The 57,671-nt window shown below is 47.4% G+C and carries 44 protein-coding genes (2 of these 44 running past the window's edge); 38 read left to right on the top strand and 6 right to left on the bottom strand.

Features of this window, described 5'->3' with window-relative positions:
* The 25 genes from MHH56_RS08245 to MHH56_RS08365 form a co-directional block, all read left to right on the top strand.
* Window positions 1–434 carry the final stretch of a CopD family protein gene (locus tag MHH56_RS08245; RefSeq protein WP_339207658.1) on the top strand. 976 nt of this gene lie to the left of the window's left edge, so only the last 434 of its 1,410 coding nucleotides appear in the window; the start codon falls outside the window, past its left edge; it ends in the stop codon at window positions 432–434.
* A 23-nt stretch (window positions 435–457) separates the two neighbouring features.
* Window positions 458–1,315: a histidine kinase gene (locus tag MHH56_RS08250; protein WP_339207660.1), complete on the top strand. Its 858-nt coding sequence runs from the start codon at window positions 458–460 to the stop codon at window positions 1,313–1,315.
* Window positions 1,312–2,016 (top strand): response regulator transcription factor, encoded by a 705-nt coding sequence (locus MHH56_RS08255; RefSeq protein ID WP_339207661.1) that lies wholly within the window; start codon window positions 1,312–1,314, stop codon window positions 2,014–2,016. The genes MHH56_RS08250 and MHH56_RS08255 overlap by 4 nt, the downstream gene beginning before the upstream one ends.
* 132 nt (window positions 2,017–2,148) lie before the next feature.
* Window positions 2,149–2,628: an ATP-binding protein gene (locus MHH56_RS08260; protein WP_339207663.1), complete on the top strand. Its 480-nt coding sequence runs from the start codon at window positions 2,149–2,151 to the stop codon at window positions 2,626–2,628.
* The gene (locus MHH56_RS08265) at window positions 2,625–2,969 is read left to right on the top strand and encodes an STAS domain-containing protein (protein ID WP_076267919.1); all 345 of its coding nucleotides are present in this window, start codon (window positions 2,625–2,627) and stop codon (window positions 2,967–2,969) included. The genes MHH56_RS08260 and MHH56_RS08265 overlap by 4 nt, the downstream gene beginning before the upstream one ends.
* A 37-nt stretch (window positions 2,970–3,006) precedes the next feature.
* A complete protein-coding gene (locus MHH56_RS08270; RefSeq protein WP_339207665.1) occupies window positions 3,007–4,227 on the top strand; it encodes a GAF domain-containing SpoIIE family protein phosphatase in 1,221 nt (406 codons plus the stop codon).
* 31 nt (window positions 4,228–4,258) lie between these two features.
* A complete protein-coding gene (locus MHH56_RS08275) occupies window positions 4,259–6,475 on the top strand; it encodes an ATP-binding protein (protein WP_339207666.1) in 2,217 nt (738 codons plus the stop codon).
* A 167-nt stretch (window positions 6,476–6,642) separates the two neighbouring features.
* Window positions 6,643–7,221, top strand: a complete 579-nt coding sequence (locus tag MHH56_RS08280) for a DUF4255 domain-containing protein (protein ID WP_339207668.1) — start codon at window positions 6,643–6,645, stop codon at window positions 7,219–7,221.
* Between the two features lies 1 nt (window position 7,222).
* A complete protein-coding gene (locus MHH56_RS08285) occupies window positions 7,223–8,014 on the top strand; it encodes a hypothetical protein (RefSeq protein WP_339207670.1) in 792 nt (263 codons plus the stop codon).
* A gap of 102 nt (window positions 8,015–8,116) precedes the next feature.
* Entirely contained in the window at window positions 8,117–9,829 is a 1,713-nt protein-coding gene (locus MHH56_RS08290; RefSeq protein ID WP_339207672.1) for a phage tail sheath family protein, read from the top strand.
* Window positions 9,830–9,867: 38 nt separating this feature from the next.
* Window positions 9,868–10,302 (top strand): phage tail protein, encoded by a 435-nt coding sequence (locus MHH56_RS08295; protein ID WP_076267913.1) that lies wholly within the window; start codon window positions 9,868–9,870, stop codon window positions 10,300–10,302.
* Window positions 10,303–10,428: 126 nt separating this feature from the next.
* The gene (locus MHH56_RS08300; RefSeq protein WP_339207674.1) at window positions 10,429–10,809 is read left to right on the top strand and encodes a phage tail assembly protein; all 381 of its coding nucleotides are present in this window, start codon (window positions 10,429–10,431) and stop codon (window positions 10,807–10,809) included.
* 17 nt (window positions 10,810–10,826) lie between these two features.
* On the top strand, window positions 10,827–11,006 hold the full coding sequence (locus MHH56_RS08305) for a DUF6760 family protein (RefSeq protein WP_076267912.1): 180 nt from the start codon (window positions 10,827–10,829) through the stop codon (window positions 11,004–11,006).
* Window positions 11,007–11,015: 9 nt separating this feature from the next.
* Window positions 11,016–11,477 carry a phage tail protein gene (locus MHH56_RS08310; RefSeq protein ID WP_256710880.1) on the top strand — a complete coding sequence of 154 codons (462 nt, stop codon included), beginning with the start codon at window positions 11,016–11,018 and terminating at the stop codon, window positions 11,475–11,477.
* 71 nt (window positions 11,478–11,548) lie between these two features.
* On the top strand, window positions 11,549–15,085 hold the full coding sequence (locus MHH56_RS08315; RefSeq protein WP_339207675.1) for a hypothetical protein: 3,537 nt from the start codon (window positions 11,549–11,551) through the stop codon (window positions 15,083–15,085).
* A gap of 27 nt (window positions 15,086–15,112) precedes the next feature.
* Complete coding sequence (locus tag MHH56_RS08320) at window positions 15,113–15,739, top strand: LysM peptidoglycan-binding domain-containing protein (RefSeq protein WP_339207676.1); 627 nt, start codon at window positions 15,113–15,115, stop codon at window positions 15,737–15,739.
* A gap of 4 nt (window positions 15,740–15,743) precedes the next feature.
* The gene (locus MHH56_RS08325) at window positions 15,744–16,829 is read left to right on the top strand and encodes a contractile injection system protein, VgrG/Pvc8 family (protein ID WP_339207678.1); all 1,086 of its coding nucleotides are present in this window, start codon (window positions 15,744–15,746) and stop codon (window positions 16,827–16,829) included.
* Window positions 16,826–17,554 carry a phage baseplate assembly protein V gene (locus MHH56_RS08330; RefSeq protein ID WP_339207680.1) on the top strand — a complete coding sequence of 243 codons (729 nt, stop codon included), beginning with the start codon at window positions 16,826–16,828 and terminating at the stop codon, window positions 17,552–17,554. The genes MHH56_RS08325 and MHH56_RS08330 overlap by 4 nt, the downstream gene beginning before the upstream one ends.
* A 22-nt stretch (window positions 17,555–17,576) precedes the next feature.
* Window positions 17,577–17,978 carry a GPW/gp25 family protein gene (locus tag MHH56_RS08335; RefSeq protein ID WP_339207681.1) on the top strand — a complete coding sequence of 134 codons (402 nt, stop codon included), beginning with the start codon at window positions 17,577–17,579 and terminating at the stop codon, window positions 17,976–17,978.
* 17 nt (window positions 17,979–17,995) lie between these two features.
* Entirely contained in the window at window positions 17,996–21,091 is a 3,096-nt protein-coding gene (locus tag MHH56_RS08340) for a baseplate J/gp47 family protein (RefSeq protein WP_339209533.1), read from the top strand.
* Between the two features lie 53 nt (window positions 21,092–21,144).
* Window positions 21,145–23,409, top strand: coding sequence for a putative baseplate assembly protein (locus MHH56_RS08345; protein ID WP_339207682.1), 2,265 nt, complete (start codon window positions 21,145–21,147; stop codon window positions 23,407–23,409).
* Between the two features lie 33 nt (window positions 23,410–23,442).
* The gene (locus MHH56_RS08350) at window positions 23,443–25,548 is read left to right on the top strand and encodes a phage tail protein (RefSeq protein WP_339207683.1); all 2,106 of its coding nucleotides are present in this window, start codon (window positions 23,443–23,445) and stop codon (window positions 25,546–25,548) included.
* Window positions 25,549–25,574: 26 nt separating this feature from the next.
* Window positions 25,575–27,245, top strand: a complete 1,671-nt coding sequence (locus MHH56_RS08355) for a hypothetical protein (RefSeq protein ID WP_339207684.1) — start codon at window positions 25,575–25,577, stop codon at window positions 27,243–27,245.
* Between the two features lie 106 nt (window positions 27,246–27,351).
* Window positions 27,352–28,401: a DUF1835 domain-containing protein gene (locus MHH56_RS08360; RefSeq protein WP_339207685.1), complete on the top strand. Its 1,050-nt coding sequence runs from the start codon at window positions 27,352–27,354 to the stop codon at window positions 28,399–28,401.
* A complete protein-coding gene (locus tag MHH56_RS08365) occupies window positions 28,401–30,080 on the top strand; it encodes a GDSL-type esterase/lipase family protein (RefSeq protein WP_339207686.1) in 1,680 nt (559 codons plus the stop codon). The genes MHH56_RS08360 and MHH56_RS08365 overlap by 1 nt, the downstream gene beginning before the upstream one ends.
* Window positions 30,081–30,717: 637 nt before the next feature.
* On the opposite strand, the gene MHH56_RS08370 is transcribed toward MHH56_RS08365, so the two are convergent.
* A complete protein-coding gene (locus MHH56_RS08370) occupies window positions 30,718–32,541 on the bottom strand; it encodes a hypothetical protein (RefSeq protein WP_339207687.1) in 1,824 nt (607 codons plus the stop codon).
* A gap of 1 nt (window position 32,542) precedes the next feature.
* The gene (locus MHH56_RS08375) at window positions 32,543–32,929 is read right to left on the bottom strand and encodes a DUF4280 domain-containing protein (RefSeq protein WP_076267901.1); all 387 of its coding nucleotides are present in this window, start codon (window positions 32,927–32,929) and stop codon (window positions 32,543–32,545) included.
* A gap of 239 nt (window positions 32,930–33,168) precedes the next feature.
* Between MHH56_RS08375 and MHH56_RS08380 the strand changes: the two genes are divergently transcribed.
* The 6 genes from MHH56_RS08380 (at window position 33,169) to zapA (ending at window position 47,000) form a co-directional block, all read left to right on the top strand.
* The gene (locus MHH56_RS08380) at window positions 33,169–35,892 is read left to right on the top strand and encodes an adenylate/guanylate cyclase domain-containing protein (protein WP_339207688.1); all 2,724 of its coding nucleotides are present in this window, start codon (window positions 33,169–33,171) and stop codon (window positions 35,890–35,892) included.
* Between the two features lie 25 nt (window positions 35,893–35,917).
* On the top strand, window positions 35,918–36,415 hold the full coding sequence (locus MHH56_RS08385; RefSeq protein WP_339207689.1) for a GNAT family N-acetyltransferase: 498 nt from the start codon (window positions 35,918–35,920) through the stop codon (window positions 36,413–36,415).
* A gap of 6 nt (window positions 36,416–36,421) precedes the next feature.
* A complete protein-coding gene (locus tag MHH56_RS08390; RefSeq protein WP_339207690.1) occupies window positions 36,422–39,454 on the top strand; it encodes a cyclic nucleotide-binding domain-containing protein in 3,033 nt (1,010 codons plus the stop codon).
* Between the two features lie 515 nt (window positions 39,455–39,969).
* Window positions 39,970–41,004, top strand: coding sequence for a phenylalanine--tRNA ligase subunit alpha (pheS, locus tag MHH56_RS08395; protein ID WP_339207691.1), 1,035 nt, complete (start codon window positions 39,970–39,972; stop codon window positions 41,002–41,004).
* Between the two features lie 24 nt (window positions 41,005–41,028).
* Window positions 41,029–43,470 carry a phenylalanine--tRNA ligase subunit beta gene (gene pheT / locus MHH56_RS08400; protein WP_339207692.1) on the top strand — a complete coding sequence of 814 codons (2,442 nt, stop codon included), beginning with the start codon at window positions 41,029–41,031 and terminating at the stop codon, window positions 43,468–43,470.
* Between the two features lie 242 nt (window positions 43,471–43,712).
* Entirely contained in the window at window positions 43,713–47,000 is a 3,288-nt protein-coding gene (zapA, locus tag MHH56_RS08405) for a cell division protein ZapA (RefSeq protein WP_339207693.1), read from the top strand.
* A gap of 80 nt (window positions 47,001–47,080) precedes the next feature.
* Here the strand turns inward: zapA and MHH56_RS08410 are convergent, their stop codons facing one another.
* From MHH56_RS08410 to MHH56_RS08420, 3 genes are all read right to left on the bottom strand, one after another.
* Complete coding sequence (locus tag MHH56_RS08410; RefSeq protein ID WP_339207694.1) at window positions 47,081–47,761, bottom strand: SDR family oxidoreductase; 681 nt, start codon at window positions 47,759–47,761, stop codon at window positions 47,081–47,083.
* A 341-nt stretch (window positions 47,762–48,102) separates the two neighbouring features.
* Window positions 48,103–48,489: a cytochrome C oxidase subunit II gene (locus tag MHH56_RS08415; RefSeq protein WP_339207695.1), complete on the bottom strand. Its 387-nt coding sequence runs from the start codon at window positions 48,487–48,489 to the stop codon at window positions 48,103–48,105.
* A 218-nt stretch (window positions 48,490–48,707) separates the two neighbouring features.
* Window positions 48,708–49,067, bottom strand: a complete 360-nt coding sequence (locus MHH56_RS08420) for a phage holin family protein (RefSeq protein WP_076267892.1) — start codon at window positions 49,065–49,067, stop codon at window positions 48,708–48,710.
* A gap of 255 nt (window positions 49,068–49,322) precedes the next feature.
* Between MHH56_RS08420 and MHH56_RS08425 the strand changes: the two genes are divergently transcribed.
* The 5 genes from MHH56_RS08425 (at window position 49,323) to cysK (ending at window position 55,169) form a co-directional block, all read left to right on the top strand.
* Entirely contained in the window at window positions 49,323–51,692 is a 2,370-nt protein-coding gene (locus MHH56_RS08425) for an endonuclease MutS2 (protein WP_339207696.1), read from the top strand.
* Between the two features lie 51 nt (window positions 51,693–51,743).
* Window positions 51,744–52,166 carry a DUF350 domain-containing protein gene (locus MHH56_RS08430; protein WP_076267890.1) on the top strand — a complete coding sequence of 141 codons (423 nt, stop codon included), beginning with the start codon at window positions 51,744–51,746 and terminating at the stop codon, window positions 52,164–52,166.
* 112 nt (window positions 52,167–52,278) lie between these two features.
* Window positions 52,279–52,899: a hypothetical protein gene (locus tag MHH56_RS08435; protein WP_339207697.1), complete on the top strand. Its 621-nt coding sequence runs from the start codon at window positions 52,279–52,281 to the stop codon at window positions 52,897–52,899.
* A 127-nt stretch (window positions 52,900–53,026) separates the two neighbouring features.
* Window positions 53,027–54,232 carry an MFS transporter gene (locus MHH56_RS08440; RefSeq protein ID WP_339207698.1) on the top strand — a complete coding sequence of 402 codons (1,206 nt, stop codon included), beginning with the start codon at window positions 53,027–53,029 and terminating at the stop codon, window positions 54,230–54,232.
* A gap of 19 nt (window positions 54,233–54,251) precedes the next feature.
* Window positions 54,252–55,169: a cysteine synthase A gene (gene cysK / locus MHH56_RS08445; RefSeq protein ID WP_339207699.1), complete on the top strand. Its 918-nt coding sequence runs from the start codon at window positions 54,252–54,254 to the stop codon at window positions 55,167–55,169.
* Window positions 55,170–55,187: 18 nt separating this feature from the next.
* Here the strand turns inward: cysK and MHH56_RS08450 are convergent, their stop codons facing one another.
* Window positions 55,188–56,258 (bottom strand): CotH kinase family protein, encoded by a 1,071-nt coding sequence (locus MHH56_RS08450; RefSeq protein WP_339207700.1) that lies wholly within the window; start codon window positions 56,256–56,258, stop codon window positions 55,188–55,190.
* Window positions 56,259–56,681: 423 nt separating this feature from the next.
* On the opposite strand from MHH56_RS08450, the gene MHH56_RS08455 reads away from it, so the two are divergent.
* Together MHH56_RS08455 and MHH56_RS08460 are read left to right on the top strand one after the other, a co-directional pair.
* Window positions 56,682–57,371 (top strand): hypothetical protein, encoded by a 690-nt coding sequence (locus MHH56_RS08455; RefSeq protein ID WP_339207701.1) that lies wholly within the window; start codon window positions 56,682–56,684, stop codon window positions 57,369–57,371.
* Window positions 57,372–57,445: 74 nt separating this feature from the next.
* Window positions 57,446–57,671, top strand: the beginning of a protein-coding gene (locus MHH56_RS08460; RefSeq protein WP_076267884.1) for a DUF2642 domain-containing protein. It continues 449 nt past the right edge of the window; the window shows 226 of its 675 coding nt (coding positions 1–226); its start codon is at window positions 57,446–57,448; its stop codon lies off the right edge, out of view.

Genomic DNA, 57,671 nt, shown 5'->3' on the forward strand with positions numbered 1-57,671 from the left:
AGCTGGATGGACTTTTGATGGCTTTGGTTCTGATTCTTGCAAGCATCTTCACTTATGTAAGTCCGGTTCCCGATACAGAGCCGTTATCCTATCATAAAATGGGTGAAACGCTCCACTACACAGTAATCATAACGCCAAATGGACCTGGTCCAAATGACGTGAAATTAAAAATTTGGCTGCCTGAGACACTTGGTTCGCCGGCATCTGTACAATTTCTGCTTCGTACGCCAGACAATCCGAAGAAAGCGGATATCAACGTTCCAGTGCGCGGCGCCAGCGGGGAAAATTATTTAGCTTTCCCAGGATTTTTAGAAACGGATTATGAATCCGATAAGTTCGAGCTGCCTACACGCGGGGCATGGGAAGCAGAACTGATCATTACGGATCAGACCGGCGCAGTAACAAAGCAGTTGATTCCGTTTCGGAATGACTAATGGGGAGAAAGGGGGCTGAGCAGATGTCATATAAATGGCTGAAATGGCTAATTTTATGGATTCCGACGGTCGCTATCGGGCTATGGGAATATTTGCGCCACGCATTGCTGCTCCCGTTCATTTCGATGGATCTCGGCAATTTGCTCGCGCCTGTTTTTGTTTTTATTATTTCACTGACGCTGCTCCGTGCGTTATTCGCTAAGCTGGAGCAAACGCAAGAGACGCTGCAGCGCGAGCGTATTGTCAAGGCGGCTCTTGAGGAACGTGAGCAGCTCGCTCGCGAGCTTCATGATGGCATATCACAATCGTTGTTTATGCTATCGGTTAAGCTGGACAAGCTGGAGCGGGCGAAGTCCGCTTCTGATGCACAGCAAACGACGGATCAGATTAGAAAAACCGTGAGGCATGTATATGATGATGTCAGGCAATCTATTGCCAATTTACACGATGCGCCTTTACCAGCCGATATGTCATGGATGCAAAGCATCCACCATTTAACTGTTGAAATGGAACAGACTTCCGGCATTCAAACAACAGTGGAATGGCATGTACAGGACGGCTTGTTGTCCTATAAGCAGAAGGTCGAATTACTGGCCATTATGCGTGAGGCTCTTATGAACGTACAGAAGCATGCGAAAGCAAAACAAATTATTATTCAAGGCGAAGGAGTCGGAAGCTCCGATAAGACGCCAAATACTTTCCGCTGCTCCATTCTCGATGATGGTATCGGGGCTGAGAAGGAGAAGCTTCACGGCAAAGGCAAGTATGGGGTCAAAATGATGCAGGAGCGAGCAGCTGCGATGGGCTGGACGATGACGGTACAGCAGACGAAACCACAGGGTACAAAAGTCGAAATCATCGGAAGGAGTGATGCCAAATGACGGATAAAACGGCTAAGGTACGCGTTTTTTTAGTAGATGACCATCCCCACGGCCGGGAAGGCATACGCGATATCGTATTAAGCGATGACTCATTTGAAGTAATAGGGGAAGCGGCAAGCGGCGAGGAGGCAATCGCTGCAATCGAAGAATTACAGCCCGATTTGGTGCTTATGGACATTAATATGCCTGGCATTGGCGGACTCGAAGCGACGCAGCGGCTCAAGCTGCTAATGCCCTCATTAAAAATTGTCATGGTAACGGTCTCCGATGACATTACTAATTTATTCGAAGCGATAAAGCGAGGAGCGCAAGGTTATTTGCTCAAAAATCTTGCCCCGTCCTCATGGATGGAATATTTGCGAGCGATATCTTTAGATGAAGCACCGATGTCGAAGGAGCTTGCCTTTCGCATGCTGCAGGAATTTTCGAAAATGAAGCCGCAGGAGACCAAGCATCTTGTGAATAAACCTCAAACGCTGGATAAAAATGCGTCTATTATTACGACTCCGCTGACCGATCGGGAGAAAGAAGTGCTTGAGCGGGTGGCTACAGGCGCTTCCAATCGTGAGATTGCAGGAGAGCTGTGCTTATCGGAGCATACGGTAAAAAACCATCTAAAAAATATTTTGCAAAAGCTTCATCTCGCTAATCGCGTACAGTTGACGATTTACGCCTTTGAACAGGGGCTTGTTGAACGTTAAAACTTTTGCTGAAATGCACTTCAAACTATTCGACAAAAATAGCAGGATTCCAACAGAATTCGTAGAACTACTAGATTCATATCTTGCTTAGTTTCTGCTCGGATAGGACAGATTCAATTTGGGGGGTAGTAAATGTCGAACGATTGGCAATTTCCCATCGATCGTGAAATTAAGCTGTACAATCGGCTGGATGAGCTTCAGCGTCTGAATGAAGGGCTTGAACAAATCGGTGCCGAGGCGGGCTGGTCTGAACGCGCAGTTCTCGACTTGTCTCTAGCATGCGAGGAGCTTGTCATCAACATTGTAAACTACGGCTTCCCATCTGGGGGAGAGCATCATATTGACGTCATTATTCAAGCTTCTCCAACCAGCGTTGAAGTGAAAATAGAAGACGGGGGCGTTCCCTTTAATCCGCTGCAGGAGGCTGATCCTAGAGCATTATTAGAGCTCGAGCTGGAGGATCGTCCGATTGGCGGCTTGGGTATTTTTTTTGTGAAAAGGTTAATGGATGACATTCATTATGAATATGCGGGCGGTTTGAATCGCTTCCGCATGCGCAAGCAATTCGTACTTAATAGCAATGGCGATAAGCGGGAGGAAGCAGACATATGAACATTCAAGCAACGGAGTTAAATGGCATTACGATTATTCCACTAGAGGGAAGATTGGATGGGAATAATGCGACGATAGCGGAGCAAGCTTTCTTGAAGCTATTTGCAGAAGGCAAGCAGCAATTTATTTTTGATTTTACGAATCTGCAATACATAAGCAGTGCGGGACTGCGCGTTATACTGGTGGCGGCTAAGAAGCTTAGAGCCTCTAAAGGACAGATGGTTTGCGCATGTCTCGGCGAGCAAGTCTATGATGTATTTGAAATGTCGGGTTTTACAACCATATTGGATATGGCGAAGACACGGGAAGAAGCGCTAGTCAAACTGGGAGCAGGGGCTTAATGATGGTTCAGCTGAAGCTAGAGAGGCGGTAACGGTCTTGTCAGTACTCTATTTAATATTCGGAGCTGCGGGCCTTGGCGCTGCGGCATATTTATTCGTTTGCAATCGTCGTCTTACCGCAAAGCTGAGGCGTATGGAAATGCTGTTTGATTTAAGCACGCAGGTTCATTCCTCGCTGCATCAGCCGGAGCTAATAAATTCGGTAAATGCAGCAGCGAAGCAGCTTATATTCGCAGAAGAGGCAGCGGTTGGTCTGGTCGATGACTGGGATTCGCAAGATAATGAGCTTACAAAAACCATGGATCATAGCGTCGGCGATAAGGTAAGCGTGCCGATGATGGCGAGAGGCCGCAAGGTGGGTGTTCTGGAAGCAACCGCTAAGATCGGCGGAGCTCGATTTAGTAGGGCAGATCATGAGACGCTTACTCAGTTCGCAAGGCCTCTGGCATTGGCACTGGATAATGCTAGACTCTATGAAGCGCTTGAGGAGTCGGTGGGGGAGCTGCAAATGGCAACAGCACTCAAGGATCGCCTTGAGAATGAACTGCAAATTGCCGGCAGCATTCAGCTCAGCTTTCTTCCTACGACAATGCCTTCCTCAAATGAACCTTTTGACGTTTGTGCACTGTTGAAGTCAGCGAAAGAGGTAGGAGGCGACTTCTACAACTTTTTCAAAATAGACGAGGAGCATCTGTTTTTCACACTAGGTGACGTGTCGGATAAAGGAATACCAGCTGCGCTGTTCATGGCGATGACGCTTTCGTTAATTAAAGGGAAAATGAATGCGAAGCTGTCGCCAGGCGAGCTGCTGGAAATGGTCAACGATGAGCTTTGTACGGACAATGCGCAGCTATTCGCAACGATCATATGCGGCGTGCTGAACATTGCGACTGGCGAGGTTGTGCTTAGCGATGGCGGACATTGTACTCCTTACATTGTCAAAGCGGATGGTTCCGTTCTGCCGATTAAGCTCCCCAAAGGCATCCCGCTTGGTTCTTTCCCTGAATTCACTTATCGGAATCAGACCATCGAGCTTGAGCATGGCGATCGTTTTGTCCTCTACACCGATGGTATTACCGAGGCTGAGAACGAACTGCAAGAGCAGTATTCCACTAGTCGTTTACAAAATTTCTTATCTCAAACGTCCGGTTATTCTAGCGCTGAAATCATCGATGCGCTGCTGATGGACGTGTTCATGTTCGCGGACGGAGCTCCACAATCCGACGATATTGCGGTACTTTGCCTCATGCGCCGATAAGCGTAATGCATTCATATAAGGGTGAACCATCATGCGATTTTATGAAACAGGATTCGATTATTTACGTGACGAGCTCGCTTTGCTGGAACAAGGGCTGCGAGTTCTTCTTGCAGATTTTGAGAGCAAGGAAATCGATGGTCAAACGCCAATGTCAATGCGCGGCCTCGTCGTTAATGCTATCGATATAGAACGATCGTTTCTAGGAAACGAGTCTTTACAGGAAGTAGATGCACTAGCTTCGTTTAGACAATTTCGATTAGAAGCGGAACGACAGTTTTCACAGCAGATCCATGACAGCGTAAGCGAGGGAGCAAGGCTCCCGTTCGCTTATTTGTCATGGACTCTTCGTCTTTCGACATGGGAAAAACGCTGCGTTATGTTATGCCTTGCAGCTGAGCTTGATTCACGTTATGAAAGCTGGTTTGGCTATTTGAATGACGACGTTACGCTGCGGGTGCCTACTGCGGAGCTTGCGCTGCGATTGTTAGGAGATTCGAAAGAAGAGTTTTTTCATGCTCGTTCGCTGCTCGCAGGTTATTCGACCCTTGGCAGATTTGTGCTGAGATCAGGCAGAGCGGCAGTACCTACTGAGAGAAGCATGCTGAAGCAGCCGCTGCGCATGGACGCCCGTATTATCTCGTTTCTGCTGGATACTGAAAAGCTGGATTCCAGAATTGAAGACGCTTGTACCTTATACGATGGGGCGAGGTCAGCTCCAGAGCTGGCGTTTAATTTCGAGCTTCAAGACATGCTGCTGCAAATTGTGCAAAGGGAACGATCCTTCAAGGGAGACAAAGCATTCACTCAAGATGATGAGAATGAGCAGTATGAAATACCGTTTATTCAGTTAAGCGGACCTTCGGGCGCCGGCAAAAAGCTGCATGCCAGACATCTGGCTCAGTCTTTGGAGCAGCCGCTGCTGCTTGTCAAGCTAGACAAGCTTGCTAAGGATGAAGATGCGATGACGGAGCAGTTGAACAATATTGTACGTGAATCGCTCTTATCTGTAGCTGTTTTATGCTTCGATGAGGGGGAGGGTGAAAGAAGCGCAGCTGAGGGCTGGCCTCATCAGCAGGAAAGGGTTCGCAAGGCGCTTGCTAACTATATAGAATTAGCAAGGCTCCCTGTCGTGTTATGGCTGACGCGTGTAGAAAGGCGTGCCTCACAGCTGCCGCTTCCAGCGTTTTCTGCATTAACGAGCCACACTGTGCATGTTCCTAACGCAGAAGTGCGATTGCAGCTCTGGCAGCGCTGCAGCGATGAAAGAGCGGATCGTAGTCTGCTCAGACATTTAGCCGATAAGTATGCTTTTACAGCTGGGCAGATCGAGGGAATGAGCAAACAAGCAGATCGCCTAGCTTACCATCACAAGCACGAGTTCCCTACACTTGATGATTATGCCCATGCCTCGCGAACACAGGTTCAGCATCGTTTGTCCGAGCTTGCGGAGAAGCAACGGCTAGTTCGGCGATGGGATGATCTGATATTGCCAGAGGAGCCGATGGAGCTTCTTAAGGATGCGTGCAGCAGGCATAAGCATAGCGAAACGGTGTTTAATCGATGGGGCTTTGGTCATAAGCTGCCTTATGGGCGAGGCTTAAGCATGTTGTTTGCTGGGCCTCCTGGCACGGGCAAAACGATGGCAGCTGAGGTCGTTGCGGGAGAGATGGGTCTAGAGCTTTACCGTATTGATCTGTCGCGCGTTGTGAGCAAATATATCGGAGAAACGGAAAAAAACTTGAGAGAGCTGTTTGCTGAAGCGGAAAGCAGCGGGGCTGTCCTGTTTTTTGACGAAGGAGACTCCTTGTTCGGCAAACGAACGGAAGTAAAAGATTCAAATGATAGATTCGCGAACATGGAGGCATCCTATCTTCTGCAGCGCATTGAAAGTTTCGAGGGTATATCGATTCTAGCAACCAATTTACTGCAAAATATGGACGAAGCCTTTTTGCGAAGAATGCAGGTAATCGTTAACTTTCCATTCCCGGATGCAGCCCATCGGGAGCAAATTTTCCGCTCGCTGCTGCCTAAGGATGCGCCGCTTGATCCTGACCTTGATCTGTCATTTCTAGCAGCGCGCATAGATGCATCAGGCGGTCATATTAAAAATATTGTCCTGTCTGCCGCGTTTATGGCTGCCTCGGAGCAAGCTCCAATCGGCATGAGGCATATGGTCCGTGCGACACGTCAAGAGCTCCACAAGATGGGGAAAATTGTCGTGAAAGAATCGTTCGAACCATATAACTAGCAAGTTTTTCTCAATAATTTGTTGTAAAATGTAGTAATTTTACTGAATTTGGTTCGCGAAGTCAGGAAAATTGACATAAATTGAGTAATTTTGCGTAGTCAATTGGTATTAGAGAAGCTATAATAGAAATCGAATACCATTTTGATTTTTTTGGGAGTGATAGGCTGATGGGTGGATATACGGTTATTGCGGATTTGGAAGCCAGCATGCTGCGCTTGCTACGTGATCATCTTACGCCTGACCCAGTGCCGCGTCCCGAGTTGATCGGAATGGCTTCGCCCCGGGATGCAGGCGATCTAGCTCTTTCCTTGTTTTTGTTCAACGTTAAGGAAAATGGCGAATCTCGCCGGACGGGCATGGTGGATCGTGGAGGTGTGCTTCAGTACCCGCCGCAAGCGCTTGATTTTTATTTTTTAATGACAGCGCATTCGAGTGCGAATCGATTAACGCGTGCATTGGACGAGCATCGGATATTAGGTCGTGCTATGCAGGTCTTTTATGATAACGCCGTGCTCAGCGGTACATATCTTGAAGGCACGCTTGCTGAAGGAAACGGTGCGATAAGGATGAGTCTAGTCAGCATGGAAGGCGAAGATTTACTGAAGCTTTGGCAGTTCGGTGATACGCCGTACAAGCTTTCTGTCGTCTATCGCGTAGGCCCAGTCATGCTCGATTCGAATCGTGTGAAGCCGGTTTCGCGAGTTGTCGAGCGTCATATTGTGCTTGAGGAAAAGGACGGTGGCTAATATGTCACACCATCGTTCAACGAGGGTAACTCGCTGCTCGCTTGTTGTATCGCCAGTTGACGTATGGACAAGAAGGCTGCTTGCACCTTCCGCGTTATCCGTTTCACTTGAGGGCATTCATAAGAAACCCATTCGGAAGCCTGACGGGACCTTTCTGTTTCTTGACCTTCCCTCTGGCAGCTATGTGCTCTCCGTTACCTCATCTGTATTTATACCCTACAGGAAACAGATTGAAACCGCTTCTATTTCAAAATTATACCCAATGATTACAGTACCGCTTTTGCCTAGTCCCAAATATGCTTATCCTGCAGATTCGACAGCTGTCACCTTTGAGTTATGTAATGCTGCTAGAAGACCTTGTGCTGATGCTGAGGTTTGGGCTTACATATGCGAGGATGCCGCAGCACGAGGTAGAATTATGCAAGATTCGCTGCTTGCTGGTGCAGATACAGCAGCAGTGGGGCAGTTGCAGGGACAGACGGTTGCAGGCGAGAGCTTGCTGCTTCGCGGTCAAGGCAATGAGGAGCTTGTGCGTGTAGCTGAGATTTTGCCCGGCAATGGACTGCGATTCGAGCAGCCATTGAAGGAAAACTATCGAAGAGGCGCGCTATTATTGCCTGCTGTACAAACGAGCAGTGCAAACAATGGTATTGTTATCCTTCCATTCCGCGGCATACTGCCGAAGAGCTTTCCTATTAAAGTGTTTGCAATCAATGAACATGGCAGCGCTGCGACCGAGTTGACGGCGCAAGCGGGTGAAGTAGTATCAGCGCAGACTTTAGTCCTTCAGTAGGATTAGCTATTCTGACGCATTCCAATTGGTCTTGGGGTTGACGCGGGAGAAATATGCCTGCCATTACCTAATACATAAATAGATTCAGAGAGGAGATCACACATGGCTGAGTATTTATCGCCAGGCGTCTATGTGGAGGAATTTGAGAGCGGCGCCAAACCACTGGAAGGTGTTAGTACGAGCACAGCGGGCTTTATTGGGCTTGCTGCTCGCGGACCAGTCGAGGGTTTACCGCAGCTTATTACAAGTCCAGCTGATTTTGGACGTGTATATGGTTCCTATTTATCTGAAAATGCTTTTGGCTCATACCGTTTTCTTGCGCATGCGGTTAATCAGTTTTTCACAAACGGAGGCTCCCGCTGCTTCATTTCCCGGGTAGCGCCGTCAGATGCCAAAACAGCCTCTAACGAAGCTCAGAAGGATGCGGTTCTCTCCATTACCGCCAAAAATCCAGGCGCTTGGGGCAATCAAATTCGTGCTGTTGTTGTGCCTGCAAGCAAAGCAAAAACCCCGATCTTTGAAGCAAGCGAAGGCAATCGTTACCGCGTGAAAAACGCTGCTGGCTTTTATGCTGGAGATGTGGTCGTTTTTACAAATGGTACAGAGAAGCAATACAACCGCATCATTTCTGTTCATGATCAAGTGATTGAGCTTGCAGAAGCACTTAGCGGCGATGTAGTGGATACGGCTCTAGTTCCAACTAAAGTACTGAGTTCCTCGGAGTTTACGATTAACGTGCTTTACGGAACGGAGTCGGAAACCTACGAGAAAGCATCACTAAATCCAGAGGCTCCAAACTATGTGGAGAAGCTGGTATCCCGCTCGAATATCGTAAGCGTACAAGTACTAAAGGCATCGGAAGAGAGCATTGCTCCGCTAGAGCAAATTGCTGGTTCTGAGCTTGCCGTATTTGAAATTCTGCTTGCGGGCGGCAGTGATGGTTCTGCTACAAGCTTGTCGGCTGCTGATTTTATCGGCGAAGACTTTGGTCCAGGCAGAAGAACAGGCATCCAGTCGTTTATCGACAACGATGTTGTCAGCATCATGGCGATTCCAGGTGTAACCGATCCTAACGTACAGCTGTCGCTGGTTGCTCATTGCGAAAGCTTGGGAAGCCGCTTTGCGATTCTTGATCTTCCTCGCGAAGTAACGAAGGTACAGGATGTGCTTGCTCATCGTGATTTGTTCGATTCAAGCTATTGCGCACTGTATAATCCATGGCTGCAAGTGTTTGACCCGCTTGACAAACGCAATATTTTCATCCCGCCATCTGGTACAATCGCTGGGGTATATGCTCGTTCTGACACGACACGCGGCGTACAAAAGGCGCCTGCCAACGAAACGCTTCGCGGTGTAGTAGGCCTAGACGTTCAATATAACAATGGCGAGCAGGATATTCTTAACCCAGCAGGCGTCAACTTGATTCGTGCTTTTACAGGTCAAGGCATTCGCGTATGGGGCGCTCGTACATGTTCATCCAATACACTTTGGAAATATATCAACGTACGCCGCTTATTCATTTTCATCGAAGGTTCGATCATGAATGGATCAAGCTGGGTTGTATTCGAACCCAATACCGAGCAGCTATGGGCCCGGGTTCAGCGCACGATTGACGCATTCTTAACTCGTGTATGGCGTGACGGAGCATTGTCCGGTACAAGCCCGTCTGAAGCATTTTATATTGAAATTGGACGTTCAACGATGACACAGGATGACATCGACAATGGACGATTGATTTGTGTAATCGGCGTAGCGCCGGTGAAACCAGCTGAATTCGTCGTATTCCGCATCACGCAAAAAACAGGTTCGGAATAGTCATTAGCTTCCATATCGAATAACGGAAGGGGATCCACATGCCAGGAGATCGTATTGATCCATATCGCAATTTTAGATTTCGTGTAGAAGTAGAAGGTCTTGAGCAAGCAGGATTTAGCGAGGTTTCCGGTTTTGAGGCAACCTTTGATGTGGTCGAATACCGCGAGGGCAACGAGGTTATTACACCTCGCAAGCTTCCAGGCTTAATCAAGTACGGCAACATTTCACTGAAATGGGGCACGACTGAATCGATGGAGCTGTATGATTGGCTTCAAGAATGCGCCGAAGGAACGATTGAGCGCAAAACGATTACGATCATCGCGCTTGACGAAGAAGGCGAAGACGTGGCTACTTGGCAGGTTATCGAAGCTTGGCCTGTTAAATATACTGCGCCTACCTTCAATGGTACCGGCAATGATATTGCGCTAGAGCTGATTGAATTCGCTCATGAGGGTTTAACGCGCACCGCATAGAAATGAGTAATTAAAGCTGGTTTATGGCGAACAAGGGAGGTCAGCAGGCGAGAAATCGTTTGCTCCTCTCTTGTTTTCCGCTTTTCTAGAAATTGATTCTATTTTACATATTGGAGTGATAACCGGATGGCGTTTCAAACGGAATATGAATTTGAATTGCCTCGCGGCTACGTGGATGATCAAGGCAATCTCCACCGCCGGGGTGTTATGCGGCTTGCTACAGCAGCTGATGAAATTTTACCGATGAAGGACCCGCGCGTACAATCCAACCCTAGTTATTTGACCGTTATTTTGATGGCTAGAGTGGTAACAAAGCTTGGGGACGTTAGGCATATTGATACGAAGCTAATCGAGAAGCTGTTTACGGCAGATCTTGCTTATTTGCAAAATCTATATCGTCAGATTAATGACTTAGAGGCGCCTAAGGTGCTTACCGCTTGTCCGAAATGTGACCAGGAGTTTGAGGTGGCTGTCGATTTTTTGTCCTTAACGGAAGCTCTCTCTTAGGTTATCCGGTTGACCGGCTGTACGAGGAGGTAGGCTTCGTCGCGTATTATTTTCATTGGTCGCATGACGAAATTATGAGCATGGAGCATGCAGAACGCAGGCGCTGGTGCGATGAAATTTCCAAAATTAATCGCAAGATGAACGATGAATCAGATAGCGGTAAGAAAAACATTTTCGACGTTTTTGGAAAGAGGTGACGCGGCGCTATGGCAGTCATGAAGGGGCAAGAGAAAGGTCGCTTTCACGATGTAGCTACAACATTCAAGTTTTGGGTGGAGCTCGATGACATTTTTGTTGCAGGGTTCTCTGAGGTTTCGGGACTTGAGGCAGAAACAGAAATTGAGGAATACCGTGAAGGCGGAGTGAATGGTTATGTTCATAAGCTGCCGATGGGCGTTCGGTTTCCAAATCTCGTGCTGCGCAAGGGAATGACCAAATCGCCTGCTCTTTGGAGCTGGTACGAAAGCACAATAGATGGAACGATTGACCGCAAAACAGGTGCGATTGTGCTGCAATCTGCTGACGGAACAGAATTTGGGCGCTGGAGCTTCTTTGATGCTTATCCGGTGAGGTGGACCGGGCCGCATCTGAATGCGAGCACGAGTGACATTGCGGTTGAAACGATAGAAATTATTCATAGCGGTTTATATGGCGATTTTCAGAAGTAGGGTTGTGCATTTAGTTGAACGTTAATGAATCATAAATTGCAAGTTGAACGGGAATAGGAGGATGCACCGGTATGAAACGAATTTTGGACCGTATGGGCAAAGCTGCGACAAAGCAATCAACGTCGGTTCAGCCGTTTGCCGGAGGCATCTTAAATAAATATAAGACAGGGACAGGACGCAAAATATTTGAGCGGGTTGCTATGTCGCATGTGATCAAAAATGAACCGACCATTACTCAGCAAACGCTGCATGTGCAAGTCGTAGCACCTAAAGCAGCAGCACCAAATAACGGCAACAATAAAAAAACGCCGCCTAGTCCAGAGCGCAAGCCTGAGCGCATCATGATGCGCGAGCGAGTAACGGTAGAGCGTGAAACGATCGTATTCAGAGATGTGACACATATTGTCAAAGAACTAAGAACAATAAGAGAAATGGCAATAGCACAGCCAGTTCAAGGGAAAGAAACGAATGATGGAGCACTCCACAAAACAGGCATTACGAAGCAGTTAGATGAGATTGTTAACAGCAGTATAATTACGAACAGAGTCAAGCATGACCATTCCAAACGAATAATACCGCATGTCTCGCAGCTGCCTACTCAACCATTGAAGGCAGAGCAGCAGGCGGATTACTATAAATGGCTGCAAGCCAAGCTTCAACCCGGTATTGTCATTCAATCACTTCGCAAGCTGAATAACCTTAATAAGCCGCTTGCGAAGGATCGAGCTCAGCTTAAGTCTAACCTCAAGCAGGCTAACGATTTTGGCGCATCATTGAGCAAGGCGCCTTTGCTGCTTACGAATGCACGCAGAGCAGTCGTTTCACAAGAGCAGCGGGAAGCGGAGAAGAGAAGCGCCGCTGCGGGTAAGGTTATGAGCGAGGCAGGGAAGAGAGCCGAAGCGGTGAAGCTGGAGCAGCGGGAAGCGGAGAAGAGAAGCGCCGCTGCGGACAAGGTTATGAGCGAGGCAGGGAAAAGAGCCGAAGCGGTGAAGCTGGAGCAGCGGGAAGCGGAGAAGAGAAGCGCCGCTGCGGGCAAGGTTCTAAGCGAGGCAGGGAAGAGAGCCGAAGCGGTGAAGCTGGAGCAGCGGGAAGCGGAGAAGAGAAGCGCCGCTGCGGGTAAGGTTCTAAGCGAGGTAGGGAAGAGAGCCGAAGCGGTGAAGCTGGAGCAGCGGGAGGCGGGTAAGCAGAGTGCCGCTGTGGGTAAGGTTCTAAGCGAGGCAGGGAAGAGAGCCGAAGCGGTGAAGCTGGAGCAGCTAGAGACAGCGACACACACGTTCCGTACGCTCTCGAGTAGACAGGACGATGATGTGTTACCGCAAGAAGATCGTGCAAAAGGAAAAAAACAGCTAGAGCTAAAGCATCGTAATCATCAAAAACATAGCACCGAGCAAACGGAGATGTCGCAAGAAGCAGCACCAAATGGCAAGGAAGCGGATGTACAATCAAATGTCTCCGCGAATAAAACGAATCAACCGAATCGTTTGGCAATACCAAATGCAGAATCAGAAACAGAAGCTGCAGCTATCCATTCTAGTATCAAGGTAACCGCTAGCAAGATAACAGATGTTAATCGAAATAGGCTTCAGCTTCTAGTATTGCAGCGGAAGCCGCAGCTGTTGAACGAATTAATTGATCGAAGCAGCCAATCAGCGATTGCTGCCAAACGTCTCATTCATCGAGCGAATCGTTCACAGTCGGATCAGCCACGAGAGGTCGATAATGATTCAACTGTAAATCTGAATAATAGCAGCATGATTAATCCAGTCGTGCCTTCCCATAAAAAAGAGATTAAAGCTAATCCAGCTGATATTTCATCGAATGTAAGCAGCCGGAAGCGAAATGAAACAAAAACTTACAATGCTGCTACTTCCATTCACGCGGCACAAGCAGGGATATCAGCTGATTTATCTCAAAGATTTATACCTTCAAAAACATTATCAAATGCTCTAGAAGAAGCAGCAAGAATAAGGAATCGGAATATGGCTGCGAGGCCTACCCAGATGGTTTTGCGACGTTTTGAACAGAGACAGCCTGCGCAGAGCGTAGAGTCAGTGCTAAGGCAGGATGCAAGCAAGGCATCCGAAGCTACCGCCCTGAAGAAGCCGTCAACTCAGCTTAACTATAAGCATAAAGCTGCAACGGATCATAATCCGAAAGGGATTATACGTGCTCAAAGCCGCCGTGCTATTTTGCATAAACGAACAATCGTACCAGAATCGCAAACCTTAACGCATGATGTGAATTTCAATCAAGGCGCTTCTGCTAGTGTCAGTCGAACAGACGCGAGTGCGAGAGCCGAGAATTTGTCTAAAATGGGAGAATTGAAGCCAAGCGAAGAGGCTGGTTTAAATACGCGCTTGGCACCTGTTACCGTTCGCGGACAATTAATTGCGAGAGCTGCGAATAATAAGACGACGTTATTAAAAAACGGAGCATCACTGTCGCCTAAGCGGCGAATGACAGCGGCAAATCATGAAGCGAGCATCAGCGCTATACTTCAGAATGCAATACAAGGGAAAAGAAAAGGGACAACAATGCCTAGTCCTTTTTCTTCTGCTAATGCTGGAGCAAAAGTAGATTCAGCTTCTCCTTTAGTTGGAAGAACGGTTCATCGTTTTGCTGCTGAATGGCTCCCATCTGAAGCGATTAAAACCTCAGCATATGCGGTTGAAAACAATAATATTAGGCAAGCATCCACTTCATTAGTGCGAAGGCTAGCGGAGCAGCAGACTTCTCCAAACACAAAGCCAAGCGCTAGCGCTGATGCGAAACAAAAACCGGTCGAATCAAGACTAGTTCAGCGGCAAGTCCGTAAAAATAACAGCACCTCGGTAAATGAATTAGAAAAAACATATGGCGCTGAATCATTAAATGATGGGGCGAATAAAGCAACACAAACGTTGGCTAACCGCTTTGAAATGTCAGCCGAAGCAACGGAATCAGCAAAAGCTTCCGCATCCATGCGTGCGTATCCAACACTAAGCGTGCACAAGCAGACAGAATCAGTCGAAATGAAGCAGTCAGCTCCTGCTCTCCCTATTAGCGAGAGAAATAACCGCAGCGAACAAACCAATCCTGTGCATCGTCAAACGTTAATGTCATCTTTCTTGAATAGCGGATCCAGAGCAGGAGTGACTCCATTCCGAACGATTCAAAGACATTCTGGCTTCGCCAATCTTGCTGCAAAAGCATCCAAAGAAAACAAGCCGTTGCTTAGCGGACTAACATCGGTTGTAAAAGCCGGTATTGAGCCTAGTTCCGTTCAATCTAGCGGCACAATTGGCGATCAAGTAAGGCTTAGTTATACAGCAGCTGCCCGTCATCGAAATACAGCTGGCCAAGCTGCACCTAGCGGAGCAGAGACGAACGCTGCTTCATTTGGGGAACGAGGCGAGATGCCCACACTTTCGCATCATAAACCAAGTGGGCCCGCTGCACAGGAGCCGCCGCGTCAGGTGAAGGTGGAAGCGCCTCGCGAGCTGGACCCTGTGCAGCTGCAGAAGATGATTATGAAAATGCCGCAGCTGCATCCAGAAGCTATTGCGGATCAAGTATATAAGGCGTTGGAGCGAAAGATGAAGCTGGAGCAGCGAAGAAGAGGCTTCTAGAATGAACAGATTTGGAGGGGACATCGAATGGCATTAAGCAAAGCGCAGTTTTGGATCTTTCGAGCGAAAGAAACCGAGAAGGTAGACGTGCTTTTTAACCCGACTGATTATGAGATGGAATCCGGAAATCAATATGCGGAGAAGGAGATTGCGGGGCTGCAAACCCCGCTCTCCCAATTTACGAGCGGTGAGCGGACAACATTGAAACTGAATTTGTTTTTTGATACGTATGAAGCGGGCATTGACGTTCGTACCTATACTTCCAAAATCGTGGGCATTCTCGATGTTGACTCGGATTTGCACACGCCGCCGACCTGTAAATTCATTTGGGGCTCGCTTGATTTTAAAGGAGTTATTACGAGCATTACGCAGAAATACACGATGTTTCTGGAAACCGGCGTCCCAGTTAGGGCATCCTTAACAGTCGATATGCTGAGCTCGCAAACGATGAAGGAACAATACCAAGAAATACCGCGTCAATCTGCCGACCGTACGAAGCAAAAGACGGTCAAGCAAGGGGATCAGCTGTGGTCAATAGCGGCTGAGGAATATGAGGATCCGGGAGCATGGCGCCATATCGCCGAAGCGAATGGGATTGATAACCCCCGTATACTGTTATCCGGAAGAAGCTTGACGATTCCGAGATTGGAGTGAAAACGTGGCTGCATACTCCTTTGAGGATTTGGAATCCAAATATGGTGATTTTAGCGCACCTGAGGTTGATATTTTAATAGAGGGTCAATTGATAAAGCTTTCGAACATGGCCGTAGAATGGGTTGATGTCGAGCAAACGACGGATGCACAGGCGGATATCGCCAGGTTTTCGATTTCTAATGGCTATATATGGAGCGAATCCCGCATGCAATGGGTAGGCACAACGATTGCGGTAGGCAAGAAGGTGCAAATCAAGCTTGGTTACGCAGATAAAAAATCGCTTGTATTTGATGGAATCATGACAGGTTATACCATTGATTATCCTTCAAACGGCAGCCCAAGCATTGTCGTAACGGCAATGGACCGCTCTTTTCTCATGATGAAGACGTCACACTCTAAGGTGTGGAACCAAATGAAGGACAGCGATGTCGTTCGGCAAATTGCCGGAAATTATGGTTTGTCTGTCGATTTGGACGATACGGGCGTCACCAAAAAAACGATTGAGCAAATCGGGGTGAGCGATTATCATTTTGTCCGCTCGCTCGCGATGGATAACGACAGGCATTTCTATGTAGAAGCATCCAAGCTTATTTTCAAAAAACCGAAAACATCAGGAGCGCCGCTTATTACGCTGAAATATGGGAAAAACCTCGTTCAGTTCACGCTGACGGTGGATGCTTCCAGCCAGACATCACAAGTTAAAGTTCGCGGCTATGACGTCGATAAGATGCAAGCGATAGAATCCGTTGCCAGCTCGGTTACGATTATTGGTACGAACACCAAAAGCGGCCCCAGTGTAGCAAGCATGCTCTCTAATCAAAAGATGGAGGTCGTATACACGCAGGCAGCATCGCAGGACGAGGCGCAATCGCTTGCGAAGGCGATGCTGGATCGTATTTCCCGCGAGCTCGTGAGCGGACATGGAACTTCGATTGGTTTTCCAGAGATGAAGCCAGGTGAATTAATCAAGATTGAGGGTCTCGGCAGCGACAAGCTAAATCAACTGCTGCGATTGACGAAGGTTACGCATAGACTCGACGCAACGGATGGCTACATGATTTATTTTGAGACGGAGGGGAATGCGATATGAGCACGATGTATCCCGGTTTTTTTGACCAGCATCAGCGCTCCATGCAATCCGAGCAGCTGTCCGGAGTGTGGAATGCAATCGTTACCGACAACAAGGACCCGGATAAGCTTGGCCGCGTAAAGGTGAAGTTTCCACTGCGCGAAGGTGAGCTCCAGACTGATTGGGTACGCGTTGCCACTTTAATGGGTGGGAACGACATGGGCTCTCTCTTTTTGCCGGAGGTGAATGATGAGGTGCTTGTCGCCTTCTTAATGGGGCGGCTGGATCAGCCGATCGTCATTGGCTCTTTGTGGAGCAAGAAACAAAAGCCGCCTGCGCCGAACGACAAAAACGATATTCGCAAAATCAAGACGAAAACCGGGCATGAGATTACGTTTGATGATACGAGCAGCGCAGGCACGGTTACGATAAAAACGTCAAAAGGCCATCATATTACGTTTGCCGATAAGGATAAGACGGTTACGGTTGAAACGCAAGACAAGCAGCAATCGATCAAGCTGGATGAGACGGGAAAGAAGGTCACCATCAAATGTGGTTCAGCGTCTACGATTGAGATGAGCGCGCAAGGTGATGTAAAAGTGACGGGCTCAAAATCGGTTACCGTAAAAGGCGCTCAGGTGAAGGTGGAGGCGGATGCAGCGCTCACGCTTCAATCCAATGGCATGCTTGAGGTAAAGGCTAACGGCATTTTGTCGCTGAAGGGCGCGATGGTTAAGATCAATTGATGGCTGAGGGAGGCTGCAGCAGATGTCGGCATCGTTTTTGGGGAAAGGATGGAAATTTCCCGTTCAGGTAGACGCAACAACCGGCCGTATTCGCATGGCGGAAGGCGAGGATGACATTGAAGAGTCTATCCGAATTATTATTCGAACGTCGAAGGGCGAACGATTAATGCGTCCTGATTTTGGCTGCGGCTTACGGGATTTTGTATTTGGCACAACGGATGAGACATCGCTTAGACTCATTGCCAGTGATGTGCAGGAAGCCATTCGAATTTGGGAGCCGAGAGTAAAGGACGTAGAGGTAGAGGTGAAGTCTGATCGGCAAAATAACGGCCGTGTGCTAATGAGCGTCTCCTATGCGGTAAGATCCACAAACAATCTTTTTAATCAGGTGTTTCCTTTCTATTTAGAGGAAGGAAGCAAATAACGGGAGCGAGCAACGTGATGAAGCACGGGGGAAGAAATGGCGGTGACAACCGTCCGCCAAAAATCAATCATAATAACTTATCCTCTTTTATGGCTCAGTTAAAGGAGATGGCACCTCATTATACGCCGGAGTGGCGATTCTCGCAGGAGGAGCCTGATGCGGGGACGGGACTAGCCTATTTGACCGCTGAGATGCTGGAGGACACGGTTAATCGGCTTAATCAGGCGCCGCTCAATCATTTCCTTGCTTTCCTCGATCTTATCGAGGTCAAGCTGCAGCCGCCTCGTCCAGCCCGGGCGACCGTTGTGTTTCAACTGAGTGAAGGAACGGTCGACCCCGTTTATTTGCCGGCAGGCATTGCATTGACAGCCCCGCATCCTGACGGCGGCGAGCCGCTCGTATTTGAGACGGAGAAGGTGCTGCTCGCTACACCAGCGAAGCTGATGGAGTGGATTAGTGTAAATCCACAAAAGGATCACATTGCTACTGCAGCACTGGACTATGGAGATCGATTGAAGAGCGGCCTAGCTGAGCCAATCAGCTTATTCGATACCAGCTCTATGCCAAATGAGCAGGAGCATACGCTATATATTCGGCATGACGATATTTTTCTAGTAGATCGGCCAAGCCGATTTTACATAAATGTTCACCACACCGAAAAACGTTACTCTGAACCGGAGCTTGCAGCCTCGCTCGCATCCGAGTGGGTGGAATGGACGTATCCATGCAACGGGGAATGGGTGAAATTTGATTCCGCAACGGCAGCAGGCAGCATGGTCGTTTTATATAAACAGCGAGCTGGAAAGCTGGAGCTCACTGAGCATGAAGGAATAACTGGCCGCTGGATCAGGTGTACCGTGAAACAGCTGCAAGGCGCTGCCTCCCCTCTGCTTAACAAGCATTTGGAGATGGATAAAATAAGGCTTCGTGCGGCGCATGATGCGGCCGGCGACAATGTTGGCATTGAGCCAGGCGCATTATATTTTAATGACACGGAGCTCTTGAAGGATGGGTTTTACCCGTTTGGAGAACATTTTGTTCCTTATTCCGTTTTTTATTTATCGTGTGAAGAGGCGTTTAGCAAGCGTCAAAGCAAAATCAAGCTGACTTTCTCTGCGAGAGCGATACCGAGTAGGCTCAGAATGGCGCAGGATCCCGAAGTAAAGTGGAAAATGGTCATGCGGACTTCCGATTTTGATGAGAAGGATCCGCCGCGCGTATGCATCAGAAGTGTTCAATGGGAGTATTGGGATGGCAGCAATTGGGGCAGGCTGCCCGGCAGCGAGCAATTCGGAACATTGTTTGCCGAGCTGCCGGAGCAGAGTGAACGAAGCTTTACATTGACGTTCAACTGTCCAGACGATATGGCGGAAACGTTCGTAAACGGTACGTCTGATTATTGGATTCGGGCACGCGTGCTGCAGACTGATCCTATTATCGCGCCTGTCGTGGAATATATGTCACCTTGGCTCGCACAACCTGTTCTGTCCTATGCCCATGCCTCGCAAAGCTTATTTATGCCAGAGCATGTCTATACAAGAAGCAATATTGACAATCGTGATCGAACGCCTTCTGCACAACATGGCGGTCAGTCCTTTAAGCTGTTTGAGCAAATTCCAGCAAGTCATCCTGCGATGTATGCTTCCTTTAATGCTGCGCCGTTAAAAGGTCCTATTCGTCTGCATATTGAGCTGGAACGCAGGTTTACAGCCAGCAATCAACCGCCGTGGGTGGAGTGGGAAGCGCTTTGCTTGGAAGCAGGCCGCTACATTTGGCAGCCGCTGAAGGTGGTGGACAACACTGAGGCATTTACGATAAGCGGAGAGCTGCAATTTGTAGGCCCATCTACGATGGCACCGGCTCGCTTGTTCGGGCATGAGCGTTATTGGATACGCGCAGTCAATCGTGATGGCTCGCTCGGAGATTCCTTTCCGGGCAATCCTGTAGCCTCAAGCATGCATCTGAATGCTGTTTCGGTCAGGCAGCAGGTTAGTCAGGAGAAGGAGCTTTCAATTCCTGCGGACGGCTTTGTACAGCTAGCGCCTACGGCATTCATTGAAGAAGAGGTGTGGGTAGATGAGCTCGCACATTTCACGCCAATGGATCGTGTGAAATGGTCTGACTCCGAGCCTGAATATTATATGTTGCAAAGAGACGGTGACGGTAATGACCAACGCTTCTGGGTGAGATGGCAGCCGGTCGTTTCGCTTGCAGAGTCTGGCCCAATTGACCGTCATTATTCACCGGACCACGCAGGCGGAATGCTGCAATTCGGAGATGGCATACGCGGGAAGCTTCCTTCCTCTGAGACGGCGGAAACGGTGCGCGTTCGCTTTAAAACTACCGCGGGCGCAAATGGGCATGTCGATGCCGGGCAAATAACGGGAATGGTGCTTCCATTTGCATTCGTCAGCAGCATCAGCAATCCGGCTCCTTCAATTGGCGGCGGTGATGCGGAACGGGTAGAGCAAGTGCTCGTAAGGGGACCGCAGCGGCTTAAGCACCGCGGACGGGCAGTTACCGCAAGCGACGTAGAATGGATTGCTAGAGAGGCATATCCGCAGATTGCAAAGGTGAAATGCTTAAGCAATCGAAATGCAAGGCTGGAGCGCACATCTGGCTCCATGGTTGTGGTTGCTTTCCCAGCGGGCGGCTTGGAAAGCGCTGCTCAGTTTCCAGAGCTGCGCAAAGCAGTGGAGCGTGAGCTCATGCAGACAGCATCCAGTCTGGTTTCCTTGGGCGGTGCCATACGGGTCATCGAGCCGGCTTATTTGGAAGTGTCCGTGCATGCAACGGTGGCATCCCAGTCCGTGGATGATCTGCTTCCGCTAGAGATGGCTTGTACAGCCAAGCTGAATGCGTTCTTACATTCGGTAACTGGAAATGTTGACGGCAACGGCTGGAATATTGGAGAAACGCTGCATGTATCTGTGCTTCACTCCCTTTTGCATGCTGTCCACTCGCTTTTATATATCGAACGTCTTTATTTACATATTGTCAAAATAGAAAATGGAAATCGTACCGAATGGGATCCCGGCCGGATGAATGAGGTTATTCATGGCATTGTCGTTAATGGCAGCCATAGCATAACGGCCTTCCCTGGACCGAAATAAGAGTTCCGAATGAGGGTAGTGCGATCAAAAAAAGAAAAGGAAGGAGAGATCAAATGCTGCCGAGGCTGCCGCTAGACGACCGCACGTATGCGGAAATCGTTCAACAAGCAAGAAGGCTCATCCCGAAGCGGGTTCCGGAATGGACGGATGAGAATGCGCATGACCCGGGCATTACGTTTATTGAGTTATTCGCTTGGCTGACAGAGATGCAGCGTTATTTCATTGGCCGTGTCCCGGACAAGAATAGGCGCAGATTTCTTGATCTGCTTGGTATTCAGCCTGCAGACGCAAGTTCGGCGAGAGCTACTGTACAGTTCTCAAATATTAAAGCTCCAGTGACGCTGCCTCGCGGAACAAAGCTGATGGCTGAGGATCAGATGTTTGAGACGGAAGCCTCCATTTCCCTTGTGCCGCTTGCGCTGGATAGAATCGTTACGCGAACGGAACGGGAAGCCAATGACGTCACAGCTACAAATGATCATGCCAATGTTGCCTTTTATGCGTTCGGGAAGGATGCAAGGACAGCCTCGAAGCTTTATCTTTCCTTCGATCGGGAGCTGAGCGCGCAGGAACAGGTCACGATAAACATCAATCTTTTGGAAGCGGATAAAGGCGTTGGCAATGACGAGCTGCAGCATCTGGTAATCAATCGCGAAGCCATTTCTCCATCTGCAAGGCTCTCGTGGAAAGCTTATTGCTGGGATGAAGCAGCAGGGACAGCAGGGTGGATGCCCGTTGAAGTGATAGAGGATGAGACGCTCCATTTGACGCTTAGCGGTAAAATATCATTTTGCCTAAGAGCGCCGATGCGAACGGTAACTGTGCATCCTGCAAGCGAGCAACCGCGATATTGGATATGTGCAACAGTTGAGGAGTCTGGTTATGAAATGCCGCCTCGCATTCGTCAGCTTATGCTGCATACGGTCAAAGCTGAGCAGAAGGATACATTAAGCGAAGTGATTGATTTTACGGTATCGGGAGAGCCCCATGAAGAAATACATATTGCTACCTACTTAGCTGTTTTTGGACAAATACGAGTTCAAGTGCAGGATGCTGATGGCGCATGGCGATACTGGCAGGAGATTGCTTCCTTTGAGGAGCTGCCTCACTCTGATCGCCCGCCTGCGTTTTATACCGTTATAAGACATGCTTCGATGGACCATGTAACGGTACAGTTTAGCGACGGCTCTACCGGAGCTGTTCCGCCGCCTGGACAAACGGTTCGTATCATTGCTAGTGAACCTAGGTTTGACCTTTACCGATTTATTGGACGAAGCAATGGGCTGCCGAGCCAAAGCTTTGAGCTGTACAATCTATCCTGCAAGAAACGCGAGGCACTAAAGCTGCAGGTAGGTGAACAAGAGCCGAATGGCCATTTCAAATGGCAGGATTGGAAGCGTGTAGATGAGTTTGACCGCTCTAAGCCAGGCGATCGTCATTATATTTATGATCCCGTCAAAAGACTCATTTACTTCGGCAATGGCGAAAAAGGAGCTATTCCGCCAGTCAGTATGGACACCAATATAGTTCTTACCGGTTGCGAATTAGGCGGTGGTGATCGTGGCAACGTTAAGCCTTATCTCATATCTGAGTGGGTGAACGAAGCACATAAAGCATTGCAAATCGAAGTGAATAATCCAAGTTTTGCAGCTGGAGGCTCGGAAGCGGAAACGCTGCAGGTAACGCTGCAGCGGGCGCAGTCAGAACTGAAGCATACATTCCGTGCCGTCACCAATGAGGATTACGAAACTTTGGCTTTAGCAACACCAGGCGCTGCCGTAGCTAGAGTGCATGCAATTCCTCTCTATAAGCCGGGACTTGATGATTATCCGCGAGAGAAGGCAAATGGTCAAGTTTCTGTTGTAGTCGTACCATACGGTTTAAGCGATACACCAACGCCAAGCGCCGGTTTTCTGCAAACTGTAAAACGTCATTTGGATACAAGAAGATTAATAACGACAGAAGTACATGTCATTCCCCCCATTTATATTAAAGTAACCGTCAATGCCGTTGTTGTTGTCGAGCCTCAATTCGTAGATGAAGGACAACGTTTAGTAGAGCAATTGAAAAAGCTGCTAAGACCGCTTGATGGTGAGCATGAAACCAAAGGCTGGAAATTTGGCCGGTCTGTCTATAAGGGAGACATTTATAATGCGCTAAGCAAGGCGAGCGGCGTAGTATACGTACAGGATTTGTGGATTGATGCGGAAGGTGCGCATGTTAGGAAAAGTGCAGGAGGAGACATCATTCTTCCGCCGCAGGGACTTGTTTACTCGGGGCAGCATGAAATTGAACTCATTAGTCGCACCCATCTATAGCATCGTGGCAATCGGCTGCAAAGGAGGTACAGCATGAACGGAAAAGACCAGTTTTTCTCGATTAACCGCGAGCAGGATTGGCTGCGCGGCACCGGGTATAATCTTGATTTTCATTTAGCAGGCTTCGGCGTTTGCCGCGATAACAAATACGGAATAGCGGGAACGATTCAGCTGAGTGACCTCGCAGGTACAGCTGCCATTCAAGAGCTGGCTGTTTCCCAGCATGAGCATATGTTTTTGCTGGATGAGCGCGCGGATCTGTGGATTTACGACCGCCGTAATGCTGATCATAAGCGCTTGTTTACACAAGGGCATGGTCTGTTCAGCTCCCATGCTAGACTTGCTGCCTCCGGCGAGCTTTTAATTGCCGCCGATCGCACGGGTGAGAGGACAGTCGCTGCTTACCATACCGGCAATGGACAAACGCTTTGGTCGCGCGGAGGCAATGAAGCAGATGGAGTTTTGCTGCATCCGCTTGCGATAGCAGCGGATAACCGGTATGTGTACGTGCTGACACCGCTTGAACTCGATACGGGAGGCGATGAGCCGTCAATAGCAGAAGGCGCTAAGCTCGGGATCATCCAGTTTACGTTAGGCGGCGCACTTGTCAGTGTATGGAGTGATCCAAAGTTTACACAGCATGTACGAGCGAAGCTAAGGCATTTGAACCGAACTTACTTCATGACCGTCGCGGCATCGGGTGAGCTTTATATATTTGATACGTTATACGCAAAGCTATTTTCATTCGGGCCTACTGGAACATTGAGTGCGAAACGTGAACTCCCTGCTCTTCCTTATGCAGGACTTTGTGCTGACAGCAGCGGCATGATTTATATTGGCGACACGAGGCAAATGGATCAAGTGAGCGAGGATGACCGCTTTATCGTCCAGTTGAATGCTGCTGGCGAGACAGTTGGACGCATTACAGGTTTCCGTGGCAAAGCGGATCAGCTGTTGATTGATGAGAAGGATCGCATGTACATTTTGAACAGCGAAGACGGAACGATTACGATCTTGAACTTACAGCCGCAGACGCTGTTGATGGAGGAAACGGGTGTTCCTGAAGGGGTCTGGCTTTCACGGGCGTTCGATAGCGCAGAAGCCGAAACCGTCTGGCACAAGATGGCGCTTAACTCCTTTATTCCAGATGGCACACAGATTCATATATCCTATTTCAGTCAAAATGACGATAGCTGCATTATCGCCGGAAGCTATCGAAAAGTAGACGATTGGCTAGCTGATGCGACGATTCCCTACCGCGAAAAGCTGAATGCACTAGCCGAATTTTGGTCAGTGCCGGTTATTAATCCGAGTGATGCATTGTTTTTTGGAGCAAAAGGACGTTACTTGTGGCTAAAAATCGAATGGATCGCTTCGGAGCGGTATACGCCGCTATTGGAGTCCCTGCGAATTTATTTTCCGAGAGACACTTATTTAAATTATTTGCCTGCTGTCTATCAAGAGGACCCGGCAAGCCGTGATTTTCTTGAGCGTTATTTATCATTATTCGGCACGTTGTTTTCCGAGATTGAGGAAGAAATTGAGGATTTATCGGAATACATCGATCCTGAACGGGCAACGGGCGAGCATTTACGCTGGCTGGCGACTTGGGTTGGCCTGGAAACGGATGATTATTGGACGGATGAGCAGGTGCAGGCGTTCATTCAGGCCGCACCGGAGCTTTATCGTTACCGTGGCACGCGTCAAGGCTTAATGAAAACGATCGAGATTTATACGGGTATTGCACCGCTCATCGTGGAATATTTTCAAACAAAGGCGATGCGCGACAACGGAGAGCTGCGGCATCTGACAGATCAGCTTTATAGCGGTGATCCGTATACGTTTACCGTGCTGCTGCGGCCGGAACAAGCGCCAACAGAGAAGCAGCGAGTCGTTATCGAACAGCTGCTGGATGAGCAAAAGCCGGCCTATACGGAAGCGAAGCTGGTGCTGCTGCAGCCTTGGATGTATTTGGATTTACATACGTACTTAGGCATAAATACGGTGCTGACTGAGCCTTCACTGCTCAAGCTGAACCCTGATCGTTCGATGCCAAATGACACGCTGATCGTTGACGTTGGCATGGAGAAGCGCATGGATATCCATACCCGTTTAGAAATGGATTCAGAGCTGGAATAGTATAATTACGCGAAGGAGCGGTACAAGTGAAAAAATCGAGGCTGTATCCATTTGAGAGAAATCGTTATTTTTACGGGAAGCTGTTGACGGTACGCGATTTCGAGTCGGAGCAAAAATATTTTAATGATAAAAGAAGGCTGTTGAACCGTCTGCTCTATGGCAGCGGCGTGTTGTCCGGCATGCAGGTTGTAGCGGTAGATGACAAAACAATTTCGGTCGAAATGGGCGTAGCAATCGATTATATCGGACGAGAACTGGTTATTCCTTCACCTGTAACGTTAAAGCTGTCGATGATCGAGGGCTTTACAAACAATGAATATAAGAAAAACGTATACTTGTGCGTCGCTTATGATGAGAAAGGCAAGGAGCCCGTTCACTCGGTAGGCAATTCAGCAATTCGCAACGATGAAGTGAGCGAATACAACCGTGTGCTTGAATCCTATCGTTTATTCATTAATGAAGAAGCGCCTGCACCGTCCTCATTTGAATTCGTTAGATTGCTTGAAAATGTAGCTACGATTTATGAAGATGCGAACGTACGGATTACGCAGCGTATGCCAAAGTATGTGAATGTTGGCGAGGTTGTTGAGGTCAAGCTGGTGGTTGAGAAGACACTGCAAACGCCGCGAATTGCTTTCCAATATGATTATGAAGCAATGGGCTTCACCTCTGTTGGCCATGATGGGAATACCGTTATGTTTGTTGAGCCGGGCGATGCGCAGGAAACGGAGTACTCGGTTAGTTTTCATTTGAAAGCGCCGCAGACTGCTGGCATCAAAGCACAGCTTACTGTACCTAATCATGCTGCGAAGTTAACCATTGGCGACTCGGCTATTCCACTGGATACGAATGCGAAGCACATCATTGAGGTGCTGGACGAGCCTGTAGCGAATCGTATATTGAAGGATTGGCATGAACGCAGCTTAGAGCAGGCAGTAGAGGGTTCTGCTGATCAAAGCATCTGCTTAGCCAAAATCAGCTTGCTCCAAATGGGACCGACCTACATGATTGAGAAGGTGGATCGTGTACCTTTTGATGAATATATCGAGAGCACCGCGCTGCTGCAGCGTTTAACGCAAACGTCGCAATCCTCATCGCTTCATAAGTTTTATGCGAGCGCGGAGACGCATGATCTGGAATACGATGAGAAGCCAACTCTTGATGTACAGTATCATCCCGAACGCAATGAATTTGATTTCAAGCTTGGTATTCCGCGGCCTCAGCATTTGTATGATGAGATTTCAACGGGTACAATGGAAGTAGCGCTGGAGTCTATCGGCAAGACAGGCGGCTTCTTCTTCTCGCGCGGCAAAAAAAACTATGTGTCTGATGAAATTCAGCATGGCCTTGGCGAGGGTCAAGTATCGGTTGTAGTCGGCTTGGAAGAGATCGATAAGACGATTTTGGCTGACCAAGCAAGCACGATGAAAAAAGTATATTATGGACAAAGCGACGTATTTAAAGGCACAGAGTTTGAGCCTGATATACCGAATGTATCGCTTGGAACAATTGTTTATCCAGAGAAGGGCACATTCCGTATCGGAATGAAGCTTCAAGGTGAAACCGAGTCGGCTGCGTCTGTAATCGCCGTTCGCTGGTGGGCATTCAAAAGTTTAGGTGCGGCGAAAGCGGCTGATCAAGTAAATGATGAGATAGATCAAGGGTTTGCAGAAGCGGCTGCATCGCAGCAGGAGTAAGCCATTATAAGCTGTTCAGAAGGTCGATAAGAACGATGATCTTGCTGAGCAGCTTTTTTTATATATGGCGTAAACTAGTATAGGTGTACAAGAAGGAGGCTTTTATTTGAAAGACCTTTATGAGCGTTTAAGGGAGCTGAGCGAGGGTGAGGCTAGAAGCCTTCTAAACGACCTTCTAAAGCTGACTGTACCGTTTACTGAACAAGGAAATGGGGAGCAGATGGCTCTGGCTGACTCCATTGTACAAATATATGAAAAAAGCGTGCAGCACTCACATTCCTTGCGAGTTGAAGCTGAGCAGCGCAAAAGCATGGTTCATCTCGTATGCAGCATGTCGGATGCAGGGTCTTTGAAAGTAGCCCTAAGCAATTTAGGAAAACATGCAGACAATGAGGTATTGTCGTTTAATGATTGCTTTTCAGTAGGTCCAATTAAGAATATTGATCGTGTGGAAGGACAGCGGTCTCGAGAATTTTGGCAAATGGAGAAGCTGTCTGGTTTTATGTTTAATCACCACATGAATCGTGAGCATCAGATTCAGAGAATGATCGAGAAAATAACAGCCATAGCTGAGCATAAATCTATCATCATCTGGTGTGCCGATAACGCGCACGATCAGGTAGGACTGCGTTTCATCATGCATTTGCTAAAGAATCGTACCAATAGCGTACATATGATGAATGTTTCTGAGCTTTTTCGGCTTAACGCGGCAAGCATGCAGACTAACCTGCCTCACTATGCGCAAGGGCTGCTAGAGAGGGATGTTTACTTAAATATCGTAAACGGATATGAGCAAGCAGAGAAAATAGTAGATAGTGAGAGACGACGCTATGAAGCAGAGTGGTTGGAGCTGTCTCAGGAAGAGTGTACACTGCGTTTATGGGAAGATGGCAAGATTAAGCATGCTGCTGAAGAGGAGCTTGATAGGAGGCTTATAACTATTATTGATAAGCTTGCAATCGAAAGCGAGGATGGATTTGTAAAGGCAGGAGCTGTTATTGGAGAATTACAGGACCACTATTTTCAGCTAATCGACTTTCGTTTCACTGAATATCGGCTGTGGACGCTAATTAGCGATGGCTGCTTGGCGTTTAGAGGACTGCCGGGTGCGATGCATCAATATTCCGTGCGAAATAACAGAGGGAGGACAATTTGATGAAGCCGTTATTTGGGAAGGATTCTGCTATTCCAGATAAGAAAAAGATCGTTTTTCTAGGAGACAGCATTACGGATGAGGGTACGTTTATTGCTTACATGGATGCTTATTTCCTGCAGCATATGCCAGCCAATCAAATGACACTCATTAACCTTGGCGTAAGCAGCGAGACAGCATCTGGCTTAAGCGAACCGGAGCATCCTTTTCCTCGTCCCTGCGTGCATGATCGGCTTGCCAAGGCTCTAGCGGAAAGCAAACCGGACTGGGTCGTTGTATGTTATGGAATGAATGACGGCATCTATTATCCTTATTCTTCTGATCGATTCGAAGCGTATCAACAGGGGTTATTACGGGCTGTTACTCAGATTAAGGCCATGGGAGCCAAAATAATTCTTATGACGCCGCCTCCATTTGATGCCGCATCGTTTACCGGCGGCAGCTTGCTTCCTTCTGGGCAACCAGCATACAGCTATTCTCAACCTTTTGCTGACTATGAGGATGTATTGAAGCGATACGCAGACTGGGTGCTGACTTTGGACGATGTCGCAGATGCGCTCGTTTCTATCCATGATCCCATGCTGCGCGAGTGGGAGCATAAGCGTAAGGAGAATAACAATTATGTAACGGGGGACGGCATTCATCCGAATGCTGAGGGGCACTGGCTGATCGCCGCTGCTCTGCTTCGTGTGTTGTTTAATATATCACTGGAGCAAATGCCCGAATATGTGCTCCAACCAGACTCTTCATCGCTGTTCTCGGCTGTAGAGCAGCGCCATCGATTGCTCAGCTCGGCATGGAAGGAGCATGTCGGACATACGAACCCGAATAAAGCGGAAGCGCTGCCGCTGGAGCTGGCATTGAAGGAGGGCGAAGCGCTTAAAAATCTTATTCTCTCCTTGGCTGATCATCCAGAGAACAAAAATAATAGCCGTACTTCAAGCTGGAAGGGCTGTGAGCGTATCGATTTTATGCTGGAGGGAAGAGAAGGACTAATCGTTTTTCCTAAAACATTTGCGCAAGGCAGGCCATGGATATGGCGCGCTGAGTTTTTTGACGCGTTCTCCTACCCCGATATGGCTTTGCTCGAGCAGGGCTGGGCAATTGCTTATTATCGACTAAGCGACATGTATGGATGCCCGGGTGCGGTAGAGCGGATGCGAACGTTCCAAACCTACGTGACAAAAGCTTATGAGCTCGCTCCAAAAACGGTGCTTTTTGGGTTCAGCCGCGGCGGTTTATATGCGTTTAACTATGCAGCCAAGTACCCAGACCAAGTGAAGCTGCTGTACTTAGATGCCCCTGTACTCGATATGCGCAGCTGGCCGGGCGGGAAAGGCGCAGCTGCAGGTGGAGCGGCTGAGTGGGAGGAGTGTCTGGCTGTTTACGGTGAGCTGGAAGAAACGGAATCGTCACTTAAGGGCTGCTCTCCTCTGGACAGAGTAGAAGAGCTGGCAGCAGGCGGTATTCCCGTTTTGATCGTTGCAGGTGATGCTGATATTCCGCTGCCTATAGAAGAGAACACGCTGCCTATAGAAGAGAACACGCTGCCATTCGAGAAACGTTACCGTGAGCTTGGCGGGACCATTAAAGTCATTGTGAAGCCGGGAGTTGGCCATCACCCGCATAGCTTGGAGCAGCCAGAGCCGATTTTATCTTTTATTCAGCAATATTCCGAGTGAGAGAATGATAGCCATAAAGAACGGATGATGGGAAATGGACGAAAATGACAGTCTTCAACTTTGGTGTGTGGAGCTAACGGACATCAGAGCAGTTAGTTGCTCGAAATCTCCATCTTTAAGGAGCTAACGGACATACAGTCTCTTATTTGGCTTCAAGAGCAATGGTTATCCTTCAATTTGGATAAATAACGCATCTGATGTCCGTTAGAATTCGAAATGGGCTTAAAATCAGTAAATAGCGGAATGTATGTCCGTTATAATATGCTCCCCAAATAGTAGACAGGTGAAGTAATAAAAAAACCTATTGCTATGAGTGGAGCATTTTTATGTCTAAATCCAATAGAGAAACTAACCATTATCGAAGAAATCGAAAGTGGCGAACTTGGCCCTATAGCCGCTGCCTTCAACAGTCCCAGAATCCTTCTGGGGAACCCTGAAGTGCGAAAAATATTATTTGCAAACATACCGAACTTTTGATGAGCTTGAACAGGACATTGAAGCCTACATTCACTTTTACAATTACGAACGATTACAGGCAAAACAAAACAGCCTCAGTCCAATGGAGTTTAGGACTAAGGCTGTTTAACGATTTTTATTATTTGTACTGTTACTTGACGGGGGCAGTTCACTTTTATTGTTATTCCTCAGGAATGATATAGGACATTTCAAGTCGTACAGGCTTATCTTTATTTAATAAAAAAGTGAGAAGCGTACTGCCTGACTTGAACAGAACCCGTACTCGGCCATTGTCGAGCTTTTCCTTGGTGGATACCGTTTTGGCGGCTAATAATCTGCTGTACGTTTGTTCCATGACAACTGGATTCCATGTCGTCAGTTGACTTACAAAAAAAGCTTCTGGATTGTCTTCATCGACTTCCAGTACAAAGGACATTTGCATTGCGCTGAACGTCAGCGTTTGCGGCAGTATTGGATCGAGTGCTAAGTCGGGATCAACAAATACAGGGTCTTCGCTTTTTGTTGTATCATTCTCTGTGTTCGCAGCCGATTCCTTGGTGCTGCCAAGTGCAGCAGGTAGAGCAGTGGAGCCGCCAGCAGCCATTGTCTTTGTCTGAATGCTTTGCGGTGTTGCTGTTGGCATTGCGGCTGAATTACTGCTGCCCTCCGGCGTCGCCGAAGGTGCTATCGCTGCTTGGTCAGTCGCATTCGGTTCAGGTGATGAAGAATCTGCTGAGGCATCAGCTTCTTCGGTCGTTATAGGTTCTGTAGGCTCGTCTACAAAAATTTCTTCAGTAAGCTCTTCCTCAGGAACAGTTACAGGAGCATCAGGAACACCCAACGTTTCTTGCAGCTTTACGAGCGACAGATTCATGAAGCCTTCAGCGTACAAGCTGCCGTCTCTGAAAAAACCTTTGTAGAGAGGCGCGCCGTCCATATCGTACAGTGCTCCTATGCCTTCATATTTGTTATTGACGAATTTGCCGTCATAGACAACACCGCCTGAGGCATTAAACATTTGTCCGCTGCCATTCTGCTGTCCGCTGGCGAATGACCCTGTATAAACAACGGAGCCTGTCTCATTGAATAAGCTGCCAACACCATGATAGCTGCCGAGAAGAAAGGCGCCGTCGTATTTTACGAAGCCTGATGGGTAATATTGTTTTCCCGGGCCTGACAGCTTGCCAGCAAGGAAGTTGCCTTCGAATAATAAAACGCCATTATTGTCAAACTGCTTGCCTGTACCCTCATAAACCCCATTATTAAATTGGCCTTCATAGATCTGCTTGCCTGATTCATTGTAAAGTTTGCCATCGCCGCTGTATGAACCCTTCAGAAAGGCGCCAGCATAGATGATCCCGCCGCCAGCATCATATGCTGTACCAGCTCCATCGTACGCTCCGACTGCAAACTCGCCCACATATTGAGGTTTTCCCCCTGAATAAAATAAAGTTCCAGCACCCGCATATTGATCGTCAGCAAATTGTCCGCGGTAGAGAAGCTCTCCCTCTTCATTAAACAACTCGCCTGAGCCCGCCATCATTCCTTTAGCGAAATCTCCTTGGTAACGAAGCTTGCCGTTTGGATAATATAGCTTCCCTGGACCGCTGTATTGACCATCGACCAGTTCTCCTTTAAACAGCAGATTACCTTCCGCGTCAAGGACGGATGCAGCTCCTGTGAAGCTGCCATTTGCCGCAGCAGCTGCTTCCAGCTGAGGCGTTCGTCCGAACCATTTGTTAATGAAGGCTGGCGGGCTTACAAATCCAAAATAAACGATGATCAGGGTAATGACGAGAACAAGTGCGATAAGCTTCTTCGCTATGTAGTAGCTCCCGATGCGCAAATAATTGTTGAGCGATCGAAGCGGGCCAAAAATAGCAGTGACCAGCCATTTGCGGATCACAGCAAGCATACGCTTTGGCAGCGTTTTCGCCCGTTTAAGAGGCGCAATAATTTTTCGCTTAATGGGCTTGATTATGGGATTTAGAATTTGCGCTATCATATCATGGCACCTGTATCGTCATCTGTCCCGGATTCACGAACTGAATGACGCCTCCCCAGTTGCACATGCATTTCGACGAATTATTTAAAGCGGGCATGTTTGCAACTAACACGGTTGGCGAGCCGGGCACCCATGGAGCAGCAGTAACGGGGATACAGGGCTGAGGGGTAAGTACGCCTAAGGCAGCAGCAGTTGCGGCTGCGACCATCGGATTGGCCAGCGAATTACATACTCCAAAGGGCAATATATTAACCATCGGTTTATTATCCATAATGTTCGCGATCGGCATAGCCGTCAAAACGCGATTGGCAGGCAACACATTAAACGTGCCGGGAGCTGCTCCAAAAGAGCATTGCATGGTAGCTCCTCCGCATATAAGTTGTCCCATATAATTCCTTCCTGAGAGTAGGCCTTACTTAATGCCTCTCCTGTTTTTTTGCTATATTCTACTATTTTAATAGTACTATAAGCCCTAAAAGCCATCAACATAAACCTACTAAAATAGCTAACATTCGATGAATACTTACAACAATGCTGATGCTAAATGACTAAACATGTAGTAATATGGAAATAGAAATATTTTGAAAAATGAAAGCGATGGTGCACATGCGAAGGTCCACTATGGGTATGACTCTTCTGAGTATAATAGCAATTTGCCTCGGCTTCTGGCTTTATCCAAACATAAATCACTTTCAAACCCCTCCGTATAAAACAGAGAAACCCCTCACTTATTTATCCAAGGCATCGGCAGGGCCGGATGGAAGCATGATCGTTATCGGAGATTCACGTCAAGAGATTATACGAATCGGCAGCAAAGGATCTATTGAAGAGGTCATTCGGCAGGATGATGCTACCATAAGACATGATTTTACAGATATAGCGGTGGCGGCTGACGGCACAATCTATGTTCTTGATACGATTTTGGACGGATATGGGCTTTATGTACGCGAAGAAAGAATTGTTCGCTACGCGATAGGCGATACAAAAGGAACGGTCCTGTTTACGTTCGAGGGAAGCGGTACCAACAAACGGGTAGGGCTGATCAAAGGTCTTCAAGTTGTAAAGGAAGATATTTATTTCTACATAAACGAAGAGACGAACGTACAATTAAATCGGTTATCTGCTGCGGGCGGCAAGGCAGAGGAGCTGCTAACATTTAAATTGCCTGCAGATCGTTACTTATCAGAAATCGTAGGTTATGCGCCGGATCAAATCTATTACTCTACGAAGCGCGGCGCTATTTTCAGAGTGAATGCAGGAGGCGAAAGCGAGCTGTCCTATCCGTTGGAAGGCATGGATCGCACTCGCAAAAACTTCCCTGAAGGACTGCTTCTGCACGAGAATGGAAAATTATATTTTATTGATCGCCTAGTAAATGCAGTTACGAGTATGAATGCGAAGGATTCCAGTAATTTAAGAACGGTCATAGATGAGGCATCATTAAAGACAAAAGCACCGCATGCGGAAAGCCTTGATATTATGGATTTGACAATGAATACAGCGGGTCAGATGGAGCTTGCTTTAGGTGACAGCATCGTCAGCATGGATGAGGCTGGCAGCCATACGAGTGTCCTTACGAAGCTAACTTATGATCGCGGTTCGGTGGTACAGGGCTGGATTACGTGGCTGGCAGCTGCCGTATTGCTCGTTATTTTAGTTATGATAATTAGACTGTTCTATGTACATGTGCTTAATCGCAGAATCTCATTGTTTTTCAAACAAGTTTTTGCAATTGTACCGATATTGATAATAGCGATGATTATGTTATCCAATTTTATTTATGATAGTTTCTCCAGCAAAATGGAAGATGAGATGCAGAAGCAGCTGTCTTTGCTTGCTCGCAATGGTCAAAATATGATTAACGGCGACCAGCTGAATCGATTGACTTCGCCAAACGATTATATGAGCAAGGATTATGAATCGATTCGGAGCAAAATGAACTTCTTGTTCGAAAGCGAGGATCCTGCAAATCGCAAAGGCCTCTACAGCACATTGTACAGATATGAAAATGGTGAAATCTTCATCATTATGGATGATGATGACGGCGTCAATATGTACAAGCCTTTTCCTAAGAACGAGCTGAACCGGCTAGTGGTTGAGAAGGGCGAGGTTGTAACGGACCGATGGGAAGATGCTACAGGCAAATGGCTATATGCAATTGGACCTATCTATGATTCTACTAACAAAATTGTAGGCGTTTATGAAACAGGCCGGGATTTGAATGTATTGTATCAATCCAACCAAACTATTTACAAAAGCATCATGCGAAACATTGGGCTTATAAGCTTAGTATTAATCGTTCTCGTACTCGCTGTAACGTATTATCTGCTCTCGTCGCTGCGCAAGCTTCGCAAAAGCGTAATGGAGATGGCAAATGGCAACTGGGATGTGAAGGTGAACATACGATCACAGGATGAGGTCGGCGATTTGGGAGAGCAGTTCAATCGCATGGCGCTTCATATTCGAACGTACATAAAGGACATTACTTCGTTCAGCGAAGCTTCGCATCGTTTTGTACCGCAGCAGATTTTTAAATATTTAGGCAAAAAGGGAATTACCGATATTCACCTTGGAGATCAGGTTCAGCAAAATATGACGGTAATGGTCGCGAATATTCGCTCATTCCATCATTTATCGAAGCAGCTGACTCCAAAGCAAAATTTTGATTTTATGAACACCTTTCTAAAACGGTTTAGTCCATTCGTTCGGACAGAGGAAGGACTAATAAGCAAATATTTGGGCGCAGGTTTTATGGCTCTGTTCCCTTCACGAAATGAAGATGCGCTGCGCGCGGCTGTTGCGATACGCAGAGAGCTCGTTTCCTATAATGAAAGCTTGAAGGCTTCCGGCTTTGCTCCGGTTGATCTAGGCATGGCCATACATAAAGGCCCGCTTATGCTTGGGATCGTGGGTGAAGAGCAGCGGATGGAGGGCAATGTTATCTCCGATGATGTGAATATTACAGCAACATTAGAGCGGATGTCCGATACGATGGGTGCATCAATACTTGTCACTCGTACGTTCTATGAGCAGCTGCGTTCACCGGAACGCTTCCGCTTCCGTCTGCTTGGTCGTGTACGAATTGACGGCAAGGATGATCCGATTGAGCTTATTGACGTATATGAGGGAGATTCAGATACAGAGCGTGCTTTAAAGGATCGTACAAAGCCGCTGTTTGAGAAGGGGATTATGCTTTGCCAAGAGGGGCGTTTCTTCGATGCGAGAGAAACCTTTATAGAAGTGATCAAAATTAATCGTTTCGACAAAGCGGCAAAGTTATATTTTTATCTTTGTGATGAGTATTACCAGAAGGGATCGACTGAGGGCTGGAATGGCACACTCGCCGTTTAAAAATTGAAGTTAGGAGGAAGGTCGAATGCTTGTTGGACAGTTTCGGATTAGTCGCATCTCCACGGTAGATGAGGCGGAAAAAGTCGTCGCATTTTTATTATCAGGCTTTTCATTTGATGATACTCGATACACGCCAGGCGAGCTGACGCATTTCCGAGAGCTTCCATTTCGCGCGGTAAATAATGAAATTTATTTCTGGTATGCCGAGGATGAGGATGGAAATGTCATAGGCATAAATTGCATCGCCGAAAATGAGCAAAAAACCGGAGGTTTCAATTGGGACTACATGGTTGTTCATCATGATTATCGCAAAGTAGGCGTTGCGGCGCTGCTGATGGAGCAGATGTATGACTTTTTGGGAGAAGTAAACGCCAGATATCTAGTAACCTATACTTGCGATCTGCCAGAGTACAACCGCATTCGTCAATTGTTTGAGAGCAGCGGCTTTACACTGGTTGGTAGATGTCCAGATTATTACTACGAAGGGGAAGACCGCTTAATCTATCATCGAAAGCTGGTTTAAAAAGATATGACTAAAGATACCATATTGCGCGCAATCGGTGCCCGTCCAGAGGATCAGCGAAAGCTGCTTATGATGGCACCTGTTTTTTTTATTTGCGGCATATCTGAAATGCTTAATTACAATGGCTTTATGACGTTGTTCAATCAGCGGTTCGGAAGTGAATACCTTCCCTATGTATATGCGGCGGAGGCTATCATTTTGCCGCTAGAGGCGTGGCTCTTGTCCTGGCTTGCTGCTAGGCTGCCAAAGCCGAAGCTGATGCGCGTCTTATATGGAATAATGTTAGGTATCGTTGCCGTAAATGCATTGATGCTGCTAGTATTGCAGAGCTTCGATCTAGAGCTGAGAGGGTATTATCCCGTCTTGTTCATAGCTTCCAGCTTTGTCGTTAGGCAGCAGACCCTATTGCTTTGGAGCTTGGCCGTTGATTTGTGCTCGACGCAGCAAGCGAAGCGTCTCATGCCCGTGTTCGTTGGCTCTGCAACGCTTGGCGGAGTAGCGGCAGGTTTGCTTGCACAGCTTTTAAGCCTATTTTTTGGACCCGAGGTTATTTATGCCGCTTCCGGTTTGCTGCTTCTGGCTGCATTGCCGAACTATCGTAAAGTGATTACCCGTTATTTAGTACCATTATCGATCAAAATTGAAGCAAATGCTCTGGAGGAGGAACCGGTGTCAACGGGAGCGGTGTTTAAGCACGCGCTTCGATCTCCTTTTTTGCTAACCGTTATTTTGCTTATGACACTGATGCCAGCTCTTTATTTTCTAATGGAATATGAGTTTCTGAACGTGACAAAAATGTCATTTCCAAGCGAACAGGCTTTCAGCCGGTTTTTTGGGATGATTACGATGGTGTTGTTTGTTCTTGCCTTTTTGCTGCAAACCGTCTCAGGCAAGCTGATGGCACGCCTTGGTGCAAGCCAAATGCTTACGGCTATATCAGGCGTTTATGTTCTCGCCTTTGCCGGCGCTTTATTTTTTGTTGGCGGTCCAGCGGCGCTTCCAATGATTTCGATCGGCTACATGCTGTTATATTTGCTGCTTTATTATTCAGCCGAGCCTTCCTATCAGCTGTTCTTCAAGACGCTTCCGCTTGCGCAGCGTGACAGCTACAGATATGCAGCGCAAGGAATTGCGGCTACGGCGGGCATTTTGATCGGCGCTGGCTTGCAGTTTTTGCATTCAGGCTTTGGGGTATCCTGGACAGCCTTGTCGTTTGTAGGATTTGCAGGCGCCGTGCTGCTGTTTGTGCTTGCTTGGTTCGGCAGAAGGTTCTATATGCGCGAGCTTGTAGGCAGCATACAGACAATTGGCGAGCAGGACTTAGCGGAGCAGTTCGATGAATTTAGTCGAAACGAAGCTGCAATGGCAGAGCTCAGGGCCATGTTGAAGCAGCCGATAGACTCTGCGAAAGAAATTGCCTTGCAAATTATCGGCAGGCAACAAAATCCGAATGATGTTGCCGATTTGCTGGCGCTGATTGATGATCCGAATCCACGCATTCGCGTTGCTGCGGTTAGGGCGATGAATCTTGAGCGCGCAGACCTGCATGCGATGGTGAAGGTAGCAGCATTTCTTGAGGATCAGGACGATGAGATGCGTGCTGAAGGAGTAAGACAGATTGGCAGAATGAAGCATATGGAGCATCAGGCTTTTTATTTCCTGCGGCAAAAGCTGCTTGATCGGCATCCGAGTGTCATTGCAGAGGCAGTCAAAGCGATGTACTCCTTTAACAATGCAGCAAGCCTCGAGGCATGTGCGGAAGTGATCGATCGTATTCTTGATGCAGGAGGCGAATCCTCAGTTTATATTTGCCGAGTTATCGCGGAGCTTGAGCTGTATTCGTTTGTGCCGAAGGTTGAGAAGCTTGTTGATGATGCGCATCCAGCGGCAAGGGTTGCAGCAATCGCATGTTTGGGAAGGCTTAAGGTTACATCCATTATACCCATTCTGCTGGAGCGTCTCCCGCTTATGGACCAAGAAATGTTCCGCACGACGACAGAAAGCTTTATTCAGATGGGCGATGGTGCGATCGAGCTGCTGACTGACAGCTTGAATGGCGCGCCGCCGAAGCGATGGACAGCTGTGATGATTACGCTCTCGGCACTTCTGCCAGACGAGCAGGTACGTTCTAAGCTAACGGATGAAGCGCTAAATCGTTTAAGTGAGCTTGAGGCAGCGTCAGGTTATTCATTGTCACTCAAACAGCTAGGGAAGACGGAGCTTGCAGAGCTTGCTTTGCTGCGCTGGCGAGAGGTTCGCGACTTTATTTTTACAGGAGTATGGGCGGTGCTGACCAAGCTTGCGGATGAGCAGGTTGTTGATGCGATCAGAAGGGCAGCTGCTGATGAAGACGAAGAAATTCGCAGCAATGCTTGGGAAGTGCTCGCAGAGGGCATGGGTGAGCGCAGATTATCGCAGTTTTTGCTGACCGTTCTAGAGCGCGGCGAAGCTGGAAGAGAAGTAACTGCCGATGAGGAAGCGACTGTCCTATTGGAGGCAGCACTAAACGGAAATGATGATTGGTGGCGGGAGATCGCTGCAGTGGCGTTAGTGGAGGAGGGGGAACAAATGTCCAAAGACCAGCAGATGATGAGCCGTTTAAACAAAGTAGTCTTTTTAAGGCAGGTTCCCTATTTCGCTGATTTATCGCTTGAGGAGCTAGGCTTAATCGCTAATATTGCCGAGGAGTATGTATGCCCGGATGGAGAGAATCTGCTGCAAAGAGGAGAGCCTAACCCCGCGATGTATGTCATCGTTGACGGCAATATCGAGCTCACGAGCATTTCCGCAGCAGGCTGGGAAGGAACGATCGGCGTACTCGGTGCAGGGGATGTGTGCGGCGTAACTTCAGCGCTCGACAGCACCTCATCAACAGTAACGGCGCAATCCTTGCTTGGCGATGTGAGAGTGCTGAAGCTGCTGGGCGATAATGTGTCAAGGCTCATTCGTTTGTACCCGGAAATAGGAATCGGGCTGCTCCGAGCGTCGTTCGCACGCATTCGATTGCTGGAAGAAATGATGATGCGAATTGATTCGTAACAATAAAGCAAGCTTAGCGGTTGCAACGGTACTTCAGATTGCATATAATATAGATTATTATTTCATATTCGAAGTAAAGCGATGATGGAGAAGAGTAAGCAGTGCTTTCGCACAGGAAGAAGACGCCGTAGACTGAGAGCGTTTTTGTGAAAATAGGCTGCCGAAGTTCACTCCTGAGCAGACACCTGAAACGCCATAATATACGGCGCGTGTAGGGAAGGTCCGGTTCCCGCCGTTATGGGGCTAAGGGATTGTCATTCAGCGCCTCTAGGCGACGTTAGCCACACTTGGTTATGCGTACAGGCTGATGCTCAATCCGAATTAGGGTGGTACCACGGTTCTTTCGTCCCTTTAGGGAGAGAGGGCCTTTTTTTTGTGTAAATATAACAGTTTATAAGGATGTTAGCTTATAGAGTGCTTATATTTCACCGCGAAACGATAGCTAAGCCTCCTAAGGATGGCTTTAGCCGTTACGCTTGCATGATTTAGGGATGATGATATGGAGGCGAAGAAAAATGAAGGAAAGATTGGAAGGACTGCGCGTTGAAGCATTGCAGGAGCTTCAGCATGTGGATACGCCACAGCAGCTAAATGATTTGCGCGTTAAATATTTAGGTAAAAAAGGCGCTTTGACTGAAATTTTGCGCGGCATGGGTGGACTAAGCGCTGAAGAACGTCCAGTAATTGGTCAAGTAGCCAATGATGTTCGAGCAGCTATTGAAACGGTTATCGATGAGAAGCAGGATGCATTCCAGCAAGCTGAGACGAACAATAGACTCCTTGCAGAGACGCTGGATGTTACGCTGCCAGGCAAGCAATTGCCTACAGGCGCAGTGCATCCTTTAAACAAGGTAGCCCAAGAAATTGAAGATATTTTTATCGGTCTTGGCTATACAATTGCCGAGGGTCCAGAGGTTGAAGAGGATTATTACAACTTCGAGGCATTGAACTTGCCTAAGAACCATCCAGCCCGCGACATGCAGGATTCGTTCTATATTACGGATGATATCTTGATGCGTACGCAGACCTCCCCGGTTCAGGTTCGTACAATGAAAGCAATGAAGGGCCAAACGCCTGTTAAAGTCATTTGTCCGGGTAAAGTTTACCGCCGTGATGATGACGATGCGACACATTCATTCCAGTTCAATCAAATCGAAGGTCTTGTCATCGGCAAAAATATTCGGATGAGCGATTTGAAAGGAGCATTGCTGCAATTCGTTCAGCAAATGTTCGGCTCACAAGCGCAAATTAGACTTCGTCCAAGCTTCTTCCCATTCACGGAGCCAAGTGCTGAGGTTGACGTTACTTGCGTTCAGTGTGGCGGTAAAGGCTGCCGCATGTGCAAGCATACAGGCTGGCTTGAAATTCTTGGCTGCGGAATGGTGCATCCACGCGTTCTTGAAATGGGCGGTTACGATCCGGAAGAGGTCAGCGGCTTTGCATTCGGCATGGGCATTGAGCGTATCGCGTTGTTGAAATACGGCATTGACGATATTCGTCATTTCTATACGAACGATCTGAGGTTCTTAAGCCAATTCGCAAGAATGTAGCAATGAGAGAAGGGAAGAAAAGAGATGAATGTATCCTATAAATGGTTAAATGAATATATCGATTTGTCCGGCTTCACAGGACAGGAGCTTGCGGAGAAAATGACGCGCGGCGGCATTGAAATCGATGTTGTGGAATCCCGCAATAAAGGCGTGACCGGCGTCGTAGTTGGTTATGTGAAATCGAAGGAAAAGCACCCGGACGCGGATAAGCTGAACGTGTGTAAGGTTGACGTTGGCACTGGCGAAGAGCTGCAAATCGTTTGCGGAGCCAAAAATGTCGATGCAGGCCAGCTTGTTCCGGTTGCAGTAATCGGTGCTGTATTGCCTGGCGATTTCAAAATTAAACGTGCAAAGCTTCGCGGCGTTGAATCCCAAGGGATGATTTGCTCGGCGAAGGAGCTTGGTTTGAATGAAAAGCTTCTGCCAAAAGAACAGCAGGAAGGCATTCTTGTTCTTCCAACTACAACGAAAATCGGTGCGCCAATTGGCGATGTGCTTGGCATTAACGATGAGGTGCTCGAGCTTGATTTGACGCCAAACCGTTCAGACTGCCTCAGCATGATTGGTGTTGCTTATGAGATTGGAGCTTTAACTGGCCGTGAAGTTCGTCTGCCAAAGGCTGTTATTAATCATACAGCCGTACGTGCGGATAGCCTTGCAACGGTCAGCATTAGTGCACCTGAGCATTGCTCGCATTATTCGGCTCGTTATATTAAAGGCGTAAAAATCGGTGAGTCCCCATTGTGGCTGCAAAACCGATTGATCGCTGCCGGCGTTCGTCCAATCAACAACGTTGTTGACGTTACAAACTTTGTTATGCTTGAATATGGCCAACCGCTTCATGCTTTTGATGCAGATCGTTTGCCTGGCGGCCGCATTGATGTTCGCCTTGCCAAAGCTGGCGAAACGCTTGTTACCTTGGATGATCAAGAGCGCAAGCTAGAGCCGCATATGCTCGTTATTACTGATGGTGAGCAGCCAATTGCCCTTGCAGGCGTAATGGGTGGAGCAAGCACCGAAGTTACAGGCGAGACGGTCAACATTTTGCTTGAATCAGCAAAATTCGATGGCGGCACCGTGCGCAAAACGTCACGTCAACTAGGACTTCGCTCGGAATCAAGCATTCGCTTTGAGAAAGAAGTAGATCCGGCGAGAGTTATTCCTGCGCTCGATCGTGCAGCTTCCCTTATCGCAGAGCTTGCTGAAGGTTTAGTTGCTGAAGGCATTGTAGAAGTGCATGCAGGTGAAGTGAAGCCAGCTAAAGTGTCCGTTTCATTGGATAAAATTAATGGCTATCTGGGTACGGAGCTGTCCAGACTTGAAGTTCAGACGATATTTGGCCGTTTGCACTTTGAATATGAGCTGTCAGGCGACAATGTATTTACTGTAAATGTTCCTACACGCCGCGGTGACATTACGCGTGCAGTAGATCTAATCGAGGAAGTAGCTCGTTTGCACGGCTATGATGAAATTCCTACTACGCTCATTCACGGCGATGTTGTGCCAGGTTCGCTAACGAAGCCCCAAGCTATTCGCCGCGAGCTGCGCAAGCGCCTGTCAGATGCAGGTCTGCATGAGGTTGTCAGCTATTCCTTCACGGGACCTGAGCGGACGAAGTTATTCCCTGCACTGGCGGAGCATACGAATCCAATTCGCCTAGCCATGCCTATGAGCGAGGATCGAAGTGTACTTCGTACGACGCTTATCGCACAGCTTCTGGAGACTGCGGCTTATAACCGAAATCGCAAAAATGAATCCGCAGCGATCTTTGAGATCGGCAGCGTATTCCATACCGATGAAGAGCAACTGACTCGCCTGCCTCATGAAAAGCATCGTTTTGCAGCTCTTCTGACTGGCAATCGTTCAGAAGCTGAGTGGAATACAAAAGCGGCTCAAGTTGATTTCTATGATGCGAAGGGCATTTTGGAAACGGTATTTGCCGTACTTGGCTTAACAGCCAGCATATCATTCGAAGCGGCTCAGCCTGAGCATTTCCATCCAGGCAGAACGGCTGCCGTTCTTCTTCACACGCCTAAAGGCAATGAAGTAATTGGTTATGTTGGCCAACTGCACCCTGCTCTTCAACTTGAGGAGGATCTAGCTGATACGTACGTGCTGGAAATTGGGCTTGACCTCATCTATGAGCAAGCAGATGCGGCAATCGAATATAAAGTATTGCCTCGCTACCCGGCTATGCAGCGTGATATTGCAGTAGTCGTGGATCAAGAGGTTGCTGCTGCCAAGCTAACTGGCGTGGCATGGGACATTGCAAGCGAGCTGCTTGAATCTGTACGCGTCTTTGACGTATATACTGGAGAGAAGCTGGGAGCTGGCAAGAAGAGCGTGGCCATATCGCTTGTTTACCGTCATGGCGAGCGTACATTGACGGATGAAGAGGTAACAGAGCTGCATGGCAAGGTTGTTTTACAATTAGAACAATCTTTTGCAGCAGAATTACGCAAGTAGGCAGGAAACCTTCAAAGCCGCATCGAAATAGTTCCTAGTGAGCTATAGATGCGGCTTTTTTCCTTGTAAATATAAGGAATGATTGGTTTTTTCATAACGATCATGTATTTATATTTGCTAGAGAAACGAAAGCAGTTCCTCTCTGGACGGCAACGGTTGAGAACGTAAACAACGTATGCCCCTGAAGGATGATGTCAGCCGTTTAAGCTAGCTCTACTTGTATATTAGGAGGATTCGCCTTAATGGATGCTGAACAAACGGTAGTTACGGTTGATATATATGGAATTCAATATAAGTTAAAGGGCCATACCAACGTAGAATATATGAAAAGGGTTGCAGCGGCGATTGACGAGAGCATGAAGAAGCTGGCGAAGGGGTATCCGCGTCTTGATATGCCGAAGCTGGCTGTCCTCTCTGCTGTGCAAATAACAGAGGAAGTATTTCGATTGCGCCGCGACAATACAAGACTTCTGGAGGAAGAAGCGAAGCTTAATCTCCTGATCAGAGAGCTGGAGCAAATGAGCGAGCAAGCGGTCTCGCTTAAAGCTGAGCTTGCTGAGACGAAGCGTATGGCGAGCGAGCAATTGCAAAAGGCTAAAGCTGCGGCAGAAGCAGAGCTGAATGAAATGCTGGCGCTTGCCGCAGAGCAAGCTTCAGCTCAGCAAGCAGCAGCAGCCGAGGCAATGAAAGTGCAAGAGGAGACGATCATCCGTCTTACACAAGAAAATGTGGAACGGATTACAGCGCTCAGAACGAAAAAGGATGAGCAATTTGCACAGCTCCAAGCTCGGAAGGATTCAGAGCTGAATGAATTAAAGCGTATGATGGAAACGAAAATAGAAGAGCTTAGCAGCAAGAAGGCTGCTGAGCTTGCAGAGCTTGCAAATCTGAAGGAAACAGAACTTGCAGAGCTTGCAAGTCAGAAGGAAACAGAACTTGCAGAGCTTGCAAGTCTGAAGGAATTAGAACTTGCAGAGCTTGCAAGTCTGAAGGAATTAGAACTTGCAGAGCTTGCAAGTCAGAAGGAAACAGAACTTGCAGAGCTTGCAAGTCAGAAGGAATTAGAGCTGGCAGAGCTTGCAAGTCAGAAGGAAGCAGAGCAAGCAGAGTTTGCCATGCTGAGAAAACAAAAGGATGAAGAACTGGCTGAATTGCGATTGTCCAAGGACAATCAGCAGCTTGAATTGGAACTGGAGAAGGAAGAACTGCGATTGGAGCTTGAACAAGTGAAGGCAGATGAACTGGCTTCACTTAGACAAGAAAAAGAAGCGCAATTAAATGCTTTAGCCTCAGAGCAAGAAGCGCTGCTTGCAGCATTAAAGGCAGAGAAAGAGGCGCAGCTGACTGAGCTTGAAGGAAGCTGGCAGAGTAAATGGGATGAGCGAGAACTCAGCTGGTTAGCCCATGCAGAAACCTCGCAGCTAGAAATTGCCCGCCAGAGTGAAGAGCGTGAGCAGGCTTGGAAGGCAGAAACTGCTAAATCAGAACAAGCTTTTCGTGCTGATCTTGAGCGGCGTAGAAACGGCTGGCTGGAGGAGCGAGGCAAGCTGCAAACCCAAATTGCTGAGCTTCAAGAAGGCTGGAAGAAGGACAAGGAATTATTTGAAAATCGTATAAATTCAGCAGATGAGCAGCTCGTACAGGCAATGGAGCAGGAGGAATCCTTCCGCACATCATATGCTCAGCTGGAACAGGAGCTCCGTGAAAAAGAAAATGAATGGGAGCTACTGCAAAGCGAGCTGAATGAAACACGCAGCAAGATCGAGAAGCTGCAGGAACAGAGCAGCCAGTCCTTAGCACAAATCCAAGAGCTGGAACAGAAGCTTGTTCATGAACGCAGTCATGTTTCCGCTGCGGATAAGCGGGCGACAGATTTGCAAACGCGATTGAAAGAAGCAGCGGATCGTGAGCAGCAGCAGGAACAGAAGCAGCTTGAGCTTGAAGAGGAGTTATTAAAGCTGCAGCTTGAGCTGGAAGAGCAAGAATTGATGAGTCAGAAGCAGACAGAAGAGCATAACAACCTGCTTCGGATTGAGCTTGAAAATCAGAAGGAATTGCTCGAAGAAGAGCATGAGCAGAAACTGCAAAAGCTTGAGGATGAGAAGCGTGAGCTTGCTAGGACGCTGCGCGAGGAGCATGAAGGGCAGCTGCGTATAGTCGAAGCCGACAATGACGAGCTGTTTAAGCAAATGACGGCAGAAAGCAATGAACGCTATGAGCAGTTGGCAGAAGAGAAGGATGCCAGGTACAAGGAGCTCGCAGCAAGCCATGAGGAACTGAATAAGAAGCTTGCTAGACAATATGAAGAGCAGCTTCAGCAGCAAGCAGAGCAACATGAAGAGCAGCTTCTAGAGCAGGCTCTGCTATATGAGGAGCAAAGTAAACAGCTTGTCCTTGAATATGAGGAGCGGAGCAAGCAAAAAGCAGCTGAGCATGAAGCAAATAATAGAGAAATGGCTACGCTTCATGAAGAACAGCTGCTAGAGCAGGCTGTGCAATACGAGGAGCAAAATAAGCAGCTGGCTCACGATTATAATGAGCAGGCAAAGCAAAAGGCAGCCGAGTATGAAGTTAGGCAGAATGAACTTGTTCAGAAATATGAAGAGAAGCTGCTTGAGCAAGCGATTCAATTTGAAGATGCTCAGAAGCAGCTGACAAATGATTTTGAAGCCAAGTCCAAAGCAGCGGCTGTTGAGCAAGCCGCTATTGCGGAGCAGCTCGTTGACCAGTATGAAGAACGCTATAATGAGCTTGCTGCCAAGCAGGATGAGGTTCGTAAGCAGCTAGTGAATGAACGTGAAGCTCGCTTGCAGCAACTGGCAGCAGAGCATGACGAGCAATTGAAGCAGCTATCTGCGGATCAAGAGGAGCTGCTGCTGCTTCAGCAGCACGATTACGAGACTGCGACCCAGAAGTTGCAAGCACAGCTGGACAAAATTGAGCAAATTGCGGCTTCTGCGGCAAACGGTGAGCAGGTCTATAAGGCTGATTTGGAGAAACTGCAAATTAGAGAACAAGAGCTAACGGAGCAGTTGGAATGGACAGCAGCTCGAGAGCGCATTGCAGCTCAGCAGCTAGAAGCAGCTTCTGCCCGTGAACGTGAGCTCAGTGAGCGATTGCAGGCACAGCAGCAATATGCGGAACAGGTGGCTGCTGAGGTGAAGCAGTATGAGCTTGAGAAGAAGTCGCGTGAATCAGCGGAAGAGGAGCTGAGAGAGCGGCTGGAGCGAGCAATGCAGGAAGCAGCTGCCGCATCCGATTTGAAGGAAGAGCTGAGCGAGCATACGTCTAAGCTTGCAACAGAAAGAGATGAAGCAGCTCGTCAGGCTGCGCGATTAGCCAGTGAGCGTGATGAGGCGGCAAGCGCACTTGAATCACTTGTCTATGAACGCGATGAAGCAGCTCGTTCTGCAGAGAGGCTTGCTGAAGATCATGCTGATCTGCAGGAGCAGCATCATAAGCTGAAAAATGAATATTCGAAGCTGCAAACTGAATACAACGAATGGATCGAGCTCATCGAGCACAGCTGATCCAGCGTTAAGAACCAAGAAACCGCAGAAACAAACAAAGGCTATTGCCGACGTTTGTTTCTGCGGTTTCTTTTTAGAGATTAACCATAAGATACAATTGTGCCAGTTGGACCGCCGGCTGATAAGCTTGCTAGACGAATCAAGTCCGGTGTAACGATTGCAGGATCTTTGCCGGTCGCGTGCATTTCTGTACGAAGCATGCCGGGATTATAGAGGTTTGCAAGAATACCATGCTCATACTCCTCATCGGCTAAGGTGCGTGTCAACGACTCTAGTCCTGCCTTGGCTGCGCTATATGCTGCATAGCCGCCTGCGCCGTTCCATGACAGGCCGGAGGTAATATTAATAATTCGTCCATATTTTGCTCTGCGCATAGTTGGTAAAACAGCCTTAGTCAGCAGAAATGGTCCTGTCAGATTGATTGCAATTTGATTTTGCCATTCTTCTGAGGTTAGTTCGAGCACGCTGCCTGATTCAAGAACAGCAGCATTGTTCAAAATAATATCGATATGCCCAAATTGCTGGACGACTGCTGAAATGGTGTCTTGGACTTGCTGCTCATCGGAGACATCTGTTTGCAGCACTAATGCATCTTTTCCCGTCTTTGCCTTTACAATCGAAGCTGTTTCCTCAAGCTTTGCAAGTCTTCTCCCAAGCAGCACAACATCTGCGCCTTCTGCTGCAAACGAGATTGAAGCTGCACGTCCAAGCCCCGTACCAGCTCCACTAACAATGGCGACTCGATTTTGTAAAATTCCCATCACCATTTCTCCTTTCGCTTTGCATATTGTTAATATTTTATCAGAGGGGACAAGGAGGGGAAAGAGGAAGGTCATCAATTTTTTTTACTCGATTGTTAAATAAAAATGATATATGCGATAAAAGAAAAATATATGTAGTTTGGCTGCGTGAATAGAGAAAAAAATGATATGATGCCCAAAATGCTCACTGCTTAGGTAAAAAATAAATATAACGGAAGTTTCTCCTGCTTTAACCTCTCATCTCAGAGTAAAATAGAACAGGAAACAACAAAAAAAACAGCAGAGCAGATTCATTCCATCCGGCTCGGCTGTTTTTAAGTTTTATTTATTTTCAGAATTGTTTATTCTACGACCAATACAGCTTTCATTTCTCTATGCCCTGCTCCGCATGGAACGGAACAAATCATTTGATAGCTTCCCGGCTCACTAATGTTTACAGCGATCGTGTCGCCATTTGAAAGTTTGTAGTCGGTTTTTTGGATCTGAACGCCATGAATGCCGTCAACCGAATCAAGCTTGAGATTAACCGTCTCGCCGGCTTTGATTTTATATTCCTTCTTGTCAAATTTCCAGTTAGAAGCTGTCATGACAAGGTCAGATGAAGAAGCTCCGCTATCTGCTACTGTTGTATTTGTTTCTTTATTTTCGGGTTTGGCTGTGTTTGTGCCGCATGCAGCAATGACAACGACTAAACACATAGCGCTTGCAAATAATAACCATTTTTTCATTCGTAAAACGTCCCCTTTCGATTATCCAATGTAATAGGAATGTTTTGGATTGTATCTATTGTACCTTAACTAGCTTTCAATTGCAGTGACGGTGTGATGACAAACTCATGAATTTCTTGTGAAATGATTAGGGGAAACGCGAAAATTTGGCAGTACGCAGCAATCAGCCCTTGACCGCCATTAAGGCAATCAAGGGCTGGTCTCACATAAAGCCTGCATTAATCGCGATCGCGTCTGCCTGCTTCATAGGGAGTGCTGACCGGAATGAATAGGTCGATGATCCCGATAACAAGAGCAGCTAAGATGGCGCCAAGCAAGGTTACAGTTACGCCGCCTACGATAAACTGAGCAATCCAGATAACAGCTGCGCTTGCGATGAAGCCGACGATTCCTCGACCAAAGGGTGTAACCCGCTTGCCGAATATGCCTTCAATTACCCAGCCTAGTGCAGCAATGACAAGCGCTAAGAAAAAGGCGCTCCAAAATCCGCCTACGCTAAATTGTGGAACGATAAACCCAACAAGCATTAATACCAGCGCGGCTACGATAAACCGGACGACATGTCCCAAAAAAGACATTTTATAACCCTCCTTAAGTTTAACAAATGGAAAACAAAACTGGAGCTGTTTTGGTACTTGTGTAGCTTATAGTCGCCCACGTTCGCAGTTCTTTGTTATTTCCTTCCGTACAGTATTGCTAAAGTTGCGTCGTTAGACGGCTCGTTCGTTTATATTGTGACCAATTGAGCATCATTTATGTATGAAACAACGGTTCAGTTCGTGCATCAAAGTCGTGATTCGGCTATAATAGGAAGGCGAGAGGAGTGTTAATTGTTGGACACTAAAATTTTGAAGACACTTGAATATCCTAAAATCATACATAGATTGTCTCAGCATGCAGCAACATCGCTTGGGAAAACCATTGCTGAGTCGCTGCAGCCGGTTTCGGATCTGGAATCGGTAAAGCAGATTTTGCAAATTACCGACGAGGCCTACACAGCTGATCGTCTCAAAGGCAGTGCGCCATTTGGGGGAATTGTGGACATCTCAGCGCCGCTTCACCGTGCCCGTATAGGCGGTACCCTTAATCCGGCTGAGCTTCTGGATATTGCGAATACCGCACGGGGCGGTAGACGTGTAAAACGGCATATCAGCGTCTTGCATGAAGATAATCCCATTCCAATGCTGCACCATATTGCAGATCAAATAAGTGAGCATAAGTCGCTTGAGGATGCGATTTTTGATTGCATCGATGACCAAGCGGAAGTGATGGACAGCGCTAGTGCTGAACTGGCATCTATCCGGCGCGAGCTTAGAAATGGCGAATCACGGATTCGTGAGAAAATGGATCAAATGGTCCGTTCCTCGTCCGTTCAAAAAATGCTGCAGGACGCCATTGTAACACTTCGCAACGATAGATATGTTATTCCAGTGAAACAGGAATACCGTTCTCACTTTGGCGGAATTGTGCACGATCAGTCAGGTTCTGGCGCAACATTGTTTATCGAACCGGAAGCCATTGTTGCGATGAACAATAAGCTTCGAGAGCTAAAGGCAGGCGAGCTGCGGGAAATTGAGAAAATTTTGCAGAAGCTAACTGCTTTGGCATCCGATTATGTAGAAGATCTTATTTATAACTTGGATTTGCTTGGCCAAATCGATTTTGCTTTTGCAAAGGCTCGGCTTGCTCATCTCATGAAGGCTACACAGCCTCGGATGAATGACCGAGGTTTTCTGAAAATAAAACGTGGACGCCATCCGCTAATTGCACCTGAGCAGGTTGTTCCACTCGATGTGGAGCTGGGCAATCAATACACATCCATCATTGTAACGGGACCGAATACAGGCGGTAAAACGGTTTCCTTGAAAACGATCGGACTGCTTAGCCTTATGGCCATGTCAGGATTGTTTGTACCTGCTGAGGATGGCAGCCAGCTTTGTGTATTTGATGCTATCTATGCCGATATCGGTGATGAGCAAAGTATTGAGCAAAGCCTCAGTACGTTTTCCAGCCATCTCAAAAACATCATTCGCATTTTAGGCTCCATGACATCAAAGAGCTTAGTGCTGCTTGATGAGCTTGGTGCAGGAACAGATCCAGCTGAAGGCTCGGCACTTGCTATTGCCATATTGGAGCATGTTCATGCTATGGAAAGTCGTATTGTAGCAACTACGCATTACAGCGAGCTGAAAGCTTATGCTTATAATCGCAAGGGAGTCATTAACGCCAGCATGGAGTTTGATGTTGCTACGTTAAGCCCTACGTACCGTCTGCTTGTTGGTGTTCCTGGACGAAGCAATGCATTTGCTATCGCTGAGCGTTTAGGACTTGCTCGTTCGATTATTGAGCATGCAAGAGGAGAAGTAAGCGAAGAGGATCAACGGGTTGAAAATATGATCGCCTCCCTTGAAGAGAACCGGTTAGGCGCTGAAACGGAACGTCAAACGGCAGAGTCGCTCCGCCGTGAGATGGAGACGCTGCGCGCACGCCATGAGGCAGAGAGTCTGCGCTTTGAAGAGCAGAAAGAAAAGCTGATGCAGAAGGCGCAAGATGAGGCTCGCGAGGCTGTCCTCAAAGCCAAACGCGAAGCTGAACAAATTATTGCGGATTTGCGCAAGCTTGCAATGGAGGAGGGTGCCTCCGTCAAGGAGCATAAGCTCATTGAGGCACGCCGCAAGCTGGATGAAGCGGCTCCCGAGCTTCAGAAATCGAAGCGGGGAGCTTCCAAAACAGCAACGAAGCAGGTTAAGATTGAAGCTGGCGACGAAGTAACCGTATACAGCTTAAATCAGAAGGGCACGGTTGTGGAAATTCATGGTTCCGATGCTACAGTGCAGCTGGGCATTATGAAGATGAAGGTTGCGCTGGATGATTTGGAGCTGCGAAGCTCTGGAGCTGCCGCTAGTAAGACACAACAGCCGAAGCAAGCAGCCAGCTTACAGCGCACCAGAGAAGAAAATATTAAGATGGAGCTCGATCTTCGCGGAGAAAATCTGGAAGAAGCAATCCTTGAGGTTGACCGTTTTCTTGATGAGGCCTTTTTATCAGGCTTAGCTCAGGTTGCTATTATTCATGGTAAAGGCACTGGTGTGCTTCGTACAGGAATACAGCAATATTTGCGTAGACACAGCCATGCGAAGAGCTTTCGACTCGGCAATTATGGCGAGGGCGGCGTTGGCGTGACGGTTGTGGAGCTTAAATAGCTCCTAGCCATTGCGCAATCGAATACGGCAGATGATGGAGGGGTCTTGTAAATGAGTAATGAAGTCGATCAGTTGCTGAGCAATCCGTATGCTGCTTCACTTGTTTATGTATCGGTTGCGGTGCTGTCTCTCATCGTTTTTTTATCGTGCTTTGAGCTCGTAACCAAATATAAATGCTGGACGGAGATAAAAAAGGGAAACGTTGCTGTTGCTATGGCGACAAGCGGTAAAATATTCGGTATTTGTAATATTTTCAGGTTTTCCATCGAGTCCAACGATTCGGTGTATCAAAGCCTTATTTGGGGTGCGTTCGGTTTCGTCATACTTATGGCAGCATATTTTTTATTCGAATTTCTAACGCCAGTTTTTCGAATCGATGACGAAATCGCTCGTGATAACCGTGCGGTAGGGCTTATTGCAATGATCATTTCTGTATCTTTATCTTACGTGATTGGTGCAACTGTCATTATATAAACGGGGTGAAACCATATGAAATATTTATGGAGAATACTAGCGGTTGTCGCTGTTTTGTTTTTTGTATTCGGTATCGTATATTTAATGAATCATTAGAGGGGAAGTTATGAGCATGGATGAGCATTTGATATGTCCTTGGTGTTTAACGGAAATTGTATGGGATGAAGAAATTGGGCCGGAATCGCATTGTCCGCATTGCGACAATGAATTAAGCGCATATCGTACGATAGAGCTTGGTTATGATGAGGATGAAGTGGAAGCTGATGAGCATGAAAAAGCAGTTCAGGCGCTAAAAATCAATGATGCTCGCAGAGCAGCAAAGCAAAATGGCGAGGAAACTGAAGACGATTGGTCAGACGATGAACTGGAGGAAGAAGCGGAAGAAGACGATTCCGATGATCCGAACCATAAACGTTGGCTAGCTCAGGGTGATGGTTTCCGCAATGCTGACAGTTCACGATTTGCTGTGGAAGAAACGGTTCAGCGTGTGCTTGATGATCAGGATGAAGTACCTGAATGCCCGGCATGTCGGGCGTATATGATCGAAGCAGGCGTACAGACAATTGACGGGCAGCAATTCGAGTCGAGAATCGCTCCATCTTTAGGAAAAGCGGTGCTCGAAACTCCTTTTCAATTGACCTTGTACGTTTGTCCCGTTTGCTATCAAACCTCGTCCTTGCTGAGTTCAGGCGATCGCGAGCAAATGATCAATCGTCTAACACCGGAAGAATAACAGACAACTGGCAATAATGGACGGGCATGGGCTGCATCCAATAAGGGAATCTTACAAAATGTAATTCTGATACGTAAAGGGCCAGACATGTGAATGCATGAACTGGCCTGCGGCAGGAGGAATCGTTTTGGCAAAAACCTTAAATGGACAAGCAGCCCTTTTACTTATTGTGCAGGCGCTTTACGGTATTGCGAACGCGCTGTCCGGGACGTTTGTTCCCGTATACTTATGGAAAGCAAGCCAATCTTATATGTTGATCGGTTGGTTCACTATGGGTCAATATGTAATGAGTGGTTTAACCTTTTGGGTTGTTGGGAAATGGGTAAAAGAGCATAACAAAATGAATAGTTTGCGCATAGGCATTATTTTGTCAGGCGTGTTTTATTGTTCAGTATTGCTGCTGGGTACACAAGCGAAAGTATATTATTTGCCGCTTGGCCTTTTAAATGGGATGGCACTCGGTTTTTTTTGGGTCGCATTTAATGTAGTTTATTTCGAAGTGACAGATCCAGATAATCGGGATCGTTTCAATGGCTGGTCGGGGCTGCTTGGTTCTGCGGCAGGTATCGTGGCGCCGTGGGTATCAGGCTTGCTTATCACGTCGATGCAAGGAGAAAAGGGATATAGGCTTATTTTCACCCTTTCATTAATCATATTTTCTATAAGTGTAGTGCTCAGCTTTTGGCTTAAAAAACGCCATGGTCAAGGCCGCTATAATTGGAAGCATGGCTTCCAGCAGCTGATGCAAAAAGGAAATCCATGGCGTCGCATGTTTCCAGCTATTGCAGCGCAGGGCGTGCGAGAAGGCGTATTTATGTTTCTTGTTGGCCTTACGGTATACGTAGCTACGCAAAACGAAAGCAAGCTAGGAACGTATTCACTCATTACATCCTTAGTTGCTTTGATCAGCTTCTGGATTGTTGGCAAAAAGCTCAAAAAAAACAATCGCAAATGGGCGATGCTCATAGGCGTTATCATGATTGGAATCGTTATATTGCCGCTGTTCTGGAAGGTCTCTTATGCTACATTGCTTATGTTCGGAATCGGAACATCACTGTTTATGCCGCTTTATATTATACCTATGACCTCAAGAGTATTTGACCTCATTGGCCAGTCCGAGGAAAGTGCGCGGGAACGAGAGGAATTTATCGTCCTTCGTGAAGCGGGATTAGTTTTTGGCAGGATTATCGGCTTATCGTCATATTTAATCGTTTTGCCGCTGAATCATTCTGCTGTCGCCATTACTTGGCTCTTGTTTGCGGTTGGCATCGTGCCGATTGCTGGTTGGTGGTTCATGAAGCCGTTTCTTACAGAGCAGCAAGCACAAACCTAAATTGAAAGGAAGTGAAGAAATGCCGAAAGTAGTTGCAGACATTACGCAATTAATTGGGAATACGCCTGTCGTAAGGCTAAACCGTCTTCCAGAGGAAGGCAGCGCCGAAGTATGCGTTAAGCTGGAACGCTTCAACCCAAGCGGCAGCGTAAAGGATCGCGCAGCCTTCTCTCTTATTAATGATGCCGAGAAGCGCGGTTTGATTAAGCCTGGTGATACCATTATTGAACCAACTAGCGGCAATACAGGCATAGGCCTAGCCATGAACGCAGCAGCTAGAGGCTACAACATAATATTAGTTATGCCGGACAACATGACTGCTGAGCGGATTAAACTGCTGCAAGCATACGGAGCGGAAGTTGTGCTTACGCCTGCTGCTGAACGCATGCCGGGAGCAATTCGAAAAGCGGAGGAGCTTCGGGCTGAGCGCCCGGGCAGCTACATACCGAATCAATTCGAGAATCATGCGAATCCGCAGATTCACCGAATGACGACTGCGATAGAAATTATCGAGCAGACAGATGGCAAGCTAGATGCTTTCGTTGCTACCGCTGGAACAGGCGGCACGATCACAGGAACAGGTGAAGCGCTAAAGGAAGTGCTCCCTCATTTGTATGTAGCGGTAGTAGAGCCGCAAGGGTCACCGGTGTTGTCAGGAGGAAAGCCAGGCCCGCATAAGCTTGTCGGCACTAGTCCTGGTTTCGTGCCCGCTATTCTTAATACATCGATTTATGATGAAATCATTCAAGTTTCAGATGAGCATGCTCTAACGACAATGAGAGCGTTAGCGACGCAAGAGGGTTTGCTGCTAGGCCCTTCCTCAGGCGCTTCGGTATGGGCAGCAATGCAAATTGCAAAACGCCTTGGTGCTGGGAAGCGAGTACTGTGCATTGCTCCAGATACTGGAGAGCGGTATATGAGCATGGATATTTTTTGATCAGCATACGGGAGTGGTTTATAACCATTCCCGTAATGATTGCTGCAATATATTGCGTCTTTCATCAATATAATTATAAATAAAGGCTGGTTCTGCTAAAAAGGTGTCATAGCTCGCTTTTCGCGTATAATCGCTGCGAATAGCCGGAGATAACTGTGCATGCATCTGTGAAATGACGGGTTCCAGCTTCTCGGCAGTAAATGCGGATAACAGCAGTTTCTTTATTATCGCTCTATATTTTCGTCTGCACGATGGGAATGTAAATAGCTTCTCTGTCAGCGTATTGTAGCCCTGAAGACGGACGAGATCGCTGCCGCAAGGCTTTCCGTAACAGTTTCTCCCCCAGGTTCCCTCGTAATCCCATGGAATGATTCGATATTTCCCACTTTTGCTATGCTCATAAAGCGCATAGTTTTGATCAAATCCATCGTAATTTCCTGTCAATACAGCTCCCGCAAGCCATAATAAATATTGTGATACATCAAGGCGTTTGGCATGATGTTCATTCAGTTTACTGCCAGACAAACGATTGATATTTCGAACGAACGATACGAGCCTCTTTTTTGTCCCCGTCTTTCCCAGCTTCAATTCATAACCATCAAATAACGAAGCTTTCGTACCTTTAGAGACAGGGTCCGTTAAGCTGAAGTCGGCACTGTCATTGACGGCATAGAGAAGAGAACGGCAACCAATGCCCCTTTTTTCGAAAAAAAGTTGATCTACCGCTTCGATTTCCAAATAAACGCCTCGAGGCACGTCATTTATTATGAGCCAGAAATGGTTGGTTTGAGGGGATGGCACACCAATTTTATTGAAAAAGTAAAAGGAAAGTGCGTTCCGCATCATGGATGGATCGTCATATTCCGCATTCCAATGAAATGTTTTGCCATTTTCAAGCCGAACCTCATAAGATTTTTTGGAATAATTACGTGTATGTCCTCCCCGCAGGCCAAACTCTGCAGTATAGGTTTGTCCCTCCATCTCGAGCTGTGCCGGTTTGAAGGAACGCCCCCAAGCATCGCCTTGTATCTCTTGGAAATCAGAAGCATTCATGCGTATGGAACGTATCGGCAAGACTTCAGCAACCATCTAACCATCTCCTAAAAGCAAAAGATAAAGCCTACCGTTGCACGATAGGCGTTTTGATCTTAATACTCTATTCAGCTAATGCCCAGATGGTCACGATTATTTGGTCATGAATGTTTTCAATCCTAATGATCATAATGGAAAGCTTCCATATCTGAACCAGTAGAGTTCAAAATCTATAATTATACTACTCTATTATTTATAGGGGAATTGCTCAATCTCTCATAAATAGATAACAATCTAGTACCACTTCTATACGGTATACATATAAATATATTACATTTCGTATCTCATGATAGATGGAGTGAATGGGAGAAGGAGGATGAAAAGCAACAGAGTAATGAATGGGAAGTGAATAGGTCGTAAGGGCGTATTTGAAGACAGGCTTTGAACAACAAACAATGAAATTATCGGAGGGATTTTTTTATGAGTCTATGGTACAACAATGGTTATTCAGCTGGTCAATCGGTTGCTAGTAATAACAATAGCCACAAAAGCAGCCAGAGTGGAAACAAGGATCATAATTTTTTACAAACGATGGTAGGCAAAAATGCAAAAATTAATCGCGGCGGACCGGAATCACTCCAAGGCAAGCTTCACTCTGTAAAAAGCGACTATCTCGTTTTAGTCACAAGTGAAGGTGTCGTATATGTTGCAACTAGCCATGTTAAAAGTGTTACGGAGGCAGGAGCCGGCAATACAAGCAGCGGCAGCAAAGGCAATAGAAGCGGCAGTGGCAGCACAGCGGTTATTAATGCAAGCAATTTTAATGGCATTATCCGTGCCCTGAATCAAACCTTCGTACAGCTTAATTCTGGCGGACCTGAGAAGGTTGAAGGTTTCATTGCTCAAGCAGGAAACAACTCAATTCTTCTCGTTTCCGGTAAAGAGGCTATGCAAATCCAGAACTACCACATCAAATCGATTAAAGCTGCGAGCAACCGTTCTGGCGGAAACAACAATAACAAAAACGAAAACAAAAGCAACAGCAAAAACGAAAACAAAAGCGACAGCAAAAACAACAATAAAAACAAAACACAAGGCAATCGCAGCGGTGGAAAAAGTAATGCAAATGCGGCTGCCGTAAAAACAACTCGCAGTTCAGTAAAAAAATAATAATGGCCTGTCGGGCAAAAGGTAGAGCTTTTGCCCGATTAAGCGATCTATCCGGATGAAAGGAGGTTAATTGCATGAAAAACCGTCATCCGCTGTTGGATAAGCAGGTCGAATTGGAGATTTCAGGGAAAGTAGCGCCTATACGAGGTAAATTGATCGAGTTTGGTCAGGATATATTAGTGCTGCATAATGGAACACAATTTTTGTATATCCCGCTTATTCATCTGCAGCAGCTTCGTCTTTCAACTCATAAAGAAGAAGCAGAAGAAATATATGAAGTACCGGAAATGCCTTTCGAGC

The sequence above is a fragment of the Paenibacillus sp. FSL K6-3182 genome, from assembly GCF_037976325.1.
Taxonomy (GTDB): Bacteria; Bacillota; Bacilli; order Paenibacillales; family Paenibacillaceae; genus Pristimantibacillus.

Excerpts from the sequence above, each read along its gene's own strand:
- MHH56_RS08375 (WP_076267901.1), bottom strand. The coding sequence starts at position 32,929 with ATGGGACAACTTATATGCGGAGGAGCTACCATGCAATGCTCTTTTGGA.
- MHH56_RS08410 (WP_339207694.1), bottom strand. The coding sequence starts at position 47,761 with ATGGGAATTTTACAAAATCGAGTCGCCATTGTTAGTGGAGCTGGTACG.
- MHH56_RS08370 (WP_339207687.1), bottom strand. The coding sequence starts at position 32,541 with ATGATAGCGCAAATTCTAAATCCCATAATCAAGCCCATTAAGCGAAAA.
- MHH56_RS08420 (WP_076267892.1), bottom strand. The coding sequence starts at position 49,067 with ATGTCTTTTTTGGGACATGTCGTCCGGTTTATCGTAGCCGCGCTGGTA.
- zapA (WP_339207693.1), top strand. The coding sequence starts at position 43,713 with ATGGATGCTGAACAAACGGTAGTTACGGTTGATATATATGGAATTCAA.
- MHH56_RS08450 (WP_339207700.1), bottom strand. The coding sequence starts at position 56,258 with ATGGTTGCTGAAGTCTTGCCGATACGTTCCATACGCATGAATGCTTCT.
- MHH56_RS08290 (WP_339207672.1), top strand. The coding sequence starts at position 8,117 with ATGGCTGAGTATTTATCGCCAGGCGTCTATGTGGAGGAATTTGAGAGC.
- pheS (WP_339207691.1), top strand. The coding sequence starts at position 39,970 with ATGAAGGAAAGATTGGAAGGACTGCGCGTTGAAGCATTGCAGGAGCTT.
- MHH56_RS08250 (WP_339207660.1), top strand. The coding sequence starts at position 458 with ATGTCATATAAATGGCTGAAATGGCTAATTTTATGGATTCCGACGGTC.
- MHH56_RS08265 (WP_076267919.1), top strand. The coding sequence starts at position 2,625 with ATGAACATTCAAGCAACGGAGTTAAATGGCATTACGATTATTCCACTA.
- MHH56_RS08330 (WP_339207680.1), top strand. The coding sequence starts at position 16,826 with ATGAGCACGATGTATCCCGGTTTTTTTGACCAGCATCAGCGCTCCATG.
- MHH56_RS08255 (WP_339207661.1), top strand. The coding sequence starts at position 1,312 with ATGACGGATAAAACGGCTAAGGTACGCGTTTTTTTAGTAGATGACCAT.
- MHH56_RS08310 (WP_256710880.1), top strand. The coding sequence starts at position 11,016 with ATGGCAGTCATGAAGGGGCAAGAGAAAGGTCGCTTTCACGATGTAGCT.
- MHH56_RS08380 (WP_339207688.1), top strand. The coding sequence starts at position 33,169 with ATGACTCTTCTGAGTATAATAGCAATTTGCCTCGGCTTCTGGCTTTAT.
- MHH56_RS08455 (WP_339207701.1), top strand. The coding sequence starts at position 56,682 with ATGAGTCTATGGTACAACAATGGTTATTCAGCTGGTCAATCGGTTGCT.
- MHH56_RS08415 (WP_339207695.1), bottom strand. The coding sequence starts at position 48,489 with ATGAAAAAATGGTTATTATTTGCAAGCGCTATGTGTTTAGTCGTTGTC.
- MHH56_RS08345 (WP_339207682.1), top strand. The coding sequence starts at position 21,145 with ATGCTGCCGAGGCTGCCGCTAGACGACCGCACGTATGCGGAAATCGTT.
- MHH56_RS08365 (WP_339207686.1), top strand. The coding sequence starts at position 28,401 with ATGAAGCCGTTATTTGGGAAGGATTCTGCTATTCCAGATAAGAAAAAG.
- MHH56_RS08280 (WP_339207668.1), top strand. The coding sequence starts at position 6,643 with ATGGGTGGATATACGGTTATTGCGGATTTGGAAGCCAGCATGCTGCGC.
- MHH56_RS08315 (WP_339207675.1), top strand. The coding sequence starts at position 11,549 with ATGAAACGAATTTTGGACCGTATGGGCAAAGCTGCGACAAAGCAATCA.
- MHH56_RS08295 (WP_076267913.1), top strand. The coding sequence starts at position 9,868 with ATGCCAGGAGATCGTATTGATCCATATCGCAATTTTAGATTTCGTGTA.
- MHH56_RS08275 (WP_339207666.1), top strand. The coding sequence starts at position 4,259 with ATGCGATTTTATGAAACAGGATTCGATTATTTACGTGACGAGCTCGCT.
- MHH56_RS08285 (WP_339207670.1), top strand. The coding sequence starts at position 7,223 with ATGTCACACCATCGTTCAACGAGGGTAACTCGCTGCTCGCTTGTTGTA.
- MHH56_RS08385 (WP_339207689.1), top strand. The coding sequence starts at position 35,918 with ATGCTTGTTGGACAGTTTCGGATTAGTCGCATCTCCACGGTAGATGAG.
- MHH56_RS08435 (WP_339207697.1), top strand. The coding sequence starts at position 52,279 with ATGGATGAGCATTTGATATGTCCTTGGTGTTTAACGGAAATTGTATGG.
- MHH56_RS08430 (WP_076267890.1), top strand. The coding sequence starts at position 51,744 with ATGAGTAATGAAGTCGATCAGTTGCTGAGCAATCCGTATGCTGCTTCA.
- MHH56_RS08335 (WP_339207681.1), top strand. The coding sequence starts at position 17,577 with ATGTCGGCATCGTTTTTGGGGAAAGGATGGAAATTTCCCGTTCAGGTA.
- MHH56_RS08320 (WP_339207676.1), top strand. The coding sequence starts at position 15,113 with ATGGCATTAAGCAAAGCGCAGTTTTGGATCTTTCGAGCGAAAGAAACC.
- MHH56_RS08390 (WP_339207690.1), top strand. The coding sequence starts at position 36,422 with ATGACTAAAGATACCATATTGCGCGCAATCGGTGCCCGTCCAGAGGAT.
- pheT (WP_339207692.1), top strand. The coding sequence starts at position 41,029 with ATGAATGTATCCTATAAATGGTTAAATGAATATATCGATTTGTCCGGC.
- MHH56_RS08350 (WP_339207683.1), top strand. The coding sequence starts at position 23,443 with ATGAACGGAAAAGACCAGTTTTTCTCGATTAACCGCGAGCAGGATTGG.
- MHH56_RS08260 (WP_339207663.1), top strand. The coding sequence starts at position 2,149 with ATGTCGAACGATTGGCAATTTCCCATCGATCGTGAAATTAAGCTGTAC.
- MHH56_RS08340 (WP_339209533.1), top strand. The coding sequence starts at position 17,996 with ATGAAGCACGGGGGAAGAAATGGCGGTGACAACCGTCCGCCAAAAATC.
- cysK (WP_339207699.1), top strand. The coding sequence starts at position 54,252 with ATGCCGAAAGTAGTTGCAGACATTACGCAATTAATTGGGAATACGCCT.
- MHH56_RS08300 (WP_339207674.1), top strand. The coding sequence starts at position 10,429 with ATGGCGTTTCAAACGGAATATGAATTTGAATTGCCTCGCGGCTACGTG.